This is a genomic window from Kribbella sp. NPDC050124 (assembly GCF_044460355.1).
GTDB lineage: Bacteria > Actinomycetota > Actinomycetes > Propionibacteriales > Kribbellaceae > Kribbella.
On record NZ_JBITJU010000004.1, the window covers coordinates 227,248 to 283,730 of the forward strand.

The window sequence follows — 56,483 nt, forward strand, 5'->3', positions numbered from 1 at the left end:
CTGGTGTAGTAGAGGCAGCAGGTGTTGCGGAGGTAGACGAGCTTCCCGGCCGCGATCTCCACGTCACCGAGGCGTGACAAACCGCCGGGAGCGTTCGCGACGAAGGTTTGCCAGCGGGCCTGGAGGTAGGTGGGGGAGACGGTCTCCTGCTCGCGGGTAGCGGCGCAGAAGCCCATCGCGCAGCCTGCGGCCACGCCGCCGTGGAGCTGGCGGAGGCCGGCCCGGGTACGGCGGTGTAGCTCAGCCGAGAGTGGTAGCAGGTGCTGCCGGAGCACCACGTCGTACAGGGTCTCGAGGCCGCCGGGGAGGTAGCGGGCGGAGCGGATGGCGACCGCGGCCAGGCCGTGGCCGTCGTGGGGGCGGACCCAGAGGTTGTGCGGGCGGATGTCGAGGACATGACCCTCCAGCGCCCACAGCAGCAGGGCTGTCGCGGGTGCGCGACCGGCGTAGAACGACATCAGGCTGAGCGCGTTCGCGTGGGCCGACCGGTGTCCGCTGGCGTCGTGGTCCCGCTTGAGCAGCTCGGTCAGCTCGGGGCTGTCCGGCTCCAGGATCCGGTCCGCCCGGAGCCATTCGGACCCGGCCGGCTCTCCGATCTCCAGCTGGTACCGGGGCGCGTACCTGGCCAGCGCTGTTACTGCCGTCACATTCAACCTTCCCAGTCCGGTCTTACCGAGAGTGGGTGGCGGCACTCGCCGCCTTAGTCTGCCAGTAGGGTTACGAGATATGACGATCGACGCCACGATGGTCGGCCGGAGCTACACGGCCGCCGAGTCCTACCAGGTCGGCCGGGAGAAGATCCGTGAGTTCGCCGACGCGATCGGCGACCCGAACCCGGCGTACCGGGGTGCCGACGCGGTCGCGCCGCCCACCTTCGCGTTCATGCTCGGCAGCCGGGCGCTGGAGCAGTTGCTGAGCGATGAGGAGCTCGGCCTGCGGCTGGACCGGATCGTGCACGGCGCGCAGAAGTTCAGCTACACCCGTCCGATCAAGGCCGGCGACGACATCGCCGCGACCGCGACCATCACCACCGTGCGCAAGGCCGGTGCCGTCGAGGTGATCATGTACGAGACCGCCCTGACCACTGTCGACGGCGAGCCGATCGCCACCTCGACCTCGACGATCTCGCACAACCGGGCGGACGCATGAGCATCGAAGTTGGCACCGAGCTGCCCCCGCTGACCGTCACCTTCCGGCGTGAGGACCTGGTCCGGTACGCCGGCGCCAGCGGCGACTTCAACCCGATCCACTGGAGCGATCGGATGGCGTCCGCGCTCGGCCTGCCCGGCGTGATCGCGCACGGCATGCTCACCATGGCCACGGCGGTCCGCGTCGTCACCGACTGGCTCGACGACCCGGCCGACCTGGTCGAGTACGGCGTCCGGTTCACCAAGCCGGTCGTGGTCCCGGACGACGACAAGGGCGCGAGCGTGACGTTCTCGGCCAAGGTCGACAAGGTCGCGGACGGGCTGGCCGAGATCGACATCACCGCGATCGCCGGCGAGGAGAAGGTGCTCGGCCGGGCCAGGGCGGTCGTGCGCGTCCAGTGAAGACCCATGTGCGCCTGGCCGACTTCACCACCCTCCGGATCGGCGGGCCGGCCGACAAGCTGGTCGAGGTGACCACCGAGGACGACCTGGTCACCGCCGTCCGGGACGCCGACGCCGCCGGCGAACCGGTGCTGCTGCTGTCCGGCGGCAGCAACGTGGTGATCGGCGACGACGGGTTCCGCGGCACCGTGATCAAGGTCGCCACCCGGGGGATCCGGGTGGACGCGGACATGTGCTCCGGCGCGATGGTCCACATCCAGGCCGGCGAGGACTGGGACACGGTGGTCCAGCGCGCGATCGCCGAGGAGTGGATCGGGCTGGAGTCGATGTCCGGCATTCCCGGGCTGACCGGGTCGACCCCGGTGCAGAACGTCGGCGCCTACGGTCACGAGGTCGCCGAGACGATCGCCTCCGTGCGGGTCTGGGACCGCGTCGACCACCAGGTCCGGACGATCTTCGCGGCGGACTGCGGGTTCAGCTACCGCAACTCGCGCTTCAAGGCCGACCCGTCGCGGTACGTCGTACTCGAGGTCACCTTCCAGCTCAGGCTCGGCGACCTGTCCGCACCGGTCGGGTACGCCGAACTGGCCAGAGTGCTCGATGTCGATCCAGGGGCGCGGGCGCCGATGACCGACGTGCGGGAAGCCGTGCTGGGGCTGCGGCGGGGCAAAGGCATGGTGCTGGACGAGGCAGACCATGACACGTGGAGCGCTGGCTCGTTCTTCACGAACCCGATCCTGGACGCGGCGGCCGACGTACCGGCGGGTGCGCCGCAGTGGCCGCAGCCGGACGGCCGGGTGAAGACCAGCGCAGCCTGGCTGATCGAGCACTCCGGTATCGCGAAGGGGTTCGCGATCGGCGCCGCCTCGGTGTCGACCAAGCACACCCTGGCGCTGACGAACCGCGGCGGCGCCACCGCCAAGGAGGTCCTCGCGCTGGCCGCGCACATCCGCGCCCAGGTCCGGCAGGCGTTCGGCATCACCCTGGTCAACGAACCCGTCCTGGTGAACGCCAGTCTCTGACCGGTACCGAAGAACGGGTAGTACCTCTCGTACGACGCTGAACCGGCCGCCGGCTGAGTCCGGACCGGCCGGTCAGCGGTGGGTACCACCCGTTGGTCGGTTCCTGTGGATAACGCCGGGCACGACCTCCGCCGATCGGGGAGCATCATTCGGTGGCGTCTGTGGTGGAAGTGTTGACCCGGTTGGGCGGCTGGGCAACGTCCGCCCAGCTGGTGCAGGCGACGTCACGGCGAGCGCTGGCGGCAGCAGTTCGACGTGGCGACGTCGACCGCCTCGCTCGCGGGATCTACGCGATGCCAGGCCTCGGGGCTGATGTGGCCGCGGCCCTCGCCTATGACGGAGTCGTCTCTCATACCAGTGCGGCTGCCGCCTGGCGGTTGCCGCTGCTCGTAGTACCGGAGAAGCCACACGTCACCTTGCCGGTGAACCGAAACGCGCGGCCAGGTCCGCCGGCGGTTTTGCATTGGGGGACGATCCCGTCGACCGACCGGAGTCGTCGCCGCACCTCGTTGCTCAGCACGGTGGTGGGCTGCGCCCGGATCCTGCCGTTCGGCGAAGCGCTTGCGGTGGCTGACGCCGCGCTAGCCACCGGCGAACTGAGCCGCGACCGGTTGATCGAAGCCGCTGCTGCGATGCGCGGACCTGGGCGGCCAAACGCAGTTCAGGTCGCGGCCGCCGCCAACGGACATTCCGAGAGCTTTCTGGAGTCGATGCTGCGCAGCTTGCTGGTGACGGCCGGCATCGACGGGTTCGAACCGCAGGTCCTGGTTGACACCGGCTGCTTCCGTGCCCGGGTGGATCTTGGGAATCGCCGGGTGCGGGTGGCCTTGGAGGCTGAGGGGTACGAGTTCCACGGCTCGGCCGGAGACTTCGCCAGGGACTGCCGGAGGTACGACGAACTGGTTGCGGCCGGCTGGCTGGTACTCAGGTTCACCTACCAGCAGGTGATGGGGGATCCGGAGTGGGTGATCCGCACCGTCCGTGACGCGGTAGCCCAGCGAGTCGCCATACCGACGAACGGGTAGTGGTCCTCGGCTGTCCCGCCTCGGTCGCGGGAGTTGGTTGTCGGCGAGCCGTCGAGAGCCACAACTACCTGTTCTTCGGCTCCGCCTGAAAAAGATTTGCACCAGGGCTAGGCAAGCTCCGCTCCTCTCGCTAATCTTTTGCGAAATCTGGTGGGAGGTGGAGTGTGAGGCGCAAAGGATTTTCACGGCGGGAGCTGCTCGCCGGGCTGGGCGCGGCCGCCGCCGCGGCGGCTGTGCCCGGCTGTTCGTCCGGTGGCGCGCGGTCGAGCGCGCTGCAGGTCTGGGGTGGCGTGCCGGCCGCGTCCGGTCCGGCGGACGTGGTGAAGGCGTTCGAGCAGAAGTTCCCGCAGTACAAGGTGAACTACACCCGTTTCGTGAACGATGCCCGCGGCAACCTCAAGCTGGACACCGCGTTGCAGGGCGGGCTCGACATCGACGTGTACTTCACCTACTCCCAGGCGTCGATGGCGCTGCGGGCCGGGTCCGGACTGGCGGCGGACCTGACCGACCGGGTCACCGCCGACCCGGACCTGAAGCCGTTCCTGGACACGGTCGAGCCGCGGGCGTACATCGACAACGGCAAGGTGAAGGCGCTCGCCACCGCCCGCGAGCCCGCGTTCGTGCTGTTCAACGAAAAGCTCCGGGAGCAGGCCGGCCTCGACCTCCCGCGGCAGTGGACGATCGAGGACTACCGCCGGACGGCGCAACGCCTGACCACCGGGTCGACGATCGGCGCCTACACGATCCCGGACGTCGCCCGGATCGCCCTCGGCCCGAACTACTGGTACGACGGCGACCGCTCGAACTTCGGTGATCCGCACTTCGAGCAGGGCCTCCGGCTCGGCCGGGACATGATCCGCGAGGGGTCCGCGTTCCCGCAGTCCGAGGTGCTGTCCCGGCACCTGGACGCCTACCAGCAGAACTCCTTCCTCCGCGAGGAGTTCCACCTGTGGCCGACCGCGCCGTTCAACCTGCGCTACCTGTACGACCCGAAGAAGTACCCGCACGACTTCAAGGTCGCGTTCGCGCCGCCCCCGACGGTCGACGGCAAGGACTGGAACGGCGGCAGCTACAGCAACTTCGTGATGGTCAACCCGACGTCGCCGAAACTCGAGGCGGCCTGGGCGTTCGTGAAGTTCTGGGTCACCGAAGGGTCCACGCCGATGCTCAAGGCCGGCAAGCTGCCGACCCTCGGCAACGTCACCGACGACCAGGTGATCAGCGGGATGCTCGGCAAGGAGCCGGACAAGTACTTCGACGTCGAGTCGTTCCGCCGCGTCGTCCTGGACTCCGACCCCAAGCTCGCGACCGACACGCGGCTGACCGGCTTCCCCGAGATCAGCCTCGCGGTGAAGCAGCAGCGCGACCTGTGCTGGCTGGGCGAGAAGGACCCGGGCGTGGCGATCCGAGAGGTACGGCGCCTCGCCGACGCGGCGATCGCCCGGAACGAGAGGAGCTCCTGATGGCCACCGCCACAGTCACAGCCCCTGACCAGGTCACCACCGGCTCGCCGCCGGACCGGGCCGCCCAAGGATCCGGGATCCGGCCGCGCGGCTGGATCGGCTTCCTCTTCATCGCGCCGAACCTGCTCGGGGTGGTCGCCTTCACGCTGATCCCGCTGGTCAGCGTGATCGTGCTCGCCTTCACCGACTGGAACCTGGTGTCCGGGCTCGGCGGCATCACCTTCAACGGCCTCGACAACTTCGTCGCGATCGCCCAGGACCCCGGGTTCTGGCGGGCGGCGCTGCTGACCCTGGTGTACGTCGGGGTGAGCGTGCCGCTGACCGTCGTACTCGGGCTGGCGCTCGGGATCGCGCTGAACCGGCCGCTGCCGGGGCGCGCCGTCCTGCGGGCGATCTTCTTCCTGCCGTACATCGTCAACGTGGTCGCGATCGGCATGACCTGGCTGATGCTGATGAACCCGAAGGCGGGCCTGGTCAACCAGGTGCTGGACACGTTCGGGATCCAGCCGGGCTGGTTCGCGTCCTCGCACTGGGCGCTGCCGGCGCTGATCGTGATGGCGGTCTGGGGTGGGGTCGGGTATTGCTCGCTGATCTACCTGTCCGCGCTGCAGGACGCGCCGCAGCAGCTGTACGAGGCAGCCGACATCGACGGGGCCGGGGCGTGGGCGAAGTTCCGCGTGATCACCTGGCCGGCGTTGCTGCCGACAACGATCTTCCTGCTGGTGACGCTGATCATCGGCGCGTCCCAGGGCTTCGGCCTGATCGCGCTGATCACCGCCGGCGGTCCGGGCGACGCGACCACGACGATCTCCTACTACATGTACCAGACGGGCTTCCAGTTCTACCGGTTCGGCTACGCGTCGGCGATCGGCCTGGTGACGTTCCTCGGCGTACTCGCTCTGACCCTGGTGACCTGGCGCGCGCAGCGAGGGAGGGCCCTCAATGACTAAGTCGAAGTGGCTGTGGGGGATCCCGTTGTGGATCCTGGCGATCGCGTTCCTGGCGCCGTTCGCGTGGATGGTGTCGACCGCGCTGAAGCCGGACGTGGACGCCTACCGGATCCCGATGCAATGGATCCCGGATCCGTTCCAGTGGGACAACTTCACGACTGTGCTCAGCGGCGCTACCTCGGTGCTGCCCGCGTTCGGCCGGTCGGTGTTCGTCGCCGTGCTGCGGGTGGCCGGTGAGCTGGTCACGGCGACGATGGCCGGCTACGCGTTCGCCCGGATGTCGTTCAAGGGCCGGGACCGTTTGTTCCTGCTGTACCTGGCGACCGCGATCATCCCGGCCCAACTGCTGCTGGTGCCGCGGTTCATCTACTTCCAGAAGCTCGGGCTCTACGACACGCTGTGGGCGCTCATCCTGCCCGGCATGTTCACCGTGCTCGGCACCTTCCTGATGCGGCAGTTCTTCGTCAGCCAGCCGGCCGAGTTCGCGGAGGCGGCCCGGATGGACGGCGCGAACGAGTGGCAGGTGTTCACCCGGATCTACCTGCCGCTGGCGACCCCGGTGATGAGCGCGCTCGGCATCCTGGCGTTCGTCTGGTCCTGGAACGACTACGAGACGCCGCTGGTGCTGATCAGCAACCCGGACCGCTACACGCTGCCGCTCAGCCTGACCAACTTCGTCGACGAACAGGGCCAGATCGCACCCGGCCTGACCATGGCCGCCTCCGCGATCTCGATCGTCCCGGTGCTGCTCGTCTTCGTGTTCCTGCAACGGCGGTTCATCGCCGCCATGACCCATACGGGGATCAAATGAACGTGTCCGGTGTCTTCCCGCATCTTGCGCAGATCGGCGACTTCGGTCCGCCGCGCAGCGAGCTCGGTGTCGGTTCGCTGATGCCGTGGAACGGGAAGCTCTACGTCCAGAACTACAACTCGCACAAGGCGCCGTCCGGCGCCGGGGTCAGCCTGCGCCGGATCGACGCCGACTTCTCGATGGAGATCGTCGCCGAGACGCTCGGCGTGGACGGGACCTACACGAACCGGTTCGTGCACTTCCCGACCTCGCAGCTGGTGCTCGGGCCGCACGTGATCTCGGCCGACCACAAGATCGTCACGATCCCTGAGCTGCAGCCGCTCCGGGTCTGCGGGACGTCGCGGCACCTGACCAAGCCGGACACACACGTGTACGTGCTCGCGATGGAAGGCGAGTTGCTCGAGCTCGACCTGACGACGTACGAGTGCACGCAGCTCTTCGACCTCAACCAGGAGCTCGGCACCGACGGCGAGATGAAGGTCCACTACAAGGACTGCTACACGTCCTTCGGCCGCCTCGTCGTCTGTTCCAACGAGTACGCCGAACCCGAGTGGGCCGGCGTACGGTCGAGAGGACGGTTGGCGTCGTACGACGGGACCTCGTGGACCGTGTTGCGGCAGGACCCGTACACCGCGATCGGTGGGCGGCACGAGTTCGGCGGGACCATCTTCGCCGCCGGATGGGACCGGGCGTCGGCGATCCTCGAGGTGTTCACCGAGGCAGACGCTCGATGGACCCGGTACCGGTTGCCGAAGGCGTCGCACTGCTTCGACCACAAGTGGCAGACCGAGTGGCCGCGGATCCGGGAGGTCGAGCACGAGCGACTGCTGCTGGACCACCACGGCATGTTCTACGAGCTCTCGCCGTGGGCGTACGGCGGCCGGATCTGGGGCGTGCGGCCGATCTCCACGCATCTGTGGGTGCTCGGTGACTTCTGCTCCTGGCGCGGGATGCTCGTCGCCGGCGCGGACAACGCGTCGCCGAGCCACGGGCTGAACCCGACCACAGCGGAACCGCAGTCCGGGCTGTGGTTCGGGAAGACCGACGACCTGTGGAGCTTCGGCAAACCGGCCGGTTGGGGTGGGCCGTGGTGGGAGACGCCGGTGGTCGCGGGTGAGCCGTCGGATCCGTACCTGATGACAGGCTTCGACGGGAAGTGCCTGCACCTGGAGAACTTCAGCGACGAGCCGATGGTTATCACCGTGGAGATCGACTTCCACGGCCATGGGCGGTTCGGCGCGGTCGAGTCGCTCACCGTCGAGCCGGGGCAGATCCGGACGCACGTGTTCCCGCCCGGGTTCAGTGCGCACTGGGTACGGGTGGTCAGCGACACCGACGGTGTGGCGAGTGCCCAGTTCGTCTATACGTGATGATCACGGGATGGGATCTTCTTCGATGGAGCGAGCCGGCAGCCCGAGTCCGTTGCAGTTGGTCAAGCGCGCGCTGCCGGAGTTGCACGGCGCCATGCAGCGCGTCGCCGAACACATCCTGGCGAACCCGGACGAGGTCGCCCGCGGGTCCATCACCAAGCTGGCCGAGGCCGCCCAGACCTCGGCCGCGACGGTCACCCGGCTGTCCACCCAGCTCGGGTTCGAGGGGTACCCGGCACTCCGCGCCGCGCTGGCGATGGAGATCGGCCGCGGCCTCGAGGCGGGCTGGGCGAGTGACATCGGGCTGGCGATCGGCCCGGCGGATCCACCCGAGCAGGTGCTGAACGTCCTTGCGTCCACTCAGGCGAACGCTTTGCGGAACGCGTTGGCGGCGATCGACCTGACCGCGGCCACCCGGGTGGCGGATGCGATTGCCGGCGCTCGCCGTACGCACATCTACGGCGAGTGGGGCGACGCGATCCCGGCGCGGGAGCTGTACATCCGGCTGCTGCGGATCGGGATCCCGGTGTGGTTCTTCGACGGACCGCAGTCGTCGCAGATCGGCGGCGGGCTGCTGAACGAGGGCGACGTCGCGCTGGTCATCTCCCGGTCCGGGACCGACCAGACCACGCTCGAGTTCCTGCAGCGGTCGGCCGACGAGGGTGCGCTCACGGTCGCGATCACCGGGGTCGTCGACTCACCGATCGCCCGGCTGGCCGACGTCACGCTCGACACCGGGACGCCGAACGGGACCACCTGGACCGAGTTCTTCGCCGGGCGGGCCAGCGATGTGCTGACCGCCGGGTTGTTGTTCGTCCTGGTCGCGCAGCGCGTCCCCGATCACCTCACCGCCAACCACCCCAACGGTCCCGGACAACCGGTCGTACATCCAGACACTTGAGAGGCCTACATATGCAGCAGCTCGACATCCACAGCGATCTGACCGTCGTCGGCGGTGGTCTCGCCGGGATCTGCGCGGCGATCGCCGCGGCCCGGCAGGGCAGCACGGTGGCGCTGGTCCAGAACCGGCCGGTGCTCGGCGGCAACTCCTCCAGCGAGGTGCGGGTGTGGGTGTGCGGGGCGACCGCGCACGGCGTCCAGCACTTCGCCCGGGAGACCGGGATCATGGGCGAGCTGTTCGTCGAGAACCAGTACCGGAACCCGGAGGGGAACCCGTACTACTGGGATCTCGTCCTGCTGGAAGCGGTACGCGCGGAACCGCGGATCTCCCTGTTCCTGAACACGGACGCGCGGACCGTGGACGCCGCGGACGGCACGATCCGGTCGGTCACCGGGTGGCAGATGGGGTCGGAGAAGGAGATCACCTTCTACAGCCCGATGTTCGCGGACTGCTCGGGCGACGGGCTGGTGGGGTACCTCGCGGGGGCGGACTTCGCGACCGGGCGGGAGCCGCGGTCGTTGTACGGCGAGTCGTGGGCTCCGGAGGTTCCGGACGGGAACACGCTGGGGAGCACGATTCTCTTCTACACCAAGGACACCGGTTCGCCGGTGCGGTTCGTGCCGCCGTCGTTCGCTCGCGACATCACTGAGACAGCCATCCCTGATCGCCGGATCATCCGGTCGGACATGAACGGCTGTTCGTACTGGTGGATCGAGTGGGGTGGCGAGCTGGACGTTGTCGACGACAACGAACGGATCCGGGACGAGCTGCAAGGGGTCGTGTACGGGATCTGGGACTACCTCAAGAACTCTGGGCGCTTCGACACCGAGACACTGACGCTGGAGTGGATCGGGGCGGTGCCCGGGAAGCGCGAGTACCGCCGGTTCCTCGGGGATCACGTGCTGACGCAGCACGACGTACTTGGGCAGGCTGAGTTTGAGGACCGCGTCGCCTTCGGTGGGTGGTCGATCGATCTGCACCCGCCTGGTGGGGTCTACTCAGCCGAGCGTGGGTCGAAGCACTGGCATCCGGACGGGAACTACCACATTCCGCTGCGGTCTTTGTACTCGCGGAACGTTTCGAACCTGTGGATGGCCGGGCGGAACATCAGCGCGAGTCACGTGGCCTTCGGTACGACGCGCGTGATGGCGACCTGCGCCGTACTGGGGGAGGCCGTCGGGATCGCGTCGGCCGTTGCCCAGCGCAACGGGTTGACGCCGCGGGAGCTGGCCACCGAGCGTTTCGAGCTGATGCGCCGGGCGCTGCAACGCGCCGACGCCTCGGTTCTGGGGGTTGTCGACGACGACCCGGCCAACCTCGCCTTGACCGCTACCGTCACCGCCTCGTCGACGTTGACCAGACCGGCTGTGGAGGAGTCCTCGGGGACCCTGCCGCTTAGCAGCGACCTCGCGATGGTCCTGCCGTCCCCGACCGACCTCTCGCTCCTGGTCGACGCCGCCTCAGACACCTCGCTCACCGTCGAGCTCCATGATCCGCTGAAGCCACAGAACTACCTGCCGTTGGCGCTCCTCGACTCGTGCACGATCGCTGTGCCGGCGGGCGAGAAGCGGTGGATCGACGTACCGCTCGAATGGCCAGGGGTTGGCAACGCAATCGTCGTACTCCGGGAGAACCCGGCGGTCGCCGTGCACACCGCCTCGTCGGCGCTGCCCGGCACGATCTTCTTCGCTCACCGCGACCCCGCGCCGGACGAGCAGTGGACCGAGCAGTTCCGCTCCTGGAAGCACATCCTGCCCCGGGCCGGCCTCTGCCTCCGCCTCGGCGAGACCACAGCGTACGCCGCCACGAACGTTGTCGGCGGCTACTCCCGCCCGTACGGCGGCCCTCAGCTCTGGTCCTCCGAAGACCTCGCCTGGGACCCCGAACCCTGGATCCAGCTCACCTGGCCCACCCCCGTCGACCTCACCGAGATCGTCGTCATCCTCGACGACGACGTCGAAGAAGACCTCATCAACCTCCACCACCACCGAACCCCCTTCGAGGCCCTCCCCACCCTCCTCCACACCTACGACCTCCAAGCCCTCGACACCTCCGGCACCTGGCAAACCCTCACCACCGTCACCGCCAACCACCACCGCACCCACCACCACCCCGTCACCACCACAACCACCGCCATCCGCCTCGTAACCCAAACCACCAACGGCACCCCCCGAGCCCACCTAACCAACCTCCGCGCCTACGGCAGCTAGAAGTACGAAACCCCACCAAATGCTGTTGGTGGGGTGGTCAGTACAGGTCGAGGGACAGGTCTGGCTTCCAGTGGTAGAGGTGGTGGGTTCGGGTGAGGGCTAGGAGGGTGAGGGCGGTGATGGAGAGGGCTGTGGAGTGGGGGGTGTGAGTGAGGAGGCGGGTGGTGATGGGGGCTGCGGGGGTGTTGTGGTTGCAGTAGGCGAGGGTGATGTGGGGGTTGAGTTCGGGGAACTTTGGTACGGCGTCGTCGCCCCAGATGTCGGTGATGGCGGCGCGGGTGAGGTCGCGGAGGTGTTGTAGGGGCTCGATCGGGCGGACGGGTAGCTGGATGGATTCGGTGTCGAGGACGGCGGGGCCGACGGTGACCTTGAAGGACTCGATCCGGGCGAAGCGGCGGCGGGTGGCTTCGACGATGTCGGCGAGGTCTGCGTCGGGCACGCGGTCCGTGAAGCCGACGCCTTGCAGGCCGAGGTGGAGCCACTCCAGCGGTACCGGGGTGAAGCCGGGCAGGTCGTTGAGCAGATCGCCGTACGACGCATGGAGCGCAGCGATCTCGGGGCGGCCTTCGAAGGTGAAGTGCCAGGCGTAGAAGCTGCGATCAGGCCGCCAACCGGGCCGCCAGTACCAGTGGTCGCGGACTTCTTCGAGCATCAGTACTCCTCTACTTGCCGTGGGATTGCGCGAATGGCTGGGTGCCGGATGAAGACGCGGATCGAGCTGTGGAGGGCGAGAGCCTTCGGATCGGTGGCGTGACGGCTGAGGCGGGTGAGGGCGGCGACTTCGCTGACGCGGTGGATGAGCGGGCGGACGCGGTACTCGACCGGCGTACTGAGCACGGCGGAGACCGCTTCGGTGGCGCCGTCCAACTCGCCGAGCTGCAGGTGGGCCTTGGCGAGCTGAAGGCGGACCATCCGTTCCGATCCGAAGTTGCGGACCGCGTGCGGCGCGGCCTCGAACATCGAGACACCGTGGTCGGCCTGCTTCAAGGTCTCCACCGCTTCGCCGAGCGCCAGGTGTGCGTCGGACCAGATCCCGGCGGCGCGCTCCGGCGTACACAGGAAGGGGCCGCCGAACTCGGGTACGTCGGTCCGGACCGTCGTACGCATGGCGATCGCCAGGGCCTCACGGGCCTCGGCGTGGCGCCCGGACCGGGCCAGGTCGACCGAGGATGCACTCGCGAGGAACAACGTCGAGCTGCCGCGTGCGAATTGCAGACCGTCCTGTGCGTACGCCGCCGCCGCGGTGAAGTCGTCCTGCCAGAACGCGGCCGTGTGCTGCGTGGCGCGAACCCAGGCCCGCAGGTCGTCGTGGTCGGCCGCGTCGGCGCAGGCCCACGCCGTCCGCGTATGGCTCTCGGCGACGTCGGGGCGGCCGAGGTCGACCGCCATCCAGCCAAGCAGCGTCAGCGCCCAGCCGGCCGTGGCGTACAGGTCGCGGGCCTGGTTCGGTGACTGCCGTCCGGACAGCAGCCGGAAGGCACGGTCCCGTACGGCGCGGGCGCGGACGAACAACGTCTTCGTCGGCGTCCGCAGATAGCTCTGGGTGATGCGGAGGATGTCGGCCTGCAGTTGCTCGACGGTCAGGTCGCCGACGTTCGACTCCTCGGCGAGCGCGAGCAGGGCGACCGACTCGTCGCCGGCCTGCACCAGCTCGTCCTCGATCCCGAGCACCGAACTGGTGCCCGGCTCCGGGTCGACGGTGCCGGGACCACCCGGCGGGACGAAACCGAGCTCGCTGTCGTCGGCGACGTTCAGCACGAAGCGCAGGCCGGACCGGTACGCCGCACCCGGCCAGCGGACCGCGCCGCGTTCGAGCTTCGCGATGTAGTGGCCGTCGAGCTCGTACTTCGTCTCGGTCGTCTCCCACAGCCAGGTGCAGACCGCCTCCGCGAGCTCGGCCCTGGACATCTGCTCACCGGGCGCGCGCCGCGACGGGGTCCGCTCCCGGGCGGCTCGCAGCAGTTCGTTGGGCTCTGGCATGGCGGTAACTGTAGGTGCCCAAACACCGTCTGCGACCTCGTCGGAGGGGTCTGTGGATGATCTGCCCCAAACTGCCCCACGATGCCCCGCCCTGCCCCGAAATCCCCGCCCCAGAAGGCGTTTCAGCCCCTCCACCTCCGCGTCGGACCGCCGCACCGGGGCAGATCACCACCGGACCCGCCCTAGCTGAGCGTGAACACCGGGGCAGCCCGGGGCAACCCGGGGCAGATAGCCCCACCGAAGAGCCCCCCAAGCCGAAACGCACCCCAGACGAAGGGACAGATCGATCTCATACCCGGGACCTCCGAGGCCGAAGAGCTAGGCCGTGGTGCGGAGCGCCCGGCGGAGTGGGAGAGCCGGGATCTAGGGTTGGCAGGTGGCAGAGGAGGCGGTGACGACTTTGCATGGGGAGCTTGCTGGGTTTGGGCGGGCTGAGGTGGGGTTTGCGTTGTTGGAGGTGTTCTTGGAGGTTGCGGGGTCGCGGTTGGGGCCGGTGGTGCTGGATCCGGTGGGGTTGAGGTTGCCGGACGAGATGACTGACGACCGGGTGGTGGTGCAGGGGCTGATCGACGCGATCGAGCGGGAGCCGCGACCCAAGCGACGGTTGTTGCAGACCACCGAGCGGGCGTACGACATGACTGATGACCAGGCCCGGTGGGACTACGTGCGACTGGCGTACTGCTCCAACCTGGCCACGGTCTGGAGCGACGGACTTCGTACGTCGTACTTCGAAGTCGCCGACCAGCTCAGCGCGACCTACTGGTTGCCGGACACCCTCAAAGCGCAGTACTTCGAGGCGATTGCCGCCAAGGGGTGGGCCGTTCCGGACGACTGGTTGGCGGCCGTGGCGAAGCGGCCCAAACCCTGGTGGAAGCGCGGTGGCGGTTAGCTGAGGACTGGAAGGCGGGTGAGGGCCTGCTGGACGGCGGACTGGATTTCGGCGTCGTCCCAGGCGCGGTCGGTGATGGTGTCGGTGAGGTAGGCGTTGTAGGCGGCGAGGTCCAGGTGGCCGTGGCCGCAGAGGGCGGTGAGAATGACCTTCTCCTCGCCGGACTCCTTGCAGCGTTGGGCTTCCTCGATCGCGGCGGCCAGCGCGTGGGTCGGCTCGGGAGCCGGCACGATGCCCTCGGTGCGGGCGAACTGGACGCCGGCCGCGAAGCATTCGGACTGCGGTTTGGCGACGGCCTCGAGCTCGCCGGTCTCGTAGAGGTGGCTGATCAGCGGGCTCATCCCGTGGTACCGCAGGCCGCCGGCGTGGATCGGGTCGGGGACGAAGTCGTGGCCGAGGGTGTGCATCTTCATCAGCGGTGTCATCCCGATCGTGTCGCCGAAGTCGTACGCGTACGTCCCCTGCGTCAGCGACGGGCACGCCGCCGGCTCGACCGCGCGGACGACCGGCGACATCCGCCCGGCCCACTTCTCCCGCAGGAACGGGAACGCCAGACCGCCGAAGTTCGACCCACCACCGGTGCACCCAACGAGGAGGTCCGGTGTCTCGCCGGCCATCGCGAGCTGGATCAGCGCCTCCTCGCCGATGATCGTCTGGTGCAGCAGCACGTGGTTGAGCACCGACCCGAGCGCGTAGTGCACCTCAGGATCCTGGATCGCCATCTCGACCGCCTCGCTGATCGCGATCCCGAGCGACCCGGTCGACGACGGGTCCTCGGCCAGGATCTTCCGCCCGGCCTCGGTGAGCTCCGACGGGCTCGGGTGCACGGTCGCGCCGAAGACCTCCATCATCGTCCGCCGGTACGGCTTCTGGTCGTACGACGCCCGCACCTGCCAGACCTCGCACTCCAGCCCGTACTGCGCGCACGCGAACGCCAGCGCCGTCCCCCACTGCCCGGCGCCGGTCTCGGTGGTGAGCTTTCGGACCCCGGACTTCGCGTTGTAGAAGGCCTGCGGCACAGCGGTGTTCGGCTTGTGCGACCCGGCCGGCGAGACGCCCTCGTACTTGTAATAGATCCGCGCCGGGGTATCGAGCGCCTTCTCCAGCCGATGCGCCCGATACAGCGGACTCGGTCGCCAGAGCCGGTAGACGTCCAGCACTTCACCGGGGATGTCGACGTACTGATCCTGGGAGACCTCCTGCAGGATCAGGTCCATCGGGAACAGCGGCGCCAGATCGTCCGGCCCCACTGGTTGCCCGGTGCCCGGATGCAGCACCGGCGGTGGTGGCGTCGGCAGATCGTGCAGCACGTTGTACCAACGGGTCGGCAGCTCGTCCTCTGGCAGCAGGATCTTCGTCGGCGTCATGCACAGAACGTAATCCCCGCCCGAGCCCCCGGACAATGACCCGCCTAGGAACCGAACCGGCACTCTTCCGGCATTTTCAGCTAGTACGACGGAACTGCCGCCGGACTGCTCACCCCGAGCCAGTTGTCGATGTCAGCGAGCAACGCCTTCTGGACCTCGGGCGGCGCGGTCGAGGCCAGGATCGAGCCGCGGGCGAGGTCGGCCAGCTCCTCGTCGGTGAAGGCGTGGACCGTCCGAGCTGTCTCGTACTGCTCGGCCAGCCGCGACCCGAAGAGCAGAGGGTCATCAGCGCCAAGCGCGATCCGCGCACCCGCTTCGTACAGCTGCCGCAGCGGGACGTCCTCCGGTCGGTGATAAACCCCCAAGGACACGTTGGACGCCGGGCAGACCTCCAAGGCCACCTGTGCGTCGACGACACGCTTCAGCAGGTCGGGATCCTCGACAGCGCGCACCCCGTGACCGATGCGCCCGGCACCCAATTCGTCCAAGCAGGTACGGACGGTCGCGGGGCCACACAGCTCACCACCGTGCGGCGCAGCGAGCAGCCCCGCGTGCCGCGCGATCCGGAAGGCCGCGGCGAACTCCGACGTCGTCCCACGACGCTCGTCGTTCGACAGCCCGAACCCGACCACTCCGCGTCCGACGTACTGCGCAGCGAGTCGAGCCAGCGTCCGAGCGTCGAGCGGGTGGCGGGTGCGGTTGGCCGCGATCACGACCTGGACCGCGATGCCGGTCGACGCCGCCGCGTCCCGGGCCGCGTCCAGGACCAGGTCGGTGAACTCGGTGATGCCGTGGAAGCGGTTCGCGTACCCCGACGGGTCCACCTGGATCTCGAGCCAGCGCGATCCGTCGGCCCGGTCGTCCTCGGCCGCCTCCCGGACCAAACGCCGTACGTCGTCTTCCGTGCGCAGCACCGAGCGGGCGATGTCGTACAGCCGCTGGAACCGGAACCAGCCGCGCTCGTCGGCCGCGGACAGCTCCGGCGGCCAGTCGGTGCGCAGCGCGTCGGGCAACCGGACGCCGTGCTTGTCCGCCAGCTCGACCAGCGTCAGGTGCCGCATCGAGCCCGAGAAGTGAAGATGCAGGTGCGCCTTCGGCAGCACCCGCAGATCCCGATGCGTCATCACAGAAGGTTACCGATCCACAGCGCCCGGACAGAAATCGGCCGTCCACCCTGTGGATGGACGGCCCCGAGAGTTCAGCTGAGAAGCTTGGCGATCCGGCCGACACCCTCGGCCAGGTCCGCGTCGCCGAGCGCGTACGACAGCCGCAGGTACCCGGGCGCGCCGAACGCCTCACCCGGTACGACGGCCACCTCGGCCTCGTCCAGGATGATCTCGGCCAGCTCCGCCGACGTGGCCGGCGTCCGCCCGTTGATCTCCTTGCCGAGCACGCCCTTGACCGACGGGTAGGCGTAGAACGCGCCGGTCGGCTCCGGGCAGTCGACCCCGGGGATCTCGTTCAGCAGCCGGACCATCGTCTGGCGCCGGCGGTCGAACGCCGTCTTCATCTCGTCGACCGCGGTCAGGTCACCGGTCAGCGCGGCGATCGCGGCCCGCTGCGCGACGTTGCAGACGTTGGAGGTCTGGTGCGACTGCAGGTTCGTCGCGGCCTTGATCACGTCCTTCGGGCCGATCATCCAGCCGACCCGCCAGCCGGTCATCGCGTAGGTCTTGGCGACGCCGTTGAGTACGACGGTCTTGTCTGCGAGCTCCGGTACGGCGACGGGGATCGACGTCGCCGTGGTGTCGCCGTACGTCAGGTGCTCGTAGATCTCGTCGGTGATCACCCAGAGGCCGTGCTCGAGCGCCCAGCGGCCGATCGCCTCGATCGCCTCCGGGCTGTCGACCGCGCCGGTCGGGTTCGACGGCGAGCAGAACAGCAGGGCCTTGGTCTTCTCGGTCCGGGCCGCCTCGAGTTGCTCGACGGTGACGCAGTAGTTCTGGGTCTCGTCGGCGAGCACCTCGACCGGCACACCGCCGGCCAGCTGAATGGCCTCCGGGTACGTCGTCCAGTACGGCGCCGGCAGCAGCACCTCGTCGCCCGGGTCGAGCAGCGTCGCGAACGTGTTGTAGACCGCGTGCTTGCCGCCGTTGGTGACCAGCACCTGGGCCGCCTCGACCTCGTAGCCGGAGTCGCGCTTGGTCTTGTCGACGATCGCCTGCTTGAGCTCGGGCAGGCCGCCGGCTGGGCTGTAGCGGTGGTTCTTCGGATCGCGGGCGGCCTCGACCGCCGCCTCGACGATGTAGTCCGGCGTCGGGAAGTCCGGCTCGCCGGCGCCGAACCCGATCACCGGCCGTCCGGCCGCCTTGAGCGCCTTCGCCTTGCTGTCGACCGCGAGCGTCGCCGACTCACTGATGGCGCCGATCCGCGCCGAAACCCTGGAACCCATGCTGCCCATCCTGGCACCACTCCGCCCCGACCGGCACGGGGGTGGGGCTGGACCGGTTCTGGGCCGGGCTGGATCGGTTCTGGATCGGTGTTCACCCCCGCCGTCACCGGGTGCGTCGACCGTCGGTGGTTCGGGACCCCCGGTGGAGGAGTTGGTCGTGAAGCTGTGATCCCGGGAACACGCACGGGGTGTGGTCCGTTGGGACCCGATGGAGGCTGTATGGTTCTGGTCGCGGTGCGACGCCCGGCTGGGTCGTGCGGGTAGGGGCCTCAGTTCGACCAGGTGGCTTCGACCCCGTACACTCTTCTAGTCCGGGCGTTGGTGGCCCTGAATCGGCATGCCCGAGATCAGGTCCCGCGGCGTCCGGAGGATTGCAGAGGGCACTAGCTCAACTGGCAGAGCATCGGTCTCCAAAACCGAAGGTTGGGGGTTCAAGTCCCTCGTGCCCTGCAAATCCTGACCGGCGCAGGGCCGGTCAGGCCGCCGCTAGCGAAAGAGGTCAGGTCGTGACGGAGACGCGCACCCCGGCACCGTCCGGCGCCGGCAAACCTGCGGAGAGCAAGTCGGGCAACCGCCTGCTGCGCTTCTACCGCCAGGTGGTCGCCGAGCTCCGCAAGGTCGTCTGGCCGACTCGCAAGCAGCTGTCCACCTACTTCGTGGTCGTCCTGACCTTCGTGGTGTTCGTCATCGCGATCGTCTCGGTCCTCGACCTCGCCTTCGGTTGGGCGATGTTCAAGATCTTCGGCTGAGTTCGCAGCCGCCCACGAACGCACTCGCCGGGGGTCCGGGGCCGTGACCCGACCCGCAGCAGAGAACCAGACAAGACCCGATGCAGAGATGACGGAGTACAACGTGTCCGAGCGCGACGACGAGGTCCTCGACTACGAGGACGAGTTCGACGTATCCGCTGACTCCGACGACGACCTCGATCTCGACTTCGACGAGAACGACACCGACGACGATGACGACCTGTTCGGTGACGATGACGACGACCCGTTCGCGAACCTCGACGACGAGGACAGCGACGCCGGGGACGAGGACGAGGACGACGACGAGGAGTACTCCGCCGACGACGAGGCCGAGGACGGCCCGGCGGACGACGACGACTCCGACGACGAGCCGGTCGTGGTGGTCGCCGCCGCGGACGCCGCGGAGGACGACGAGGTCGTGACCGCGTCCGACGTCGAGGAGGCCGCCGACGAGCTCGCCGCCGAGACCGCCGAGACGGCGCCCGAGGACACCGACGAGGAGCCGGCCGACGATGAGCTGGTCTTCTCCTCGGCTGACGCCGACGACGACGAGACCGGTACGGCGGCCGACGACGACGCCGACGTGGACGCCATCGCCGCCGCGGCCGCGGCCGCGCAGGCCGACGACGAGGACGTGGAGCCCGAGGAGCCGGGCGACCCGCTCGAGGAGCTGCGCAGCCGGCTGCGTTCGCAGTTCGGCGACTGGTACGTGGTGCACACGTACTCGGGGATGGAGAACCGGGTCAAGAGCAACCTGGAGAACCGGATCACCTCCCTGAACATGGAGGACTACATCTTCGAGATCATCGTGCCGACCGAGGAGGTCGCCGAGATCAAGAACGGGCAGCGCCGGATGGTGAAGCGCACCGTGCTCCCCGGCTACGTGCTGGTCCGGATGGACCTGACCGACGAGTCCTGGGCGACCGTGCGGCACACGCCGTCGGTGACCGGCTTCGTCGGGAACAGCCAGAAGCCCGTACCGCTCAGCCTCGAAGAGGTCGAGAAGATGCTCGCTCCGGCCGTCGTGGCGGCGGCCGAGGCGGCGGCTGCCGAAGCCGGCGCCGCACCCACCAAGACCGCGGCCAAGAAGAAGGTCGAGGTGGCCGACTTCGGGGTCGGCGACTCGGTCATGGTGGTCGACGGGCCGTTCGCGACCCTGCACGCCACGATCACGGAGATCAACGCCGACGCCCAGCGGATCAAGGCGCTGGTCGAGATCTTCGGCCGGGAGACCCCGGTGGAACTCAGCTTCAGTCAGATCCAGAAAGTCTAAGGACCCGAAGAATGCCTCCGAAGAAGAAGATCGCTGCCCTGGTCAAGGTGCAGCTCCAGGCCGGCGCCGCGACGCCGGCGCCGCCGGTCGGTACCGCGCTCGGTCCGCACGGCGTCAACATCATGGAGTTCTGCAAGGCGTACAACGCCCAGACGGAGTCCATGCGCGGCAACGTGGTTCCGGTCGAGATCACCATCTACGAAGACCGTTCCTTCACCTTCATCACCAAGACGCCGCCGGCGCCGGAGATGATCAAGAAGGCCGCCGGTCTGCAGAAGGGCTCGGCCGTCCCGCAGCGCGACAAGGTCGGCAAGATCACCAAGGACCAGGTCCGCGAGATCGCCACCACCAAGATGCCGGACCTGAACGCCCGCGACATCGACGCCGCGATGAAGATCATCGAGGGCACCGCGCGCTCGATGGGCGTCACCGTCGACGGCTGAGACCGGCCCCCGGTACGACGAACCACGCCGGCTGACCGGTTGGTCGCCGTACCAGCAGCAAACTTCACGCAGTTGTGGCAGGGCGAAAGCGCCGCCCGTGGACCACACCCCAGAGAGGAACAGCAATGGCACAGCGCAGCAAGGCCTACCGCGCAGTCGCGGAGAAGATCGACTTCGACAAGCTGTACACGCCGATCGAGGCGATCCGGCTGGCCAAGGAGGCCGCCGGCAGCAAGAAGTTCAACTCCACCGTGGACGTCGCGATGCGCCTCGGGGTCGACCCCCGCAAGGCCGACCAGATGGTGCGCGGCACCGTCAACCTTCCGCACGGTACCGGCAAGACGGCACGGGTCCTCGTCTTCGCCACCGGTGACAAGGCCGAGGCCGCACGCGCCGCCGGCGCCGACTTCGTCGGCGACGACGACATGATCAAGAAGGTGACCGACGGCTGGCTCGACTTCGACGCCGTCGTCGCCACCCCCGACCTGATGGGCAAGGTCGGCCGGCTCGGCCGCGTCCTCGGTCCGCGTGGCCTGATGCCGAACCCGAAGACCGGCACGGTCACCCCGGACGTGGCCAAGGCCGTGTCCGACATCAAGGGCGGCAAGATCGAGTTCCGGGTCGACCGGCACGCGAACCTGCACTTCATCATCGGCAAGGCGTCCTTCGACGAGGCGCAGCTGGTGGAGAACTACAGCGCCGCGCTGGAGGAGATCCTCCGGCTGAAGCCGGCCAGCTCGAAGGGCCGCTACATCAAGAAGACGGTGTTCTCGACCACGATGGGCCCGGGTGTCCAGGTTGACCCCAACCTCACCCGCAACCTCACCGAGGAAAACGCAGACGCCTGATCCACAAACCCCAGTACGGCCCCGGAGCTCACTCCGGGGCCGTACTGCATTTCTGGGCCCACTGACGGCTTATGTGACGGATGGCCTGTTGCACAACACCTGAGCGGTGACAAAACCTGCGAGGGGTGGGTCAGGGGAGGCCGGGGCTGAGGCGCTGGCGGGAGGCGGGGTTGGGGGCGGGGCTTAGCCGATGTGGGTTGTGGTGGGTGGGTTGTTGTAGCAGGTCAGGGGTGACGGAACCCGCCAGTGGGGGGTCAGGGGAGGGCTTGGGTTAGGCGGAGGGGGTGGTCGGCGGTTTGGAGGGTCCAGCCGTTGGGGTGTTCGGCCAGGACGGTGCCGGGAGGGGCGGAGGAGGTGCCGGGGGCGGGGTCTGTTCGGATGATGGTGTGGGTGGTGCCGTTGAGGTGGAGGCGGGCTGCGGGGGAGGTGACGTTGAGGGCGGCGGCTTTGCGGCGGATGACGTGGGCGGGCTCGGTCAGGTCCAGGAAGTGCTCTGCGTCGGTGAAGAAGGGGGCCTCGGTGGCTGCGGCCGGGTCCTGGGGGAGGCCGGGGTCGCCGGCCACTAGGCGGGGGACGGCTTCGTCGAGGCACTCGGTGAGGAGGATGCGCCAGGTCTGCATGATGCCGGTTCCGTTGAGGTCCTCCGGCAGCGGTGCGATGCGTCGCGCGAGGATCGCCCCGCTGTCGAACTCGGCGGCGGTCCGGTGCACGGTCGCGCCGACCCGGTCGTCACCCTCGTAGATCAGCCGTTGCGGCGTCGGCCCGCGCCCGGCCGGGAGCGGTGACGGGTGGCAGTTGATCGCGCCGTACTTGGGGACCTCGAGGATCTCGGGCGGGATCAGCCGCGGGAACGCGGCCGAGATGATCACGTCCGGCTGCAGCGCCGCGATCGCCGGCGCTGCCACCGTCCGCAGCTTGGAAGTGATCAGCACATTGCTCTGCGACGGCAGGTCCAGGACCAGCGGGCGGATCGAGGCGCCGTACCGGTCGGAGTGCGGCAGCGTGACCACCAGCGCGATCTCGTGACCGTTCCGCTCGGCGAAGTCGTGCACCAGCCGGTAGCCGGCCGGGAAGGCGTTCAGCGTGACGATCCGCAGGCTGTCCACTGGAATCAGTCCCTGAAGTGCCGGGTGACGAGGTCCGGCGTGAGGTCGGCGGGCGTCGGACAGCCGACCAGGCGCAGGCAGTGTTCCAACTCGTCGCCGAGCTCCGTGAGCAGCCGAGTGACCCCAGCGGACCCTCCGACGGTGAGTGCCCAGAGCGCCGGGCGGCCGACGAAGACTGCCCGAGCGCCGAGCGCCAACGCGGCCAGGATGTGCTCGCCACGCCGGATCCCGCCGTCGACATAGACCTCCGTGCTCGTCCCGGCCAACGCCTCCGCAACCTCCGGCAGCGCCTGCGCAGTAGGGATCGCGCCGTCGAGTTGGCGGCCGCCGTGGTTCGACACAATCACGCCCGCCGCGCCCGCGTCCGCACAGCGCTTGGCGTCATCGCCACGCAGCACGCCCTTCACCACCACCGGCAGTCCGGTGCGGTCAGCCAGCCAGCCGATCACATCCGGACCCAAGTCATCTGCCTTGGCCAGATCGTCGTCGCTCCAGTCGCCCGAGGGCAGGTTCGCGAGCCACTGACCAGGCTCCGTGAGATCCCAGACCGTCTCGCCGGAGTCCCTTCTTGCGACCGACGACCGGCGTGTCGACGGTCAGTACGACGGCCCGCGCCCCACCCTCCACCGCGGCGTCGAGCATCCGCTCGGTCACGGACCGGTTCCGCACGACGTAGATCTGCAGCCACCACGGCACACCGGTCGCACCGAGATCGGCGAACGTCGTCCCGGCGTTGCTGGACAAGCCGATCAGCGACCCCGCCCCGCCGACGCCGGTCGCCGTCGCGACCTCGCCGTCGGGATCCGCCATCCGGTGCAGCGTCGACGGCGCGACCAGCACCGGTACGTCGACCGGCGTGCCGAGCACCGTCGTCCGCACTGAGACCGTGGACACGTCCTGCAGCACCCGAGGCCGGAACCGGTACGCCGACCACGCCTCGACGGCCTCACCGGCACTGATCCCGCCCGCCGATCCCTGCCGGAAGTACCGGTGCACGGCCTCCGGGAGCTTCTCGGCGGCCGCGGCTTCGAGCGTGTCGATCCATCGCATGCGCCCCATCGTCGCACCGGCCCGGTGCTCCGGGCAGAAAATTTCCACAGGAGAACCCTGCGGGTGACCGGGTATCCTGGTCGCATGACGCAGTACGGGCGGCGATTTCTGCGCCCCGGCCGGCACGACGGTGCCGACGGGGTGAGCCGCTGCTGCGCTCTCTCCTGAGGACCGCGGCCGACCGGGGTGGACCCCCGTCGAGACCGTCACCCTTGGAGAGACTCCGATGTCGATCACCATCGAAGAACTGCACGCTGCCCTGTCCCTGCGCGACCTGACCGACCCGGCCCACGGACCCCACGCCGTCCAGCTGATCGTCGACTCGATCCGTACGGCGCTCGGCCAGGCCTGGCCGTACACCGAGATCTGGACCAGACGCGATCATCCCGTCGTCCCGCTGGCCGACAACTACGACAACCTCGGGTACGCCGCCGACGCGGTGACCCGGGAAGCCCGCTACACCCGCTACGCCTCCGGCGGCGAGGTGCTGCGCAGCCACACGTCCGCGATGATCCCGCCCGCGCTGCGGGAGTTGGCAGCGGGTACGGCGTCCGACGTACTGATGATCTGTGCAGGCATCTGCTACCGCCGCGACTCCGTCGACTGGCAGCACACCGGTACACCGCACCAGCTCGACCTGTGGCGGATCAGCCGGAACGTCACGCTCGGCGAGCCGGAGCTGGAGGACATGATCGCCCGGCTCGTCGACACCGTCCTGCCGGGCCAGACGTATCGCACGGTGCCCGCCGTGCACCCCTACACGATCCATGGCCGTCAGATCGACGTACTGCTGGACGACGAGTGGATCGAGATCGGCGAGTGCGGTGTAGCGGCGCCGCAGGTCCTCCGGAAGGCCGGTCTGGACGACAGTTGGACCGGTCTGGCCATGGGGCCGGGGCTGGACCGGCTCTTGATGCTCCGCAAGGGCATCCGGGACATCCGGTTGCTCCGGTCAACGGATCCGCGGGTGGCCGACCAGATGCTCGACCTGTCGCCGTACAAGCCGGTCTCGTCGATGCCACCGGTCCGCCGCGACCTGTCCGTGGTCGTGGACGCGACTGCTGACCTGTCACCGGAGGCGATCGGCGACAAGGTCCGCAACGCACTCGGTGCCGACGCAGACGCCGCGGAGTCCGTCGACGTCGTCAGCGAGACGTCGTACGACGACCTGCCGCAGCCCGCACGCGATCGGCTCCAGTTGAACCCGGGTCAGCGGAACGTGCTGGTCAGACTGGTCCTCCGGCCGGTTGACCGGACCCTGACCGACGCGGAGGCGAATGCCCTACGGGACAAGGTCTACCGGGCACTTCACGAAGGGCCGGTGCTAGAGCTGATCGGTTAGTCGCGAGACGGCGTCCAGGTCGTCACGGAGGCGGACACCGTGCCCGGGCGAGGTCGGCAGGATGACCTCGCCCGGGATCAGCTCCGGGAGCCCCTCGACGAGTTCGCCGTACCAGGTGCGGATGAAAGACCGAGCGGTTTCCTGGATCAGCCCGTTCGGCTGGCTGCACACCACATGCGTCGCGACGGCGAGCGAGACCGGGCCGGTGCAGTCGTGCGGTGCGATCGGGACCGAGAACGCGTCCGCGAGGGAAGCGATCTTCACCGCCTCGGTGATGCCGCCGGTCCAGCCGATGTCGAGCGTCGCGACATCGACCGCGCCACGCTGGAACAGCGGCAGAAAGCCACGCCGCCCGATACAGGTCTCGCCCGTCGCGATCGGTACGTCGATCTCCGCACGGAGCGCTCCGAGTGCGTCGGCGGCGTCCGGACGCAGCGGATCCTCGATCCAGAACGGGCGGAACTCAGTCAGCGCCCGCGCGAGCTTGGCGGCCGCGGTCCGGGTCCACAGGCCGTGCAGCTCGATCATCAGGTCCATCTCGAGCCCGACCTCGGCCCGGATCGCCTCGACGATGTCCAGCCCGGCGGCCAGCGCGCGCGGCGAGATGTCGGTGCCGTTGCTCTCCTCGGCAGCCTGGTCGAACGGCCAGATCTTCATCCCGCGGGTGCCCTCGTCCCACAGTTCGCGGGCGAGCCGGGCCGGGTGGTGCATGAACGCGTACAGGTCCTCGTACTCGCCGGCGTCGTCCGGCAGGCCCCAGTTCGAGGAGTTCTGCCGCGTCGACGTACTGATGTAACGCCCGCCCGCACACGTGTTGTACGTCCGGATGCGATCCCGCACCGGTCCACCGAGCAGCCGCGCCAACGGCAACCCGGTCGCCTGACCCATCAGGTCCCACAGGGCGATGTCGACCGCGCCGTTGCCGCGCAACTCGGCGCCACCGCCCTGATAACCGACGTACGGCGCCAGCAGTACGGCGACCTGTTGTGGCGACGGATCGTCCAGACCGAGCAGCACCGGCGCGACGGTCTCGTGGATGTGCGCCTCCACCGCAGCCGCGCCGAAGAAGGCCTCGCCGAGACCGGTCAGCCCCGTGTCCGTGTGCAACCGGACGAAGCACAGGTTGGACTGCACACGCGGCCGGATGGTCTCGACCGCTGTCACCTTCACTGCAGTGCCTTGCAGAACGCCTCCGCCTTGGCGGTGATGTCCTGCCAATTCCCCGCCACCACATCGGCCGGCGCGACGACGTCCGTACCGGCGCTCACCGCGAGTGCTCCGGCAGCGAGGAAGTCGCGGGCGTTGCCGGCGTTGACACCGCCGGACGGGATCAGCGGCACACCAGGGAACGGGCCGTTGAGGTCCTTGAAGTACTTCGGCCCGAGTTGGTGGGCCGGGAAGATCTTCACCGCGTCGGAGCCGAGGGCAAGCGCGGTCATCACCTCGGAAGGCGTGAACGCGCCCAGTACGACAGGGATCCCGGCTGCCCGCGCAGCCTCGGCGATCGCGGCTGCCTCGGGACCCTGGCCGGGGGTGACCAGGAACTGCGCGCCGGCGTCGATCGCCTGCTTCGCGTGCGCACCGGTCTGCACGGTGCCGGCGCCCACCACCGCACCCGTCTCGGCGGCGGTCGACGCAGCCCGCTCCAGGTGCCGGGGCAGGTCCGGCGTGGTGTAGGTCAGCTCCACCGCATGGATGCCGCCGGCGACCAGCGCCGCGCACAGGTCGCGGGCGTCACTGATCTCCGGAGCCCGGACAACGGTCAGAACCCGGTCGGCGCGCAGCAAGTCCAGCATGAAACGTCCTCTCTAGGCAGTACGGCGGACAGCGCCGCCGGGAAGTGCATCGGTACGGCGCCCGTCGTCGATGACGGCCACTCCGTTGACGAACACGTACGGGATCCCCTCGGCCTGCCGGCGGGGATCGTCGAAGGTCGCGGTGTCGCGGACGGTGTCCGGATCGAACAGCACGAGGTCCGCGTAGTGCCCCTCCCGGACCAGCCCGCGATCGGTCAGCCGCAGCCGCCGGGCCGGTCGGCCGGTCAGGTGATGGATGCAGTCGGCCAGCTCCAGGACGCCGAGCTCACGCACGTACCGGCCGAGGTAGCGCGGGAACGTGCCCCACGAGCGCGGATGCGGTTTCGCGCCGGCCAGGATCGCGTCCGAGCCGCCGGTGTGGCTCGAGTGCCGCATGATCGTCCGGACGTTCTCCTCGTGTCCGACGTGCTGCAGGATCGAGGTGGCCAGGTTGTCCCGGACCAGCAGGTCGAAGAACACCTCGGCCGGCTGCCGGCTGCCCGAGGCGGCCAGGGAGGCGATGGTCTTGCCCACGGCGTCGTTCAGCGCCGGGTTCTTCACGCCGCCGATCTCGATGGTGTTCCAGTCGGTCACGCAGCCGTGGCAGCCGTCCGAGCCGAGCTGCTCCATCTCGTGGGCGATCCGCCGGCGCGACTCCGTGTCCTGGAGCCGGGACAGCTGCGCGTCCGGCCCGCCCTCAGCCGTCCAGCTGGGCAGGATCGCCGCAAGGGTTGTTGCCCCCGGCAAGTACGGGTAGGTGTCGGTGGTGACGTCGACGCCGTTCGCGACTGCCTTGTCGATCATCGCGACCAGGTCGGCGCCGCGACCGCGGTTCGGCTCGAAGTTCATCACCGCGTGCGTGAGGTGCAGGGCGCATCCGGACTGCCGGGCCACCTCGACCATTTCGCCGTACGCGTCCAGTGCGCCCTCGCCGTACGAGCGTTGGTGTGGGCTGTAGTAGCCGCCGTACTCGGCCAGGACGGTGCACAGCTCGACGAGTTCGCCGGTGGTCGCGAACATGCCTGGGGTGTAGGTGAGGCCGCTGCTCATCCCGACGGCGCCCTGCTGCAGCCCTTCGGCAAGCAGGCGCTTCATCTCGTCCAGCTCGGGGCGGGTGGCCGGGCGGTTCTCGGTGCCGACGACCATCATCCGCAGCGTGCCCTGCGGGACCAGGTACGACGCGTTGCAGGCGATCCCCTGGTCGAGACGGTCCAGGTACCCGGCGACTGTGGACCAGGTGAAGTCGAAGTCGTCCGGTTCGCCGTTCCAGCCGGCGATCTGGCGCCGGAGCGCGGCCCGGGTCGGGTCGTCGATCGGCGCGAACGAGAGGCCGTCCTGGCCGAGCACCTCGAGCGTCACGCCCTGACTGACCTTCGCGGTGTGGTCCGGGTTCGCCAGGATCTGCAGGTCGGAGTGTGCGTGCATGTCGATGAAGCCGGGCGACAGCACCAGCCCGTCGGCGTCGATCGTCCGGCGGCCGGGCGGCAGGTCGTTGCCGATGGCCACGATGCGGGCGCCGTCGACGGCGACGTCGGCCGGTACGCCGGGAGCGCCGGAGCCGTCGAGGACCGTGGCGCCCCTGATCAGGAGGTCGGCCATGTCAGAAGAAGGTCCGGACCAGGTCGACCACGACGGGATCGGCGGCGTCCGGGTCGTCCACGACCGGGATCAGTCCCCACTTGTCGAACGCCGTACACGGGTGTGAGAGGCCGACCCGGAGCTCGTCGCCGATCAGCACCGGGTCGCCGTCGAACCGCAGGTAGCCGTGCTGGTCGTTCAGCTTGGCGACAGTCATCCCGGCCGCCTTCAGCACCGGTTCGCCGTCGGCCCGCGGCCGGATCAGTTGGGGCTCGGGCAGGTCCTGGTCGAACGGCAGGTCGCGGCGGCCGGCGTCGAAGATCGCGAGTCCCGGTTCGGGTTGTGAGGTGATCCGGACCCAGCCGTGCATCGCGGAAACCAGTCGGTCCCCGTCGGTCCGTGGAGACTCGCCGAGTGGGGACATCCGGCGGTACATGCCGTCGTCGTGGGTGATGTACGCACCCGACCGGAGCACCACGCGTGCGCCGTCCTCGCCGAGTGGCGCGAGCACGGTCGCGACGTCGTCGAAGTACTGGCTGCCGCCGGCGCTGACCACGGGTACGACGCCGGCGTCGTACAGACCCTTGAGCCGGGTGTGGATCCCGGCCAGTTCGCGGAGGTAAGCGCGCACCGTCTCGAGGTCGGCCTCCTCGACGCCGTGGCCGATCGCACCCTCGTATCCGGCGACGCCGGCCAGTCGCAGGGTCGACGCGTTTGCAATCGCCTCGCCGACGGCGACCGCGGTCTCCGCGTCGCGGGCGCCGGTCCGCCCGTCGAGTCCGCCGACCTCCACGAGTACGTCGAGGGGTCGTGCGTCCGGGCCAACGTACGCCGCCCGGGCCGCCTCCATGATCTCGACCGTCCGGACCGAGTCCGCCCAGACGAGGACCTCGAACGACGGGTCGGCGGCGAGCTCGTCGGCGATCCAGCGCAACTGCAGTGGAGAGATGATCGCGTTGGCGATCAGCACCCGGCTCACGCCGTACGCGCGGGCGACGCCGAGTTGGAAGCCGTTCGCGAGAGTGATCGCCCAGGAGCCGGCCTCGAGCTGCATGGCCCAGAGTGCGGGAGCCATCGTCGTCTTGCCGTGTGGCGCCAGCTCGACGCCGTGGTTCGCGCACCAGCGGGCCAGGGTGTCCACGTTGTGGCGCAGGCCGGGTGCGGACAGGGTCAGCAGGGGAGTGGGCAGCTGCGACAGCCGCGGCTTGTCGGCCAGCACCTCGGCGACGGTCCGGCCCCAGAAAGCGGGCGGTAGTGCCTTGTCCTGCCAACTCACTTGCTGGTCGGCAAATGCGGCGAGGGCTGCTGCGTCGTACGAAGCTGGCATCTGATCCCCTGCGATGGTTGAGATTGCAGAATACGCAACGGTGATTGCGCATTCTGACTCTACGGTTGTAGCATCACGCCCGAACTCCAGTCAAAGACCAGCATTCCGGGAGAACGCCGATGGCGGATGTCGTCTCACGTGCAGTGTGTCTCGGTGAGGCGATGATCATGCTCGCCGGGGACACGGGTGGACCGCTGGAGGACGTCGAGACGTTCCGGCGGTCGGTGGGCGGCGCTGAGTGCAACGTGGCCGGCGGACTGGCGGCGCTGGGAGTCTCGACCAGCTGGATCTCGCGGCTGGGTGACGACGGGTTCGGTCGGCACGTATTGCGTGATCTGCAGGAGCGTGGGGTCGACGTCGGAGGCGTCGAGGCGGATCCGGACCGGCCGACCGGGCTCTACGTGAAGCACACGACGGGCGGTCGCTCGCGGATGCACTACTACCGCTCCGGCTCGGCGGCGTCCGCGATGAGTCCGGCGTTCCTGGACCGGCCCGCGGTGCGTGAACGGCTGGCAGGCGCAGACCTGGTGCACACGACTGGCATCACCGCAGCCATCTCCGGCACGTGCGCCGAGATGCTGGAGCGGCTGGCCGGTGACGCGCGGGACTTCATCTTCAGCGTCGACCTGAACTGGCGGCCGGCGTTGTGGCGGGACAAGGACCCGGAGCCGCTGCGGCGGGTGCTGCGGGCGGCTGACGTCGTACTGATCGGTGCTGACGAGGCCGAGGTCTTCGCAGGGACCAGTGATCCGGCAGAGCTGCGTGAGTTGCTTGGTCCGCGGTGCACGTTGGTGATGAAGAACGATGCGCACACTGCGCTCGTGCTGGAGCCGGACGGTCGCCGTACCGAGGTTCCTGCTCTGACGGTCGAGGTGGTCGAGCCGGTCGGCGCCGGTGACGCGTTTGCAGCTGGTTTCCTGGCCGGGACGTTGCAGGGGTTGCCGATGGAGCAGCGGCTGCGGCAGGGGCATCTCGGTGCGGCAGCGGTGCTGGCCGTGCCGGAGGACCACGCTGCGCCGTTGGATCCCGCCGTACGCCAGAAGCTGCTGGACTGCTCTGACGAGGAGTGGGCGGTGGTCAAGGTCGGTCCGTCGGGTGTGACGCTGCCATGAGTCAGAGTCTCGCCAGGGCGTTGCAGATCCTGGCCAGCCTGGGGGAGGGCGAGCGGTCGCTGGACCAACTGGCGACGGAGCTCGACGTCCACAAGACGACCGTGCTGCGGCTGTTGCGGACCATGGAAGCGGATAGGTTCGTACGGCGTGACGAGTCGCACCGCTACCGCTTGGGATCGCGACTGTTCTCGCTGGCGGACGCGGCTCGCGAACAGCACGTCGTACGAGCGGTCGCCGCACCGCACCTGCGGCAGCTGAACCAGAAGACCGGCCAGACCGTGCACCTCGCGGCGTGGGAGAACGGCGAGGTCATCTACGTGGACAAGCTGGACAGTGTGCGGTCGGTGCGGATGTACTCGCAGGTCGGCGTACCTGCCGCGTTGCACTGCACCGCGGTCGGGAAAGTACTGCTGGCGGCGCAGCCCAAGCGGCAGCGGGAGGCATTGCTGGCGTCGATCGACTACCACGCGTTCACACCGCAGACGATCACCGATCCCGACGTACTGCGGGACGAGCTGGACGAGGTGCGGTCGCAGGGCTGGGCGCAGGACCGGGCCGAGCACGAGTCCTTCATCAACTGCATCGGGGCGCCGGTCGCCGACCGCGACGGCCGGATCGTCGGGGCGGTGTCCGTCTCGGTACCCGACGTTCTGCTGAACTACGAGCAGGTGCTGGAGTTGCTGCCAGACTTGCTCGCCACCACGCGAGCGATCAGTACTGACTACAACTGAGAGGTATGACGCTGATGTCCGACAAGACCGCCGTCTCCACCACCGACGCGCCGGCGCCGCTGCCGGTGTACTCGCAGGGTGTGCGCAAGGGCAACATCCTGCAGGTGTCCGGCCAGGGCTCGGTCGACCCGGCCACCGGCGAGTTCGTCCACACCGGTGACGTGAAGAGCCAGACCACCCGGGTGCTGCAGAACGTCGAGGCGATCCTGTCCGCCGGCGGCGGCAGCTTCGACGACGTGGTGATGATTCGCGTCTACCTCACCACTCGCGACGACTTCGCCGCCATGAACGAGGCGTACGCCGAGTTCGTGGGAGCGCGCACCCCCAGCGGCGTCCTGCCCTCGCGCACCACCGTCTTCACCGGCCTCCCGCTCGAAACCATGCTGGTAGAGATCGACGCCCTCGCCGTCCTGGGCTGATGTACCTGCCACAGGGTGCTACGAGGTAGCACCCTGTGGCACAACCAGGTAGCCTGTTCGCATGAACGGACAGCCGGAGATCACACAACGCGACCTGCGGACGCGATCGAAGGAAATCATGGACGCTGTCCAGAACGGTCAGTCCTTCACTGTCACCAGGGACGGACACCGCATCGGCGAGCTGATCCCGCTGCGCCGCCGGCGTCGGTTCGTCCCGCGTGACGAGTTCGCCGCCATGTCGCGCACGGCCCCGAGGATCTCGTTGGAAAACTTCCGGGCCGATCAGGACGCCTTCGCTGATCACCAACTGGACGACCCGTATGCCCGGTGAGCACCAGCAGGGACTGCTCGACACCAACGTGGTCATCCTGCGGGAGGGGATCGACCCTGTCGAACTGCCGGACGAAATGGCGATCACCGCTGTCACCTTGGCCGAACTGTCTGCGGGACCGCATCAGGTCCGAGGCAACGACGAGCAGAACGAGTACGACGAGCACCTGGAGCGCGCCCTGCGGATGGACGTCCTTCAGCGTGCGGAGAACGAATTCGATCCGATCCCGTTCGGTGCCGACGCCGCCCGGATCTATGGACGGATGTGCGCCGCTGTCGTTGCCGCCGGCCGGTCGCCGCGAGGTCGCGTCGCCGATCTGATGATCGCCAGCATCGCCATCGCCGAAGGCCTGCCTCTTTTCACTGTCAATCCCGACGACTTCAAGGGCCTCGAGGATTTCCTGACCTTGGTCCGGGTCACCCATCCCGACGGAAAGCCGGGACCAAGACCTCGTCGTTGACCGAGGTCTTGTGCGAGTTGGCCGTAGGTGGGACCGGGGCGGAGGTCGACGTATTGGAGGTCGCCGTCAGCCCGTTGTGGCAGCGGAGGGACTCGACGACCTCGGGCGGCAGGTCCATCGCGGCGAGCTCCGCGTCTGTTGCCGGCGGCGCGAGTACGGCGTACGTCGCCGGAGCGTGCCGGGTCAGCCAGGCGTCGATGGATCGCCAGGACTGGGTGATGGTCATCGGCCGGCGATCACGGGGTTGGAGAGCGTGCCGACCCCGGGGATCCGGCACTCGGCCACGTCAGCAGGGTTGATGTGGACGGCTCCCGGCGTACCGGTGGAGATGATGTCGCCGGGGTAGAGCGGCATCACCTTGCTGTGGAAGCTGACCAGGAACGCCGGGCTGAAGGCAATGTTCGACACCGTGTTGCTCCGGTGCACCGAGCCGTTGAGCACCGTCGACACCTCGACCGCGTCCAGCGAACCCCAGTGCGCGAGGACGGCGTCCAGTCCGACGATCGTCGGCCCGAAGGAGAAGAACCCCGGGAAGTTCTTCGACCGGGTCAGGAACCGTGGATTGCGCTCCAGGATGTCCTCCGCGGTCTGGTCCAGCACCGGCACCACGCCGTACACGTAGTCGAGCGCCTCGTCCTCCTCGACCTGGTAGCACTCGCGGCCGATCACCAGCCCGAGCTCGGCCTCGGCCGTGGTCCGGGTGCTCTGCGACGGCACCGGGATCGGGTCGCCCGGCCCGATGATTGTGTGATCGCCCTTCATGAACGACGCCGGCTCGGTCGGCACGTTCTCCGACAGGTCGCCGGCGTGCTCGAGGTAGTTCAGCCCGATCCCCCAGAGCTTGCGCGGACGCCGGTACGGCGCGACGAACTCGAAGCCGGCCGGATCGCGGAAGTCGCCGGACGCGGTGGCCAGCTCGCTCAGCGAGGCCCGGGGCAGGATCGACAGCACGTCGCCGTCGAACCCCAGGTCGGCGGCCAGTGCCACCCCTCGCTCCGTGACCACCACGGCAACCTCGTTGCCTTCAGCAACTCTCACGGATCCCAGCTGGACGGACATGCGGCTCCCCAAGGTGATCGGCGATGCCTTGCACCCTAGGGGCAGGAGTGTCCACTTACCGAGAACCCGGGTCCATTTCCCGCATCGTGGGATAGCCTGCCGCTATGCAGGAACAGGAGCTCCGCCGCGGGTCGGTGCAGTCGATCGACCGGGCGGTGGCGATCCTGCGCTGCTTCGACGCCCGTACGCCGGACCTCGGCATCAGCGACCTGGCCCGGGCCACCGGCCTTTCCACCAGCACGGTGCACCGGCTGCTGCTCGCGATGCAGGAGAACGGCCTGATCCGGCAGACCGCACACCGCCGGTACGCGATCGGCCCGCTCGTCGTCCAGTTGGCGCACAGCGGCGGGATCCCGGCCGGCTTGCGTGATGCCGCGATGCCGGTCCTGCGTGAGCTCCGGGACGCGACCGAGGAGACCGCGGCCGTGCATGAGCTGCTCCCGAGTGGGCAACGCGTCGTCCTCGACCAGGTCGAGAGCCGGCACCAGTTGCGCCGTACTTACACCGAGTTCGGCATCCCGGTGCCGCTGCCGCTGGGGGCGCCGGGGAAGGTGCTGCTCGCGTTCTCGCCGTGGCAACGGCAGGCCGAGGTGCTGGCCGCTCCACTCGAGCGGGTGCTTCCGCAGACGATCACCGATCCCGACGTGCTGGCTGCCCAGTTGGCCGAGATCCGGAAGAGAGGATTCGCCAAGTCGATGTCGGAGCGCACTCCAGGGATCAGATCCGTCTCGGCGCCGGTCTTCGACTACTCGGGCCAGGCCGTGGGGTGTTTGTCGATCTCCGGCCCGGAGTTGCGGATGCCGGCGGAGCGGTTGGACGAGCTCGGCGAGCTGATCGTCCCGGCGGCGTGGTCGGTGTCCGAGTTGCTGGGGGCGACCGAGTCCGAGCGCGACCGCCGTACGGCGCTCGCCTCCGGGCCGGCCTCATGAATCTGTGGCGAATCGCTCCGTCCGTCTACCTCCCGGCGCTGCTCTACGGCATCGGTCAGGGCGCGATCGCTCCGGTCGTGGCCGTGTCCGCCACCCACCTCGGTGCCTCGGTAGCGGTGGCCGGGCTGGTCGTCGCGGCCGCGGGCCTCGGCCAGGTCATCGGCGACATCCCGGCCGGCGCGCTCACCAGCAAGATCGGTGAACGCCACGCGATGCTGCTCGCGACCGGCCTGGTCGCGCTGGCCCTGGTCGCCTGCCTTCTCGTCCCGACGGTCTGGGGTCTCGCGATCGCGATCGGCGCCACCGGCGTCGCGGGCGCGGTCTGGGGACTGGCCCGGCAGGCCTACCTGAGCGAGGCCGTGCCGATCGAGATGCGAGCTCGCGCCCTGTCCACGCTCGGGGGTGTACAGCGCATCGGCTCCTTCATCGGCCCGTTCCTCGGCGCGTTCGCGATGCGCTTCCTCGGCACCGACGGCGCCTACTGGGTCCACTTCGTCGCCGCAGTCCTGGCCTGCGGCGTCCTGCTCAGCCTGCCCGACATCGAGTCGGTACGGCGGACGCGCGGCAGCCGGCCCGTGGTCGCGCAGTCGACATGGACCGTGATCCGGGAACACCTGCCGGTCTTGCGGACCCTCGGGGTCGGGGCACTGCTGGTCGGTGCGGTCCGGGCGTCGCGTCAGGTGGTGATCCCGTTGTGGGCGCTGCACATCGGGCTCGATCCGGAGACCACCAGCATCATCTTCGGGCTGTCCGGCGCGGTCGACATGCTGCTGTTCTATCCGGCCGGGTCCGTGATGGACCGCCTCGGCCGCAAGTGGGTCGCCGTACCGTCGATGTTCGTCCTCGGACTGGCACACCTGCTGCTGCCGCTGACCCACACCATGGTGACGCTGACCGCGGTCGCCCTGCTGATGGGGATCGGCAACGGGTTGGGTGCGGGCGTGATCATGACGCTGGGAGCTGATGCGTCGCCGGCGGTCGGGCGCGCTCAGTTCCTGGGTGCTTTCAGGTTGTTCGCGGACACCGGCAACGGCGCTGGTCCACTGCTGCTGGCGGGTGCCACAGCAATGTTCGGTCTGGGGCCGGCGATCGTGATCATGGCGGCCACGGGTTGGGCGGCGGCTACTGCGATGCACCGCTGGATCCCGCCCCATCCACGGCCGATTTGATTAACGGTGCGCACACCAGGCACACTGTCTACTGCCGAAGACCGCTGGTTGTCGCCTCCGGGTGACTGAAGGTCCCACTCTCGAGTGGGCGGCCCGCGCAGGTGAGCTTAGACAGTGTGAGTTGCATTCTTCACGCCCTTTGCGCCTGCGCAGGGGCGTTTTTCTTGTGTCCAGGGGTCCGAGGCGAGGAAGCCAAGAGAAGGAGACCCCATGGCGAGGCCGGACAAGGCAGCCGCAGTCGCCGAGCTGACGGACGAGTTCCGCAGCTCGAACGGCGCCGTGCTGACCGAGTACCGCGGACTCACCGTGGCGCAGCTCAAGCAACTGCGGACTGCGCTCGGTGACGACGTGAACTACGCCGTGGTGAAGAACACGCTGACCAAGATCGCGGCCAAGGACGCCGGTTTCGAGTCGTTCGACTCGCTGCTGCAGGGTCCGTCGGCCATCGCCTTCATCAAGGGCGACCCGGTGCTTGCGGCCAAGGGCCTGCGTGACTTCGCCAAGGCGAATCCCCATCTCGTCATCAAGGGCGGAGTGCTGGAAGGCAAGGCACTCGGCTCTGACGAGATCAGCAAGCTCGCTGACCTGGAGTCGCGTGAGGTCCTCCTCGCGAAGCTCGCAGGTGCGATGAAGGCGGCTCCGCAGCAGGCGGTGTCGCTGTTCGCTGCTCCGCTGTCGCAGGCCGCGCGCCTGTTCGCGGCGCTGCAGGAGAAGCTCCCGGCCGACGCCGCCCCTGTGCAGGACGCAGTGGCGGACGAGGCGGCGGCCGTGCAGGACACGGTCGAGGCACCTGCCGAGGCGAGCACCGAGGAGACCGCTGCAGCGGACAGCTGAAGCGAATCTCACCCGTAGTACCCCATCAGTGATCACGAAGTACCACAGTTAGGAAGGACCGCCACCATGGCGAAGCTCAGCACCGAAGAGCTCCTCGGCCAGTTCAAGGAACTGACCCTGCTGGAGCTGTCGGAGTTCGTTAAGGCGTTCGAGGAGGAGTTCGGCGTCACCGCCGCCGCCCCGGTCGCCGTTGCCGCCGCCCCGGGCGCGCCGGCTGCCGCTGCCGAAGAGGCCGCGGAGCAGGACGAGTTCGACGTCGTTCTGGAGAGCGCCGGCGACAAGAAGATCCAGGTCATCAAGGAGGTGCGCGGTCTCACGAGCCTCGGCCTGAAGGAGGCCAAGGACCTCGTCGAGTCGGCCCCGAAGGCCATCCTGGAGAAGGTCGACAAGGCTGCCGCGGAGAAGGCCAAGGAGGCCCTCGAGGGCGCCGGCGCCACCGTCACCCTGAAGTGACCTGTGCGGTCTGAGACCGCGCAACAAAGCAGTGCGCCGAAGGGCGGTCCTACCCAGGGCCGCCCTTCGTCACGTTCCGGACCAGCCCGACCCAGGCCAGCGCCCAAATCCACCCGGCGAGGACGTCGGTCGGGTAGTGCCGCCCGAGTGCCAGCTGCGACCACCCGACGCACAGCAGCACAGCCGCGCCCAGCAAGACAATCGGCAGTCGGCGCACGAGAAGAACCAGCGCGCCGACGAGCGCCGCGGTGTTCGCCGCATGCCCGCTCGGAAAGCTGTACTCCGACACATCGGCCGGCAACGGCCACAGATCTGGCCGCGACCGCCCGACGAGCTCCTTCAGCAGCGGGTTCACCGCCCACACGACCCCGACTCCGGCCGTGAAGAAGATCGCGTCGCGCCATCGGCGCAGGCCGAGCAGCACCACCAGCACGACGATCGCAACGGCCGCGAGCGGCTCCAGTTCGGTCAGGTCGCTGACCACCTGGGCAGCCGGTGCGTCGTCGTGCAACCAGACGAGAACGTCGTCTTCGAGCGTCAGACGCCGATGCGGTGCCACGGTCCCCAGATGGCGAACGTCATCCCGCGACTGGCCTGGATGTTCACGAACAGCGTGTGCCCGTCCGGGCTGAACGTCGACCCGGCGAACTCGTCACCGGACCGGTCCGCGCCGGTGCTGCTGGTCAGCCGGTTCAGCGCGATGTCCCAGAGCTGCCCACCGCGGGACAGACCGCGCAGGTAGTTGTCCTCGGTGTTGTCCTCGCAGAGCACCAATGTCCCGCGCTTGCTGGTCGTCACGTTGTCCGGGAAGTCCAGCGTCGCCCGATTCGGTGACTGGTAGATCAGCTGCAGTTTCCGCGCCCGGGTGTGGTACGCCCAGACCTGGCCGAAACCGTTGCCGTAGCCACCGACCGAGTCCGGTCCGGTCTCCGCCGGGCCGCCACCCTGCGTCGAGGTGAAGTACACGACGTTGTTGTCGTACACCTGGCCTTCCAGCCGGGAGAAGTACGCCGCTCCCTGCGCGCGACCCTGGTCACCGACGTACACGAGGGCCTGGTCGTTCGTCGTCGGCGCGGTCTGTCCCGGTGTGTACGGGAAGCTCGGCGCCGGATCGTCGATGTCGACCCAGGTCACGTCGTACGTCGCCCGCTGCGGCTGCTCGGCGGCCAGGTTCACGTTCGGCCGGCCCTTGACCGCGAGCATCTGCAGCCGGCCGCCGTCCAGCAGCCGGCCGGTCTTCAGCGGGTTCGTCGGCGGCAGGTAGCGGTAGAACCCGGACGGGAAGGCGAAGTTGTCCTCGGTCAGGTAGAGGATGCCGTCCTTCGGATCGAACGAGACGGCCTCGTGCGCGAACCGGCCGGCGTGCGTGATCGGCTGGCGTGCGGACTGGCCGCGGGCCGGGACCTCGAAGACAAACCCGTGCGGCTTGGTCAGCGGCACATTGGACGCCCCGGTGAAGTCCGGGCCGACATCGGGCCCGTTGACCGTCTCCTCACAGGTGACCCAACTGCCCCACGGCATGATCCCGCCGCTGCAGTTCATCATCGTGCCGTTCAGGCTGGTGAACGCCTCGATCACCTGGCCGAACCGGGTCACCTCGATCGTCGTCGTACCACCCTGAGCCATCGAGTCGTACGGCGTCCCCGGACCGAACGGCGCCCCCGGGTTGTTCAGCTCGTGGTTGCGGACCAGCACGACGTTGCCGTTACGCCGCATGAACGCGCCCATACCGTCGTGCCGGCCAGGCAAGTTGGTGCCGTCGTTCAGCACCACCGGGAACTCGGTGTCGTGGAAGGAGCGGTAGGCGAACCCCTGCGGCAGGTGCAGCCGGACCTTGCCGTCGCGCAGGTCCGGGATCGCCTGCAGGACGGGTGACCGCACGGCCGACGCCGCGGTCGCCTGTTGCGCCACGAATCCCTGGAACGGCCCGCCCGCGAGCACCCCGCCCGCCACCGCCGCGCTTCCTTTCAGGAACGTCCTTCGTTCGATACTCATCCGTGGTCCCCTCCTCGGCCGGGCACTTCCCTGGATCGACGCTAACTTTCGGGCCGCATTCCGGACAGATCTCGGGCAGCCGCTAGGATCACTCGGGCCGCGTGGTCAGCACAGCGTGTCGGGCCGATCAACACACCGTGATCGGCGTGACCGGAGCGTGACGCATTGGTCACCGTCGCTTGACATGCGGGGGTTACGCAAAAACCGTACTCGTGCGTAACCTAGGCCACTGCCCGTCGTTGGACCCGGTAGAACGTCGTCGGTTCGGGGCCAGACAGACATCCCGTGAGGAGGACCGGTGGGCGTAGAAGTCCGCGTCGAGGGTCTCACCAAGTCCTTCGGAAGTCAGCTGATTTGGGGCGACGTGTCCCTGACGCTGCCCGCCGGTGAGATCTGCGTGATGCTCGGTCCTTCCGGCACCGGGAAGTCCGTTTTCCTCAAGACGCTGATCGGCCTGCTCAAGCCGGACAGGGGTCACGTCCACATCGAGGGCACCGACATCGCCACCTGCAGCGAGCGGCAGCTGTACGAGATCCGCAAGCTGTTCGGCGTGCTGTTCCAGGACGGCGCGATGTTCGGCTCGATGAACCTCTACGACAACGTCGCCTTCCCGCTGCGTGAGCACACCAAGAAGTCCGAGGCCGAGATCCGCTCCATCGTGATGGAGAAGATGGAGATGGTCGGCTTGGTCGGCGCGGAGAAGAAGCTGCCGGGCGAGATCTCCGGCGGGATGCGCAAGCGGGCCGGTCTGGCCCGCGCGCTGGTGCTGGAGCCCGAGATCCTGCTGTTCGACGAGCCGGACTCCGGTCTGGACCCGGTCCGGACGGCGTTCCTCAACCAGCTGATCATCGACCTGAACGAGATGACCCAGGCGACCTGCCTGATCGTCACCCACGACATCAACACCGCGCGGACGGTGCCGGACAACATCGGCCTGCTGTACCACCGGCACCTGGCGATGTTCGGCCCGCGGGAGATGCTGCTGTCCAGCGAGGAGCCGGTGGTCCGCCAGTTCCTGAACGCGCAGCGGGTCGGCCCGATCGGCATGTCGGAGGAGAAGGACGCCGACGAGCTCGCCCGCGAGGCCGACCAGGAGCTGCCGCCGCTGCCCCCGATCCCGCTGCAGCAGTTGCCGAGCAGCGGCCTGATCCGGCCGACCCAACGTCCGCCCGGTGAGTGGTGCCACGACAACGGCGTCACCCCACCGCCGGGGTCCTTCGCCCGGGACGTGGTGGGAGCGACGTGACAGTTTCTGCGACCGCCCCGCTGAAGCACGCCGGCTCCCTTTTCTCCTTCGCTCTCGACACCGCCCGGGCCTCGGTCCGGCGGCCGTTCCAGCTGCGCGAGTTCCTTCAGCAGGCGTGGTTCGTGGCCAGCGTGACGATCATCCCGACCGCACTGGTCGCGATCCCGTTCGGCGCGGTGATCGCGTTGCAGGTCGGTGGCCTGATCAAGCAGTTCGGCGCCCAGGCCTTCACCGGGTCGGCCGCCGTACTGGCCGTGGTCCGGGAGGCCTCGCCGATCGCGACCGCGCTGCTGATCGCCGGCGCCGGCGGTTCGGCGATCTGTGCCGACCTCGGCGCGCGGAAGATCCGCGAGGAACTGGACGCGATGATGGTGCTCGGCATCGACCCGATCCAGCGGCTGGTGGTGCCGCGGGTGCTGGCGACGATGCTGGTCGCGTTCTTCCTGAACGGCTTCGTCAGTGTGGTCGGCGTGATGGGCGGCTACGTCTTCAACGTCGTGCTCCAGGACGGTACGCCAGGCAGTTATATAGCGTCCTTCACGGCGCTCGCCCATCTGCCCGATCTCTGGCAGGGGCAGGCGAAGGCCCTGGTCTTCGGGTTCATCGCGGCGGTCGTGGCGTCGTACAAGGGAATGAACGCGGGCGGCGGCCCGAAGGGTGTCGGCGACGCGGTGAACCAGTCCGTCGTCATCACCTTCATGCTGCTGTTCGTCGCGAACTTCTCGATGACGGCGATCTACTTCCAGCTCGTCCCGCCGAAGGGGGCCTGATTGTCATGGCACAGTCGGCCCTCGACGTCCTGGTCAAGAAGCCGCTCAACTCACTCGATCGTTTGGGTGAGCAGCTCGCCTTCTACCTCAAGGCGCTGGCCTGGTCCGGCAAGTCGATCACCCGGTACCGCAAGGAGATCCTCCGGCTGCTCGCCGAGGTGACGCTCGGCACCGGCGCGCTCGCGGTGATCGGCGGCACCGTCGGCGTGATCACCTTCCTGGCCTTCTTCACCGGCACCGAGGTCGGCCTGCAGGGCTACTCGGCACTGAACCAGATCGGCACCTCGGCCTTCGCCGGGTTCGTCAGCGCCTACATCAACACCCGCGAGATCGGCCCGCTGATCGCCGGGATCGCGCTGGCCGCGACCGTCGGCTGTGGCTTCACCGCCCAGCTCGGTGCGATGCGGATCAGCGAGGAGATCGACGCCCTCGAGGTGATGGCGATCCCGTCGCTGCCGTTCCTGGTCACCACCCGGATCATCGCCGGCCTGATCGCGGTCATCCCGCTGTACGTCGTCGGCCTGCTCGCGTCGTACTTCGCCACCCGGCTCACCGTCACCATGTTCTACGGCCAGAGCACCGGCACGTACGACCACTACTTCCATCTCTTCCTGCCACCCGGGGACGTGCTGTGGTCGTTCGGAAAGGTGCTCGTCTTCGCCGTCCTGGTGATCCTGGTGCACTGCTACCACGGCTACCACGCGACCGGCGGCCCGGCCGGTGTGGGGGTCGCCGTCGGCCGCGCCGTACGGACCTCCATCGTCGTGATCAACGTCGTCGACCTGCTGCTGTCGATGGCGATCTGGGGTACGACGACCACCGTCAGGCTGGCGGGGTAGCGCCATGACCAGACTCATCTCGCACAAGGTGCTCGGCGTCGCCTTCATCGGCGTGCTGTGCTTCCTGCTCTGGCTGACGTACGCGTTCTACGCCAAGGTCTTCACCAAGACCGTCGACGTGGAGCTGAAGACCAGCCACATCGGCCTGCAGCTGAACAAGCACGCGGATGTGAAGCTGCGCGGCATCATCGTCGGCGAGGTCCGCAGCGTGTCCACCGACGGCGACGAGGCGACCGTCGAGCTGTCCCTCAAGCCGAACGAGGTGGACGAGATCTCGAGCGCGGTCAGCGCCCGGATCCTGCCGAAGACGCTGTTCGGCGAGAAGTACGTCTCGCTGGTCCCGCCGGCCGGCGCCCAGGGCCGGCACATCAAGGCCGGGGACGTGATCTCCCGGGACAAGACCGCGGTCGGCATCGAGATCGAGAAGGTGCTGAACGACGCCCTGCCGCTGCTGCAGGCGGTCGACCCGGCCGACCTGAACGCCACCCTGAACACCCTCGCGACCGCGCTCGAGGGCCGCGGCGCCGAGATCGCCGGCACGCTGACCCAGCTGGACGCGTACCTGAAGAAGCTGAACCCGAACATCCCGAAGCTGATGGAGGCGCTGGCCAAGCTCACCCAGGTCTCCCAGCTGTACGGCGACGCGACGCCGGATCTCGTCCGCGCGCTGCGCAACCTGACCGTCACCGGGAACACCGTGGTGGAGAAGCAGGTCCAGCTGCAGCAGTTCTTCGTCGACGTCCAGCGGCTGTCCTCGACCGGGAACACCTTCCTGAAGGAGAACGAGGACCGGGTGATCCGGCTCGGCGAGGTGAGCCGGCCGGTGCTGGACCTGCTGGAGCGGTACTCCCCGGAGTTCCCGTGCTTCCTCAAGGTGATGAGCGAGACCGCGCCGATCCTGAACGACACGTTCCGGGACGGCCGGCTGAACATCAATCTCGAGATCATCACCAACCAGCCGACGTCGTACGAGCCGAACGAGCGACCGGCGTACGACGACCACCGGGGGCCGACCTGCGTCGGGAAGAACTACAGCCATCCGGGAGAGAAGCCGGGTCCGTACACCCAGGAGAACCCGGCGCCGTACATCACCGGTGAGGACGGCGTGATCGGCGACCACAACAAGAACCAGCGCTTCCCGCTCAACCTGCAGCTGAACCGCGCGATGCCGGGGTTCGCGATGGACACCCAGGGCGTCGGCACCCCGGCCGAGCAGAAGGTGATCGACTCGGTCGTCGCTCCCGAGCTGGGGGTCGCGCCGGACGACGTGCCGGACCTGACCACCCTGATGGTCGGGCCCCTGCTGCGCGGAGGCCAGGTGAATTTGAAGTGAAGATCCTGGACCGGAAGACCACCGTCGACACGGTGCGGCTGGCGATCTTCGTCGTCGTCACCACGATCGCGACCGCACTGCTGGCGGTGACGATCGGGAACATCAGCTTCAACCCGACGACGAAGTACCGGGCCGTGTTCACCGACGCGGTCGGCCTGAACAAGGGCGACGACATCCGGATCGCCGGGGTGAAGGTCGGCCAGGTCGACAAGATCGCGCTCTACCAGGACACGTTGGCGATGGTGACGTTCAGCGTCGACTCCGACCAGGTGCTCGATGCCTCGACGCACGCGACGCTGCGGTACCGGAACCTGGTCGGCAACCGCTATATCGCGCTGACCGACGGCGTCGGCGGCGGTGAGCGGCTGAAGTCGAACGGCCTGATCCCGAAGGAGCGGACCACGCCGGCGCTGGACCTGTCGGTGCTGTTCAACGGGTTCAAGCCGCTGTTCACCGCGCTCACCCCGGCGGACGTGAACCAGTTCGCGTTCGAGGTGATCAAGGTGCTGCAGGGTGAGGGCGGCACGATCGAGTCGTTGCTGGCCAAGACCGCCTCGCTGACCACGACGCTCGCCGACGCGGACCAGGTGATCGGGGACCTGATCACCAACCTGACCTCGACCCTGCAGATCGTGTCGCAACGGCAGCAGAACTTCTCCCAGCTGCTGGTGAACCTGCAGCAGTTCATCACCGGGCTGAGTCAGGACATCAACCCGATCCTGAACTCGGTCGGCTCGATCAACTCGCTGAACACCAAGACGGCCGGCCTGCTGCAGCAGACCCGGGTGCCGCTGAAGGCCGACCTGGACCGGCTCCGCACGGTCGCCTCCACCCTCGACGACACCCAGTCGATCTGGGTCAAGACGCTGCAGAACATGCCGGAGAAGCTGAACACGATGACCCGGACCGCGTCGTACGGCTCCTGGTTCAACTTCTACCTGTGCAACTTCGACGGCAACGTCACGCTGCCGACGGGCACCCGCATCCCGGTCGCCTACGACAACAACTCGGCGAGGTGTCAGAAGCCGTGAAGCCCTTCCGTGAGCAGAACCAGGTGACCGTCGGGGTCATCGGCCTGACCGTGCTCGGGCTGGTCATGCTGGCCGCGTTCAAGGCGCAGGACCTGCCGTTGATCGGCGGCGGGACGAAGTACTCCGCACAGTTCTCCGAGGCCGGCGGGCTGAAGCCGAACGACGAGATCCGGGTGGCCGGGGTCCGGGTCGGGCAGGTCCGCGAGGTCGAGCTCGAGGGCACCCACGTCCGGGTCGACTTCGTGGTGGACAAGGGCGTCAAGCTCGGCGACCAGACCGGCGCGGAGATGAAGATCAAGACCCTGCTCGGGCAGAAGTACCTCAAGCTGAACCCGGCCGGCAACGGTCAGCTCAAAGCCGGCTCCGAGATCCCGCTGACCCGGACCGTCTCGGCGTACGACGTCGTGGACGCGTTCAGCGATCTCGCGAACACCACCGAGCGGATCGACACCGCGCAGCTGGCCCGGGCCCTGGACACGCTGTCGACGACCTTCCAGAACACGCCCGAAGAGGTGCAGGCGTCGCTGACCGGCCTGTCCCGGCTGTCCCGGAACGTGGCCAAGCGCGACGAGCAGCTGAAGCTGCTGCTGCAGCATTCGAACGTGGTCACCAAGGTCCTTGCCGACCGCAACCAGCAGCTGATCAAGCTGATGAAGGACGGCAACACCGTGTTCCAGGCCGTGCAGGCCCGGCGGGCGCTGATCCACCAGCTGCTGGTGTCGACCCAGAAGCTGTCCGCCCAGATCACCGCGCTGGTCCGGGAGAACCGCAAGGACCTGGCGCCGACGTTGCAGAAGGTGAACGCCGTACTGGCCGTGCTGCTGAAGAACCAGAACGACCTGGACGCCAGCATCAAGGGCCTGGCGCCGTTCGTCCGGGTCTTCACGAACACACTCGGCACCGGTCCGTGGTTCGACGTCTACCTGCAGAACCTGGTCCCGGTCCCGGAGATCCCCGCGCCGGCGGTCCCGATTCCCGGGTTGCCGCCGATTCTGGGAGGTGGCGGCTGATGAAGATCCAGTCGTTGTCCCGGCTGGTCGCGATCGCGGTGGTCCTGGTGATCGTCGCGGTCAGCGTGATCACGCTGTGGCCGCATCCCGAGCGCGTGAGCGCGACGGCGTACTTCCCGCGGGCGGTGTCGGTCTACCCCGGCTCCGACGTACGGATCCTGGGCATCAAGGTCGGCGAGGTGGAGAGTGTCACCCCGGCGGGTCGGACCGTGCGGGTGAAGTTCTGGTGGGAGGCCAAGCACAAGGTGCCGGCCACCGCCAAGGCCGTGATCGCGGCGCCGTCGATCGTCGCCGACCGGTACGTGCAGCTCACCCCGGCGTACTCCAAGGGCGACGTGATGGCCGACGGCGCGGAGATCCCGATCGACCGGACCGCCGTACCGCTGGAGCTGGACCAGATCTACCAGAGCCTGAACGACCTGTCCGTCGCGCTCGGTCCCAAGGGCGCGAACGATCAGGGTGCGCTGTCGCGGCTGCTGGACGTCTCCGCGAAGAACCTCAACGGCCAGGGCGCCAAGCTGAACCAGACGATCACGGACGTGTCCAAGCTGACCGGCACGCTGGCGGGCAACTCGCAGAGCCTGTTCGCTACGATCCGGCAGCTGCAGACCTTCGTGTCCGCGCTGGCCGCGAACGACCAGTTGGTCCGGCAGTTCAACACCAACTTCGCCGCCACCTCGACCACGCTGGCCGGTGAACGCCAGGACCTGGCCAAGGCGCTGTCCCTGCTGGCGACGGCGCTCGGCGAGGTCGCGACGTTCGTGAAGGACAACCGGGCGCTGCTGAAGACGACGATTTCCAGCGCGGCTGAGCTGTCGCAGATCCTGGTCAAGGAGAAGGCCGCGATCGCCGAGGTGCTGGACACCGCGCCGCTCGGCCTGGGCAACCTGGCCCGCGTCTACAACCCGCAGTACGGGACCTTGGACCAGCGAATGAACATGGCCCAGCTCGACGACCCTGCGGACTTCATCTGCTCGCTGCTGCGGCAGGCGAACCAGCCGATGTCGACCTGTACGGCGCTGAAGCCCGTCTTCGATGCCTTGAGCAAGTTGCCGCTGCTGAGTCAGCTCAGCGGCGGCGCCCCGGCGAGCGGTGGCCCAGCCGGTACGCCGTGGGCCGCGCCGCCGGCGCCGAAGCTGTCGAGCCCGGACCCGGTCGACCCGACGCTGGGAGGCCTCGTCCGATGAGACGCCGTACGACGCGAGTGCCCCACGCCGGCGCACTAGTCGCCGGACTGCTCGGGATGGCGATGTTGCTGACCGGGTGCGACTTCAGCGTGTACTCGTTGCCCCTGCCAGGTGGCGCGAAGATCAAGGGGCCGTCGTACACGGTCACTGTCGAGTTCGCCGACGTGCTGGACCTGGTGCCGAAGTCGACGGTGAAGGTCGACGACGTCACCGTCGGCACGGTCGAGAAGGTCTGGCTGGACGGGTACGTCGCCAAGGTCCGGATCCGGCTGCCGAAGAGCCTGGAACTGCCCGACAACGAGCGGGCCACGATCCGGCAGACCAGCCTGCTCGGCGAGAAGTTCGTGTCGCTGTCGCCGCCGACGGGCTCGGAGCAGCCGCGCGGACGGCTCGACAATGGCGAGGTCATCCCGCTGTCGCGGACCACCAGCAACGTCGAGGTCGAGGAAGTCCTGTCCGCGCTCTCGCTGCTGCTGAACGGCGGCGGCGTGGCCCAGCTGCAGATCATCACCCAGGAGCTGAACAAGGCGCTGACCGGCAACGAGCCGGCCATCCGCAGCGTGCTCACCCAGCTGAACACGTTCGTCGGCACCCTGGACCAGAACAAGCAGCGGATCGTCACCGCGATCGCCGCGGTCGACGCGCTGGCCAAGAAGCTGAACGCGCAGAAGGCGACGCTGGCGACCGCGATCGACTCGCTGCCGAAGTCGATCGCGACCCTGGACAAGCAGCGCGCGGCCCTGGTGAAGACGCTGCAGGCGCTGGCGACCCTGGGCAACACGGCCACCCGGGTGATCACCGCGTCGCAGAAGGATCTGGTCGCCAACCTGCAGTCGCTGCACCCGATCCTGACCAGGCTGGCCCAGGCGGGGGAGGACCTGCCGAAGTCGCTCGAGCTGTTGTTCACCTACCCGTTCCCGGACGCCGCCGCGAAGGCTGTCCAGGGTGACTTCACCAACCTGGGCATCACGCTGGACGTCAACACCCAGAAGGCGCTGCAGAGCATCCTCGGCGTGAACCTGCCGACCCTCGGGCCGTCGTCCGTGCCGACCGGCGGGGTGAGCATCCCGCTGCACAACCCGACCACGGGCGGCCTGCCGTCGCTGCCGGTCCCGACGGGTGCGGGGAAAACCTGCACGACGATCCTCGGCCTGCCGGTCTGCACGCAGAGCCTGAACCGCTCGGGCTTCGATCCCGAGTTGGCCAAGGTCCTGATGCCGGGGGTGGCGAAGTGATCACCAGAGCGGTCCGGATCCAGTTGATGGTGTTCCTGCTGATCACCGTGGTCGGCGTGGCCTACGTGGGCGGCAAGTACGCCCAGGTCGACAAGCTGTTGTTCGACGACGACTACACCGTCAGCGCCAGCTTCGCCGAGTCCGGCGGCATCTTCTCCGGCGCCGAGGTGACGTACCGCGGCCAGCCGGTCGGCCGGGTCGGCGATCTCGACCTGCTGTCCGACGGCGTCCAGGTGAACCTGGAGATCGACAAGGGCGTGAAGATCCCGAACGACCTGGTCGCGGTGGTCGCGAACCGGTCCGCGATCGGCGAGCAGTACGTCGATCTGCAGCCGCGCCGCGACAGCGGCCCGTACCTGCAGGACAACTCGCGGATCGCCCGCGAGGACACCGCGATCCCGATCGACACCACCGAGCTGCTGTTGAACCTCGACCAGCTGGTGAACTCGGTCGACAAGGAGAGCCTGCGGACCACGGTGCGCGAGCTCGGCGCGGCGCTGAAGGGCCGCGGCGTCGACCTGCAGCGGATCATCGACAGCTCCGGCACGCTGATCGACGACGCGGACGCGAACATCCTGCAGACGATCAAGCTGATCAACGACGGCGACACCGTGCTGGCCACCCAGGTGGCCAGTGGTGACGCGATCAAGACCTGGGCGAAGAACCTCGCCCTGCTGTCCGACACCCTGGTCAGCTCGGACGCGAACCTGCGCCAGGTGATCGACCAGGGCTCGGGCGCGTCGACGCAGGTGACCGCTCTGATCCAGGAGAACCGTGCGGACGTCGCGGTGCTGCTCGGTAACCTGCTGACGGTGAACGAGTTGACCGCGGTCCGGCTGGACGCCGTCGAGCAGCTGCTGGTGGTGTACCCGGCGGTCTCGATGGGCGGCTACGTCGTACCGGCCAAGGACAAGGGGACCGGGCACTACGACGCGCACTTCGGCCTGGTGCTCGGGCTCGACCCGGCCGCCTGCCGGGCCGGGTACGGCGGGACCGACAAGCGGATCCCGCAGGAGACCGCGAACAAGCCGGCCAACACCAAGGCCGCCTGCACCGCGAACCCGTCGTCCGGCGTGAACGTCCGCGGCGCACAGAACAAGCCGAGCCCGTCCTCCCGCTCGCTGAACCGGACCGGGTACGGCGTCGGGTACGACCCGGTGACCGGGGTCGCGGGCGGCTCCGGCGGAATGCCGGACCTGGTGCTCGGCTCGACCGGCGGCCAGGCCGACCTGCTCGGCAGCGACTCCTGGAAAGCCCTCATCCTCGGACCGGTGACCGGCAAGTGACTCTTAGCAACTCCAAGCGGGGCACCTTGATCCTGGCGTGGGCGCTCAGCGTCTTGCTGGTGGTGGCGCTGGCCGCCGCCACCCTCTCGATCGTCGCGCTGCACCGGCAGAGCGAGGACAAGACCCAGCGCGAGGGCGCGATGAAGGCGGCCCGGCAGTTGGCGCTCGACTTCACCACCTACGACTACAAGACCTGGGACGCCGACACCAAGCGGGTGCTGGACGACTCCACCGGGCAGTTCAAGCAGGAGTTCCAGGCCGGGCTGAACGTGGTGAAGGCCGAGGTGCAGACCAACAAGGCGACCTCCAGAGGTGACGTGAAGGAGGCTGCGGTGGTCTCGAACGACAAGGACTCCGCCCAGGTCCTGGTGATCGTGGACGCGGTGGTGACCAACACGGCCTCGGTCCAGGGCGTGCAGCGCCGCTACCGGATCAAGCTGGACCTGGTCCGCGAGCAGGACCGCTGGCTGACCGCCGACCTGCAGGCGGTGGGCTGATGCCGGACCGTCCCCGCAACCGCCCGCGCATCGCCGGCCAGCGCCGTACGCCTGCCGCCGGTACGGCGACCGAAGCGCCGGCCGAGGTGACAACGAAGGCCCCGGAAACCGTCGAAGAAGACGTGACCCCGACCACACTCGAGGTCTCCGAAGCCCCCGAAACGCCCGCCGAAGAGGCGCTGCCCGCTACGGAAAGTAACGAAAGTCGGCGTCCTCTGGGCGGCGTGCTGTCGGTGCTGCTCGGTGTGCTCGTGGTGCTGGTGCTCACCGTCGCGGCGGTGCTCGGGGTGCAGGCGTGGCAGGGCAAGCAGGCCGAGGACGCCCGCGACCAGGCGGCCGCGGCCGGGCGCGAGGCGGCCGAGACCGCGCTCAGCTACGACTACCGTGACCTGGACAAAAGCTTCGCCGCGGCGCGGGCGACGATGACCCCGGAGTTCGCCGGGAAGTTCGACGAGACCGCCAAGGTGGCCGGCGAGCTGGCCACCAAGACCAAGGCGACGGTCCGCGCCGAGGTCAGCGAGGTCGGGGTCCGCGACGGCAACGCCGACCGGGTCACGCTGATCATCTTCGTCAACCAGACGACCACCAGTACGATCACGGAGGGTAAGCCCCGGGTCGACCTGAACCGGACCCGGTTCACGATGGTCCGAAACGGCGATCAATGGCTGGTCCAGGAGATCGCCGGACTGTAGTCTCTTTGTGACTCCGGACAGGACGTTCCGGGCGGCTCGCGGGCACGAAGTTTCTGCAGTCCCGCTGGAGAACCCGGGTCGATCCTTGACGGAGTGGGTGGTCCGAAGGCATAGTATCGGGCCGCACTGGACAGGCTTGCCCTGATCGGGTAGCCTATTGCTTTGCGCTGCCTTTACCCCACCCTGGCTTCGGGTCTCGACTTGACTGGGGCGGTTCGGCGTGCGCTCCCAGCACCGAAGTGATTCTTTGCGAGCCCGTGGAAGGACGCCCCTTGGTCGCCTCGCGCAACCCCCAGTCCGACAGCATTTCCGACGTTTCCGGCTCCCGCCGCATCTCCTTCGCCAAGATTTCCGAGCCTCTCGAGGTTCCGGATCTGCTTGCGCTGCAGGTGGACAGTTTCGACTGGCTGGTCGGCAACGAAACCTGGCAGGCCCGGGTGGCCGCCGCCGAGGCCGAGGGCCGGTCGGACCTGTCCGGCCCCAGCGGCCTGGAAGAGATCTTCGAGGAGATCTCCCCGATCGAGGACTTCAGCGGCACCATGTCGCTGTCGTTCCGCGACCACCGCTTCGAGCCGCCGAAGAACACGGTCGACGAGTGCAAGGAGCGGGACGTCACCTACTCCGCGCCGCTGTTCGTCACGGCCGAGTTCATGAACAACGAGACCGGCGAGATCAAGAGCCAGACCGTCTTCATGGGTGACTTCCCGCTGATGACGCGCAAGGGCACCTTCGTGATCAACGGCACCGAGCGGGTCGTCGTGTCCCAGCTCGTCCGCTCGCCCGGTGTGTACTTCGAGCGCACCCCGGACAAGACGTCGGACAAGGACATCTTCACCGCCAAGGTGATCCCGTCGCGCGGCGCGTGGCTGGAGTTCGAGGTCGACAAGCGCGACATGGTCGGCGTCCGGCTCGACCGCAAGCGCAAGCAGAACGTCACCGTGCTGCTGAAGGCGCTCGGCTGGACCGACGCCCAGATCCTGGAGGAGTTCGGCGACTACGAGTCGATCCGGCTCACCCTGGAGAAGGACCACACCTCCGGCCAGGACGACGCGCTGCTCGACATCTACCGCAAGCTGCGTCCGGGCGAGCCGCCGACCCGCGAGGCCGCGCAGGCGCTGCTGGACAACTACTACTTCAACGGCAAGCGCTACGACCTGGCCAAGGTCGGCCGCTACAAGATCAACAAGAAGCTCGGCCGCGACGAGGCGCACGACACCGCGGTGCTGACGATCGACGACATCGTCGCCACGATCAAGTACCTGGTCGCGCTGCACGAGGGCAAGACCGAGCTGCCCGCCCCGACCGGTGAGATCGTGGTCGAGGAAGACGACATCGACCACTTCGGCAACCGCCGGCTGCGCACCGTCGGCGAGCTGATCCAGAACCAGCTCCGCACCGGCCTGGCCCGGATGGAGCGGGTGGTCCGGGAGCGGATGACGACCCAGGACGTCGAGGCGATCACGCCGCAGACCCTGATCAACATCCGCCCGGTGGTGGCGGCGCTGAAGGAGTTCTTCGGCACCTCCCAGCTGTCGCAGTTCATGGACCAGACCAACCCGGTCGCGGGCCTGACCCACAAGCGCCGGCTGAACGCGCTCGGCCCGGGTGGTCTGAGCCGGGAGCGGGCCGGCTTCGAGGTCCGCGACGTGCACCCGTCCCACTACGGCCGGATGTGCCCGATCGAGACCCCGGAAGGCCCGAACATCGGCCTGATCGGGTCGCTGGCCAGCTACGGCCGGGTGAACCCGTTCGGTTTCGTCGAGACGCCGTACCGCAAGGTCATCGACGGCCAGGTCACCGACCAGGTCGACTACCTGACCGCGGACGAGGAGGACCGGTTCGTCATCGCGCAGGCGAACGCCGCGCTGACCGAGGAGAACCGGTTCGCCGAGGACCGGGTGCTGGTCCGCCGGCGGCACGGTGAGGTCGAGCTCGTGCTGACCGAGGACGTGGACTACATGGACGTCTCGCCGCGCCAGATGGTGTCGGTGGCGACCGCGATGATCCCGTTCCTCGAGCACGACGACGCCAACCGCGCGCTGATGGGCTCCAACATGCAGCGCCAGGCGGTTCCGCTGATCACCGCGGACGCGCCGCTGGTCGGCACCGGCATGGAGTACCGCGGTGCGGTCGACGCCGGTGACGTGGTCGTGGCCGACAAGGCCGGTGTGGTCAAGGAGGTCTCGGCCGACCTGATCGAGATCGCCGCCGACGACGGCACGTACCAGACCTACCGGCTGGCGAAGTTCCGCCGGTCGAACCAGGGCACCTGCATCAACCAGCGCCCGCTGGTCGACGCCGGGCAGCGGGTCGAGGTCAACTCGCCGCTCGCCGACGGTCCGTGCACCGACGAGGGCGAGATGGCGCTCGGCCGCAACCTGCTGGTCGCCTTCATGCCGTGGGAGGGTCACAACTACGAGGACGCGATCATCCTCAGCCAGCGCGTGGTCCAGCAGGACCTGCTGACCTCGATCCACATCGAGGAGCACGAGGTCGACGCCCGGGACACCAAGCTGGGTCCGGAGGAGATCACCCGGGACATCCCGAACGTCTCCGACGAGATGCTGGCCGACCTGGACGAGCGCGGCATCATCCGGATCGGCGCCGAGGTCACCACCGGTGACATCCTGGTCGGCAAGGTCACCCCGAAGGGCGAGACCGAGCTGACCCCGGAGGAGCGGCTGCTGCGCGCGATCTTCGGTGAGAAGGCCCGTGAGGTCCGCGACACCTCGCTGAAGGTTCCGCACGGCGAGAACGGCACCGTCATCGGCGTCCGCGTCTTCGACCGCGACAACGGCGACGAGCTGCCGCCGGGTGTGAACCAGCTGGTCCGGGTGTACGTCGCCCAGAAGCGGAAGATCTCGGTCGGCGACAAGCTGGCCGGCCGGCACGGCAACAAGGGCGTCATCTCCAAGATCCTGCCGGTCGAGGACATGCCGTTCCTCGAGGACGGCACCCAGGTCGACATCATCCTGAACCCGCTGGGCGTGCCCGGCCGGATGAACGTCGGCCAGGTGCTTGAGACCCACCTCGGCTGGGTCGCCAGCCGCGGCTGGGAGATCGACGCGGAGAACACCGAGGAGTGGGCCCAGCGGCTGATCAAGATCGGCGCCGGCTCCGCCGCTCCGATGACGAACGTCGCCACCCCGGTCTTCGACGGCGCCAAGGAGGAGGAGGTCACCGGCCTGCTCGGCTCCACGCTGCCGAACCGCGACGGCGTCCGGATGGTCGACAGCACCGGCAAGGCCCGGCTGTTCGACGGCCGTTCGGGTGAGCCGTTCCCGGAGCCGATCGGTGTCGGCTACATGTACATGCTGAAGCTGCACCACCTGGTCGACGACAAGATCCACGCGCGCTCGACCGGTCCGTACTCGATGATCACCCAGCAGCCGCTGGGTGGTAAGGCCCAGTTCGGCGGTCAGCGGTTCGGCGAGATGGAGGTGTGGGCCCTCGAGGCCTACGGCGCCGCCTTCGCGCTGCAGGAACTGCTGACGATCAAGTCCGACGACGTGGTCGGCCGGGTCAAGGTGTACGAGGCGATCGTCAAGGGCGAGAACATCCCGGAGCCGGGTATCCCGGAGTCCTTCAAGGTTCTGGTCAAGGAAATGCAGTCCCTGTGTCTGAACGTGGAAGTGCTCTCGTCCGACGGAAGCCGGGTCGAGATGCGCGACAGCGAGGAGGACGTCTTCCGTGCCGCGGAGGAACTGGGTATCGACCTGTCCCGGCGCGAGCCGAACAGCGTTGAAGAGGTCTGAGCGGGTTGCCGCTTGAGATCAACACACAACTCACTCAGACCATCTTTACTAGGAGATAACACATCGTGCTCGACGTGAACTTCTTCGACGAGCTTCGGATCGGCCTGGCCACCGCGGACGAGATCCGTCAGTGGTCGCACGGCGAGGTCAAGAAGCCCGAGACGATCAACTACCGGACCCTCAAGCCCGAGCGTGACGGTCTGTTCTGCGAGAAGATCTTCGGTCCCACCCGGGACTGGGAGTGCTACTGCGGCAAGTACAAGCGCGTTCGCTTCAAGGGCATCATCTGCGAGCGGTGTGGCGTCGAGGTCACCCGCTCCAAGGTGCGCCGCGAGCGGATGGGCCACATCGAGCTGGCCGCGCCGGTCACCCACATCTGGTACTTCAAGGGTGTCCCGTCGCGGCTCGGCTACCTGCTCGACCTCGCCCCGAAGGACCTGGAGAAGGTCATCTACTTCGCGGCGTACATGATCACCGACGTCGACGAGGAGGCGCGGCACCGCGACCTGACCTCGCTCGAGGGCCGGGTGGACGTGGAGCGCAAGCAGCTCGAGAACCGTCGTGACAACGACATCGAGCAGCGGATGAAGAAGCTCGAGGAGGACCTGGCGCAGCTCGAGGCCGAGGGCGCCAAGGCCGACGTCCGCCGCAAGGTGAAGGAAGGCGCCGAGCGCGAGGTCAAGCAGCTGCGGGACCGCGCCCAGCGTGAGATCGACCGCCTCGACGAGGTCTGGACCCGGTTCAAGAACCTGAAGGTCCAGGACCTGGAGGGCGACGAGATCCTGTACCGCGCCATGAAGGAGCGGTTCGGCAAGTACTTCGAGGGCGCGATGGGCGCCGCCGCGATCCAGCGCCGGCTGGAGACCTTCGACCTGAAGGCCGAGGCGGACAACCTGCGCGAGACCATCAAGACCGGCAAGGGCCAGCGCAAGACCCGCGCCCTGAAGCGGCTCAAGGTCGTCACCGCGTTCCTGCAGACCAACAACAGCCCGATGGGCATGGTGCTGGACTGCGTCCCGGTGATCCCGCCGGACCTGCGCCCGATGGTCCAGCTCGACGGTGGCCGGTTCGCCACCTCGGACCTGAACGACCTGTACCGCCGGGTGATCAACCGGAACAACCGGCTCAAGCGACTGCTCGACCTGGGCGCGCCGGAGATCATCGTCAACAACGAGAAGCGGATGCTGCAGGAGGCCGTCGACGCGCTGTTCGACAACGGTCGCCGTGGCCGTCCGGTCACCGGCCCGGGCAACCGGCCGCTGAAGTCGCTGTCCGACATGCTCAAGGGCAAGCAGGGCCGGTTCCGGCAGAACCTGCTCGGTAAGCGCGTCGACTACTCCGGTCGTTCGGTGATCGTCGTCGGCCCGCAGCTGAAGCTGCACCAGTGCGGTCTGCCGAAGGCGATGGCGCTGGAGCTGTTCAAGCCGTTCGTGATGAAGCGGCTGGTCGACCTCAACCACGCGCAGAACATCAAGTCCGCCAAGCGGATGGTCGAGCGCCAGCGCGCCCAGGTCTGGGACGTGCTGGAAGAGGTCATCACCGAGCACCCGGTGCTGCTGAACCGCGCGCCCACCCTGCACCGGCTGGGTATCCAGGCGTTCGAGCCGCAGCTGATCGAGGGCAAGGCGATCCAGATCCACCCGCTCGTCTGCTCCGCGTTCAACGCGGACTTCGACGGTGACCAGATGGCGGTGCACCTGCCGCTGTCGGCCGAGGCGCAGGCCGAGGCCCGGATCCTGATGCTGTCGACGAACAACATCCTGAAGCCGGCCGACGGCCGTCCGGTCACGATGCCGACCCAGGACATGATCATCGGCATCTACTTCCTGACCATGCTGAAGGAGGGCGCGCTGGGCGAGGGCCGGGCGTTCAGCTCGGTGGCCGAGGCGCTGATGGCGTTCGACCGCAACGAACTGTCGCTGCAGGCCAAGATCACGCTGCGTCTGGACGCTGCCGCCGTACCGGAAGGTGCGGCCGAGCTGAACGGCGGCGGGTTCTCGCTGCAGACCACGCTGGGCCGGGCGCTGTTCAACGAGACGCTGCCGGCGGACTACCCGTTCGTCGACGTCGAGGTGGGCAAGAAGCAGCTGGGCGGGATCGTCAACGACCTGGCCGAGCGGTACTCCAAGGTCCAGGTGGCCAACTGCCTGGACGCGCTGAAGGACCTCGGTTTCCGCTGGGCCACCCGGTCCGGTGTCACCGTGTCGATCGACGACTTCAGCACGCCGCCGTCCAAGCCGGAGATCATGGCCCGGTACGAGTCGCAGGCCGAGAAGGTCCAGAAGCAGTTCGAGCGGGGCCTGATCACCTCGTCCGAGCGGCGGCAGGAGCTGATCGAGATCTGGACCGGCGCCAACGCCGAGGTCGGCAAGGCGATGGAGGAGAACTTCGAGAAGGCCAACCCGATCTGGATGATGGTCCACTCGGGCGCCCGGGGCAACATGATGCAGATCCGGCAGATCGCCGGTATGCGTGGCCTGGTGGCCAACCCGAAGGGTGAGATCATCGCCCGGCCGATCAAGTCCAACTTCCGTGAGGGCCTGTCGGTGGTCGAGTACTTCATCGCCACCCACGGCGCCCGGAAGGGTCTGGCCGACACCGCGCTGCGGACCGCCGACTCGGGGTACCTGACCCGTCGTCTGGTGGACGTCTCGCAGGACGTGATCAT

The 56,483-nt window shown here is 68.3% G+C and carries 55 protein-coding genes and 1 tRNA gene (2 of these 56 only partly in view); 39 read left to right on the forward strand and 17 right to left on the reverse strand.

What is annotated here, in order from left to right:
- Window positions 1–647, reverse strand: partial view of a hypothetical protein gene (locus ACIBL3_RS13365; RefSeq protein ID WP_396353567.1) — the 5' portion only. The gene continues 100 nt to the left of window position 1, outside the view; the window shows 647 of its 747 coding nt (coding positions 1–647); the start codon lies at window positions 645–647; the stop codon falls past the left edge of the window.
- Between the two features lie 79 nt (window positions 648–726).
- Here ACIBL3_RS13365 and ACIBL3_RS13370 point away from each other — a divergent pair, with 79 nt between their 5' ends.
- From ACIBL3_RS13370 to ACIBL3_RS13415, 10 genes are all read left to right on the forward strand, one after another.
- Window positions 727–1,149: a MaoC family dehydratase N-terminal domain-containing protein gene (locus ACIBL3_RS13370; RefSeq protein ID WP_396353568.1), complete on the forward strand. Its 423-nt coding sequence runs from the start codon at window positions 727–729 to the stop codon at window positions 1,147–1,149.
- Window positions 1,146–1,550, forward strand: coding sequence for a MaoC family dehydratase (locus ACIBL3_RS13375; protein ID WP_396353569.1), 405 nt, complete (start codon window positions 1,146–1,148; stop codon window positions 1,548–1,550). The genes ACIBL3_RS13370 and ACIBL3_RS13375 overlap by 4 nt, the downstream gene beginning before the upstream one ends.
- A complete protein-coding gene (locus ACIBL3_RS13380) occupies window positions 1,547–2,572 on the forward strand; it encodes a UDP-N-acetylmuramate dehydrogenase (protein ID WP_396353570.1) in 1,026 nt (341 codons plus the stop codon). The genes ACIBL3_RS13375 and ACIBL3_RS13380 overlap by 4 nt, the downstream gene beginning before the upstream one ends.
- Window positions 2,573–2,724: 152 nt before the next feature.
- Window positions 2,725–3,597: a DUF559 domain-containing protein gene (locus ACIBL3_RS13385; RefSeq protein WP_396353571.1), complete on the forward strand. Its 873-nt coding sequence runs from the start codon at window positions 2,725–2,727 to the stop codon at window positions 3,595–3,597.
- 164 nt (window positions 3,598–3,761) lie between these two features.
- Entirely contained in the window at window positions 3,762–5,060 is a 1,299-nt protein-coding gene (locus ACIBL3_RS13390) for an ABC transporter substrate-binding protein (RefSeq protein ID WP_396353572.1), read from the forward strand.
- Window positions 5,060–6,010, forward strand: coding sequence for a carbohydrate ABC transporter permease (locus tag ACIBL3_RS13395; protein WP_396353573.1), 951 nt, complete (start codon window positions 5,060–5,062; stop codon window positions 6,008–6,010). Before ACIBL3_RS13390 ends, ACIBL3_RS13395 begins: the two co-directional genes overlap by 1 nt.
- On the forward strand, window positions 6,003–6,821 hold the full coding sequence (locus ACIBL3_RS13400; protein ID WP_396353574.1) for a carbohydrate ABC transporter permease: 819 nt from the start codon (window positions 6,003–6,005) through the stop codon (window positions 6,819–6,821). The genes ACIBL3_RS13395 and ACIBL3_RS13400 overlap by 8 nt, the downstream gene beginning before the upstream one ends.
- Entirely contained in the window at window positions 6,818–8,191 is a 1,374-nt protein-coding gene (locus tag ACIBL3_RS13405) for a hypothetical protein (protein WP_396353575.1), read from the forward strand. The genes ACIBL3_RS13400 and ACIBL3_RS13405 overlap by 4 nt, the downstream gene beginning before the upstream one ends.
- A gap of 10 nt (window positions 8,192–8,201) precedes the next feature.
- Entirely contained in the window at window positions 8,202–9,092 is an 891-nt protein-coding gene (locus ACIBL3_RS13410; RefSeq protein ID WP_396353576.1) for a MurR/RpiR family transcriptional regulator, read from the forward strand.
- An 11-nt stretch (window positions 9,093–9,103) separates the two neighbouring features.
- Entirely contained in the window at window positions 9,104–11,302 is a 2,199-nt protein-coding gene (locus ACIBL3_RS13415) for an FAD-dependent oxidoreductase (RefSeq protein ID WP_396353577.1), read from the forward strand.
- A 37-nt stretch (window positions 11,303–11,339) separates the two neighbouring features.
- Here ACIBL3_RS13415 and ACIBL3_RS13420 read toward each other — a convergent pair whose 3' ends face one another.
- Together ACIBL3_RS13420 and ACIBL3_RS13425 are read right to left on the reverse strand one after the other, a co-directional pair.
- Window positions 11,340–11,954: a 2'-5' RNA ligase family protein gene (locus tag ACIBL3_RS13420; protein WP_396353578.1), complete on the reverse strand. Its 615-nt coding sequence runs from the start codon at window positions 11,952–11,954 to the stop codon at window positions 11,340–11,342.
- Window positions 11,954–13,282: a hypothetical protein gene (locus ACIBL3_RS13425; RefSeq protein ID WP_396353579.1), complete on the reverse strand. Its 1,329-nt coding sequence runs from the start codon at window positions 13,280–13,282 to the stop codon at window positions 11,954–11,956. Before ACIBL3_RS13425 ends, ACIBL3_RS13420 begins: the two co-directional genes overlap by 1 nt.
- A 376-nt stretch (window positions 13,283–13,658) precedes the next feature.
- Here ACIBL3_RS13425 and ACIBL3_RS13430 point away from each other — a divergent pair, with 376 nt between their 5' ends.
- On the forward strand, window positions 13,659–14,171 hold the full coding sequence (locus tag ACIBL3_RS13430; protein ID WP_396353580.1) for a hypothetical protein: 513 nt from the start codon (window positions 13,659–13,661) through the stop codon (window positions 14,169–14,171).
- Here ACIBL3_RS13430 and ACIBL3_RS13435 read toward each other — a convergent pair.
- From ACIBL3_RS13435 to ACIBL3_RS13445, 3 genes are all read right to left on the reverse strand, one after another.
- Complete coding sequence (locus tag ACIBL3_RS13435; protein ID WP_396353581.1) at window positions 14,168–15,538, reverse strand: TrpB-like pyridoxal phosphate-dependent enzyme; 1,371 nt, start codon at window positions 15,536–15,538, stop codon at window positions 14,168–14,170. The genes ACIBL3_RS13430 and ACIBL3_RS13435 overlap by 4 nt on opposite strands.
- Window positions 15,539–15,618: 80 nt before the next feature.
- On the reverse strand, window positions 15,619–16,662 hold the full coding sequence (locus ACIBL3_RS13440) for an adenosine deaminase (protein WP_396353582.1): 1,044 nt from the start codon (window positions 16,660–16,662) through the stop codon (window positions 15,619–15,621).
- Between the two features lie 74 nt (window positions 16,663–16,736).
- A complete protein-coding gene (locus ACIBL3_RS13445; RefSeq protein ID WP_396353583.1) occupies window positions 16,737–17,930 on the reverse strand; it encodes a pyridoxal phosphate-dependent aminotransferase in 1,194 nt (397 codons plus the stop codon).
- A gap of 377 nt (window positions 17,931–18,307) precedes the next feature.
- Between ACIBL3_RS13445 and ACIBL3_RS13450 the strand changes: the two genes are divergently transcribed.
- From ACIBL3_RS13450 to rplA, 5 genes are all read left to right on the forward strand, one after another.
- Window positions 18,308–18,380: transfer RNA gene (locus ACIBL3_RS13450), tRNA-Trp, on the forward strand.
- A gap of 56 nt (window positions 18,381–18,436) precedes the next feature.
- Window positions 18,437–18,679, forward strand: coding sequence for a preprotein translocase subunit SecE (gene secE / locus ACIBL3_RS13455; protein WP_020388149.1), 243 nt, complete (start codon window positions 18,437–18,439; stop codon window positions 18,677–18,679).
- Window positions 18,680–18,767: 88 nt separating this feature from the next.
- Complete coding sequence (nusG, locus tag ACIBL3_RS13460) at window positions 18,768–19,952, forward strand: transcription termination/antitermination protein NusG (protein ID WP_396353584.1); 1,185 nt, start codon at window positions 18,768–18,770, stop codon at window positions 19,950–19,952.
- Between the two features lie 11 nt (window positions 19,953–19,963).
- Entirely contained in the window at window positions 19,964–20,395 is a 432-nt protein-coding gene (rplK, locus tag ACIBL3_RS13465; protein WP_132319511.1) for a 50S ribosomal protein L11, read from the forward strand.
- Between the two features lie 125 nt (window positions 20,396–20,520).
- Window positions 20,521–21,243, forward strand: a complete 723-nt coding sequence (rplA, locus tag ACIBL3_RS13470; protein ID WP_396353585.1) for a 50S ribosomal protein L1 — start codon at window positions 20,521–20,523, stop codon at window positions 21,241–21,243.
- Window positions 21,244–21,497: 254 nt separating this feature from the next.
- Here rplA and ACIBL3_RS13475 read toward each other — a convergent pair whose 3' ends face one another.
- Genes ACIBL3_RS13475 through ACIBL3_RS13485 form a run of 3 tightly spaced genes read right to left on the reverse strand, consistent with a single transcriptional unit; the run spans window position 21,498 to window position 23,399 of the window.
- Window positions 21,498–22,349, reverse strand: coding sequence for a methionyl-tRNA formyltransferase (locus ACIBL3_RS13475; RefSeq protein ID WP_396353586.1), 852 nt, complete (start codon window positions 22,347–22,349; stop codon window positions 21,498–21,500).
- 5 nt (window positions 22,350–22,354) lie between these two features.
- A complete protein-coding gene (locus ACIBL3_RS13480) occupies window positions 22,355–22,810 on the reverse strand; it encodes an alpha-hydroxy acid oxidase (RefSeq protein WP_396353587.1) in 456 nt (151 codons plus the stop codon).
- Between the two features lies 1 nt (window position 22,811).
- Complete coding sequence (locus ACIBL3_RS13485; RefSeq protein ID WP_396353588.1) at window positions 22,812–23,399, reverse strand: alpha-hydroxy-acid oxidizing protein; 588 nt, start codon at window positions 23,397–23,399, stop codon at window positions 22,812–22,814.
- Between the two features lie 226 nt (window positions 23,400–23,625).
- Here ACIBL3_RS13485 and ACIBL3_RS13490 point away from each other — a divergent pair, with 226 nt between their 5' ends.
- Window positions 23,626–24,741, forward strand: coding sequence for a hypothetical protein (locus tag ACIBL3_RS13490; protein WP_396353589.1), 1,116 nt, complete (start codon window positions 23,626–23,628; stop codon window positions 24,739–24,741).
- Here the strand turns inward: ACIBL3_RS13490 and ACIBL3_RS13495 are convergent.
- The 4 genes from ACIBL3_RS13495 to ACIBL3_RS13510 are packed head-to-tail and all read right to left on the reverse strand — an operon-like array spanning window position 24,724 to window position 29,442.
- A complete protein-coding gene (locus tag ACIBL3_RS13495) occupies window positions 24,724–25,911 on the reverse strand; it encodes a mandelate racemase/muconate lactonizing enzyme family protein (protein WP_396353590.1) in 1,188 nt (395 codons plus the stop codon). The two genes, ACIBL3_RS13490 and ACIBL3_RS13495, sit on opposite strands and share 18 nt — an antisense overlap.
- The gene (locus ACIBL3_RS13500; RefSeq protein WP_396353591.1) at window positions 25,908–26,537 is read right to left on the reverse strand and encodes a bifunctional 4-hydroxy-2-oxoglutarate aldolase/2-dehydro-3-deoxy-phosphogluconate aldolase; all 630 of its coding nucleotides are present in this window, start codon (window positions 26,535–26,537) and stop codon (window positions 25,908–25,910) included. Before ACIBL3_RS13500 ends, ACIBL3_RS13495 begins: the two co-directional genes overlap by 4 nt.
- Window positions 26,538–26,549: 12 nt before the next feature.
- On the reverse strand, window positions 26,550–28,136 hold the full coding sequence (locus ACIBL3_RS13505; RefSeq protein ID WP_396353592.1) for an amidohydrolase family protein: 1,587 nt from the start codon (window positions 28,134–28,136) through the stop codon (window positions 26,550–26,552).
- Between the two features lies 1 nt (window position 28,137).
- Complete coding sequence (locus tag ACIBL3_RS13510) at window positions 28,138–29,442, reverse strand: amino acid deaminase (protein ID WP_396353593.1); 1,305 nt, start codon at window positions 29,440–29,442, stop codon at window positions 28,138–28,140.
- A gap of 119 nt (window positions 29,443–29,561) precedes the next feature.
- Between ACIBL3_RS13510 and ACIBL3_RS13515 the strand changes: the two genes are divergently transcribed.
- The 5 genes from ACIBL3_RS13515 (at window position 29,562) to ACIBL3_RS13535 (ending at window position 32,495) form a co-directional block, all read left to right on the forward strand.
- Complete coding sequence (locus ACIBL3_RS13515; protein WP_396353594.1) at window positions 29,562–30,554, forward strand: sugar kinase; 993 nt, start codon at window positions 29,562–29,564, stop codon at window positions 30,552–30,554.
- Window positions 30,551–31,285: an IclR family transcriptional regulator gene (locus ACIBL3_RS13520; protein WP_396353595.1), complete on the forward strand. Its 735-nt coding sequence runs from the start codon at window positions 30,551–30,553 to the stop codon at window positions 31,283–31,285. The genes ACIBL3_RS13515 and ACIBL3_RS13520 overlap by 4 nt, the downstream gene beginning before the upstream one ends.
- Window positions 31,286–31,290: 5 nt before the next feature.
- Entirely contained in the window at window positions 31,291–31,704 is a 414-nt protein-coding gene (locus ACIBL3_RS13525) for a RidA family protein (RefSeq protein WP_396353596.1), read from the forward strand.
- Between the two features lie 61 nt (window positions 31,705–31,765).
- Window positions 31,766–32,035 carry a type II toxin-antitoxin system Phd/YefM family antitoxin gene (locus ACIBL3_RS13530; protein WP_396353597.1) on the forward strand — a complete coding sequence of 90 codons (270 nt, stop codon included), beginning with the start codon at window positions 31,766–31,768 and terminating at the stop codon, window positions 32,033–32,035.
- Between the two features lie 28 nt (window positions 32,036–32,063).
- Window positions 32,064–32,495, forward strand: coding sequence for a type II toxin-antitoxin system VapC family toxin (locus ACIBL3_RS13535; RefSeq protein ID WP_396353598.1), 432 nt, complete (start codon window positions 32,064–32,066; stop codon window positions 32,493–32,495).
- Here the strand turns inward: ACIBL3_RS13535 and ACIBL3_RS13540 are convergent.
- Window positions 32,452–32,721, reverse strand: a complete 270-nt coding sequence (locus ACIBL3_RS13540; protein ID WP_396353599.1) for a hypothetical protein — start codon at window positions 32,719–32,721, stop codon at window positions 32,452–32,454. The two genes, ACIBL3_RS13535 and ACIBL3_RS13540, sit on opposite strands and share 44 nt — an antisense overlap.
- Window positions 32,718–33,533, reverse strand: coding sequence for a fumarylacetoacetate hydrolase family protein (locus tag ACIBL3_RS13545; protein ID WP_396353600.1), 816 nt, complete (start codon window positions 33,531–33,533; stop codon window positions 32,718–32,720). The genes ACIBL3_RS13540 and ACIBL3_RS13545 overlap by 4 nt, the downstream gene beginning before the upstream one ends.
- A gap of 125 nt (window positions 33,534–33,658) precedes the next feature.
- Between ACIBL3_RS13545 and ACIBL3_RS13550 the strand changes: the two genes are divergently transcribed.
- The 4 genes from ACIBL3_RS13550 to rplL all read left to right on the forward strand — a co-directional run bounded on the left by ACIBL3_RS13550 (window position 33,659) and on the right by rplL (window position 36,939).
- A complete protein-coding gene (locus ACIBL3_RS13550; RefSeq protein WP_396353601.1) occupies window positions 33,659–34,483 on the forward strand; it encodes an IclR family transcriptional regulator in 825 nt (274 codons plus the stop codon).
- Complete coding sequence (locus ACIBL3_RS13555) at window positions 34,480–35,652, forward strand: MFS transporter (protein ID WP_396353602.1); 1,173 nt, start codon at window positions 34,480–34,482, stop codon at window positions 35,650–35,652. The genes ACIBL3_RS13550 and ACIBL3_RS13555 overlap by 4 nt, the downstream gene beginning before the upstream one ends.
- A gap of 210 nt (window positions 35,653–35,862) precedes the next feature.
- Window positions 35,863–36,486 (forward strand): 50S ribosomal protein L10, encoded by a 624-nt coding sequence (gene rplJ / locus ACIBL3_RS13560; protein ID WP_396353603.1) that lies wholly within the window; start codon window positions 35,863–35,865, stop codon window positions 36,484–36,486.
- A gap of 66 nt (window positions 36,487–36,552) precedes the next feature.
- Entirely contained in the window at window positions 36,553–36,939 is a 387-nt protein-coding gene (gene rplL / locus ACIBL3_RS13565; RefSeq protein WP_133789427.1) for a 50S ribosomal protein L7/L12, read from the forward strand.
- A 49-nt stretch (window positions 36,940–36,988) separates the two neighbouring features.
- Here rplL and ACIBL3_RS13570 read toward each other — a convergent pair whose 3' ends face one another.
- Together ACIBL3_RS13570 and ACIBL3_RS13575 are read right to left on the reverse strand one after the other, a co-directional pair.
- Complete coding sequence (locus ACIBL3_RS13570) at window positions 36,989–37,498, reverse strand: phosphatase PAP2 family protein (RefSeq protein WP_396353604.1); 510 nt, start codon at window positions 37,496–37,498, stop codon at window positions 36,989–36,991.
- Window positions 37,477–38,934: a PhoX family protein gene (locus tag ACIBL3_RS13575; RefSeq protein WP_396353605.1), complete on the reverse strand. Its 1,458-nt coding sequence runs from the start codon at window positions 38,932–38,934 to the stop codon at window positions 37,477–37,479. The genes ACIBL3_RS13570 and ACIBL3_RS13575 overlap by 22 nt, the downstream gene beginning before the upstream one ends.
- Window positions 38,935–39,232: 298 nt before the next feature.
- Between ACIBL3_RS13575 and ACIBL3_RS13580 the strand changes: the two genes are divergently transcribed.
- The 13 genes from ACIBL3_RS13580 to ACIBL3_RS13640 form a co-directional block, all read left to right on the forward strand.
- The gene (locus tag ACIBL3_RS13580; RefSeq protein ID WP_396353606.1) at window positions 39,233–40,180 is read left to right on the forward strand and encodes an ABC transporter ATP-binding protein; all 948 of its coding nucleotides are present in this window, start codon (window positions 39,233–39,235) and stop codon (window positions 40,178–40,180) included.
- Window positions 40,177–40,950, forward strand: a complete 774-nt coding sequence (locus ACIBL3_RS13585) for an ABC transporter permease (RefSeq protein ID WP_132216138.1) — start codon at window positions 40,177–40,179, stop codon at window positions 40,948–40,950. The genes ACIBL3_RS13580 and ACIBL3_RS13585 overlap by 4 nt, the downstream gene beginning before the upstream one ends.
- 5 nt (window positions 40,951–40,955) lie before the next feature.
- Window positions 40,956–41,789 carry an MlaE family ABC transporter permease gene (locus ACIBL3_RS13590; protein ID WP_396353607.1) on the forward strand — a complete coding sequence of 278 codons (834 nt, stop codon included), beginning with the start codon at window positions 40,956–40,958 and terminating at the stop codon, window positions 41,787–41,789.
- Between the two features lie 4 nt (window positions 41,790–41,793).
- Window positions 41,794–43,122, forward strand: a complete 1,329-nt coding sequence (locus ACIBL3_RS13595; RefSeq protein ID WP_396353608.1) for an MCE family protein — start codon at window positions 41,794–41,796, stop codon at window positions 43,120–43,122.
- Window positions 43,119–44,153 (forward strand): MCE family protein, encoded by a 1,035-nt coding sequence (locus tag ACIBL3_RS13600; protein WP_396353609.1) that lies wholly within the window; start codon window positions 43,119–43,121, stop codon window positions 44,151–44,153. Before ACIBL3_RS13595 ends, ACIBL3_RS13600 begins: the two co-directional genes overlap by 4 nt.
- Entirely contained in the window at window positions 44,150–45,163 is a 1,014-nt protein-coding gene (locus ACIBL3_RS13605) for an MCE family protein (protein ID WP_396353610.1), read from the forward strand. The genes ACIBL3_RS13600 and ACIBL3_RS13605 overlap by 4 nt, the downstream gene beginning before the upstream one ends.
- The gene (locus tag ACIBL3_RS13610; protein WP_396353611.1) at window positions 45,163–46,350 is read left to right on the forward strand and encodes an MCE family protein; all 1,188 of its coding nucleotides are present in this window, start codon (window positions 45,163–45,165) and stop codon (window positions 46,348–46,350) included. Before ACIBL3_RS13605 ends, ACIBL3_RS13610 begins: the two co-directional genes overlap by 1 nt.
- Complete coding sequence (locus ACIBL3_RS13615; protein WP_396353612.1) at window positions 46,347–47,585, forward strand: MCE family protein; 1,239 nt, start codon at window positions 46,347–46,349, stop codon at window positions 47,583–47,585. Before ACIBL3_RS13610 ends, ACIBL3_RS13615 begins: the two co-directional genes overlap by 4 nt.
- The gene (locus ACIBL3_RS13620) at window positions 47,582–48,871 is read left to right on the forward strand and encodes an MCE family protein (protein WP_396353613.1); all 1,290 of its coding nucleotides are present in this window, start codon (window positions 47,582–47,584) and stop codon (window positions 48,869–48,871) included. The genes ACIBL3_RS13615 and ACIBL3_RS13620 overlap by 4 nt, the downstream gene beginning before the upstream one ends.
- The gene (locus ACIBL3_RS13625; RefSeq protein ID WP_396353614.1) at window positions 48,868–49,368 is read left to right on the forward strand and encodes a hypothetical protein; all 501 of its coding nucleotides are present in this window, start codon (window positions 48,868–48,870) and stop codon (window positions 49,366–49,368) included. Before ACIBL3_RS13620 ends, ACIBL3_RS13625 begins: the two co-directional genes overlap by 4 nt.
- Window positions 49,368–50,060 (forward strand): hypothetical protein, encoded by a 693-nt coding sequence (locus ACIBL3_RS13630; RefSeq protein ID WP_396353615.1) that lies wholly within the window; start codon window positions 49,368–49,370, stop codon window positions 50,058–50,060. The genes ACIBL3_RS13625 and ACIBL3_RS13630 overlap by 1 nt, the downstream gene beginning before the upstream one ends.
- Window positions 50,061–50,332: 272 nt before the next feature.
- A complete protein-coding gene (rpoB, locus tag ACIBL3_RS13635; protein WP_396353616.1) occupies window positions 50,333–53,815 on the forward strand; it encodes a DNA-directed RNA polymerase subunit beta in 3,483 nt (1,160 codons plus the stop codon).
- A 65-nt stretch (window positions 53,816–53,880) separates the two neighbouring features.
- Window positions 53,881–56,483, forward strand: the 5' portion of a protein-coding gene (locus tag ACIBL3_RS13640) for a DNA-directed RNA polymerase subunit beta' (protein ID WP_396353617.1). Its footprint extends 1,258 nt past the window's final position; only the first 2,603 of its 3,861 coding nucleotides appear in the window; it begins with the start codon at window positions 53,881–53,883; its stop codon lies off the right edge, out of view.

Coding starts and splice junctions, on each gene's coding strand:
- ACIBL3_RS13370 (WP_396353568.1), top strand. CDS start 727: ATGACGATCGACGCCACGATGGTCGGCCGGAGCTACACGGCCGCCGAG.
- ACIBL3_RS13375 (WP_396353569.1), top strand. CDS start 1,146: ATGAGCATCGAAGTTGGCACCGAGCTGCCCCCGCTGACCGTCACCTTC.
- ACIBL3_RS13395 (WP_396353573.1), top strand. CDS start 5,060: ATGGCCACCGCCACAGTCACAGCCCCTGACCAGGTCACCACCGGCTCG.
- ACIBL3_RS13400 (WP_396353574.1), top strand. CDS start 6,003: ATGACTAAGTCGAAGTGGCTGTGGGGGATCCCGTTGTGGATCCTGGCG.
- ACIBL3_RS13405 (WP_396353575.1), top strand. CDS start 6,818: ATGAACGTGTCCGGTGTCTTCCCGCATCTTGCGCAGATCGGCGACTTC.
- ACIBL3_RS13410 (WP_396353576.1), top strand. CDS start 8,202: ATGGGATCTTCTTCGATGGAGCGAGCCGGCAGCCCGAGTCCGTTGCAG.
- ACIBL3_RS13415 (WP_396353577.1), top strand. CDS start 9,104: ATGCAGCAGCTCGACATCCACAGCGATCTGACCGTCGTCGGCGGTGGT.
- ACIBL3_RS13420 (WP_396353578.1), bottom strand. CDS start 11,954: ATGCTCGAAGAAGTCCGCGACCACTGGTACTGGCGGCCCGGTTGGCGG.
- ACIBL3_RS13425 (WP_396353579.1), bottom strand. CDS start 13,282: ATGCCAGAGCCCAACGAACTGCTGCGAGCCGCCCGGGAGCGGACCCCG.
- ACIBL3_RS13435 (WP_396353581.1), bottom strand. CDS start 15,538: ATGACGCCGACGAAGATCCTGCTGCCAGAGGACGAGCTGCCGACCCGT.
- ACIBL3_RS13440 (WP_396353582.1), bottom strand. CDS start 16,662: ATGACGCATCGGGATCTGCGGGTGCTGCCGAAGGCGCACCTGCATCTT.
- ACIBL3_RS13445 (WP_396353583.1), bottom strand. CDS start 17,930: ATGGGTTCCAGGGTTTCGGCGCGGATCGGCGCCATCAGTGAGTCGGCG.
- nusG (WP_396353584.1), top strand. CDS start 18,768: ATGACGGAGTACAACGTGTCCGAGCGCGACGACGAGGTCCTCGACTAC.
- rplK (WP_132319511.1), top strand. CDS start 19,964: ATGCCTCCGAAGAAGAAGATCGCTGCCCTGGTCAAGGTGCAGCTCCAG.
- rplA (WP_396353585.1), top strand. CDS start 20,521: ATGGCACAGCGCAGCAAGGCCTACCGCGCAGTCGCGGAGAAGATCGAC.
- ACIBL3_RS13485 (WP_396353588.1), bottom strand. CDS start 23,399: ATGCGATGGATCGACACGCTCGAAGCCGCGGCCGCCGAGAAGCTCCCG.
- ACIBL3_RS13490 (WP_396353589.1), top strand. CDS start 23,626: ATGTCGATCACCATCGAAGAACTGCACGCTGCCCTGTCCCTGCGCGAC.
- ACIBL3_RS13500 (WP_396353591.1), bottom strand. CDS start 26,537: ATGCTGGACTTGCTGCGCGCCGACCGGGTTCTGACCGTTGTCCGGGCT.
- ACIBL3_RS13505 (WP_396353592.1), bottom strand. CDS start 28,136: ATGGCCGACCTCCTGATCAGGGGCGCCACGGTCCTCGACGGCTCCGGC.
- ACIBL3_RS13510 (WP_396353593.1), bottom strand. CDS start 29,442: ATGCCAGCTTCGTACGACGCAGCAGCCCTCGCCGCATTTGCCGACCAG.
- ACIBL3_RS13515 (WP_396353594.1), top strand. CDS start 29,562: ATGGCGGATGTCGTCTCACGTGCAGTGTGTCTCGGTGAGGCGATGATC.
- ACIBL3_RS13520 (WP_396353595.1), top strand. CDS start 30,551: ATGAGTCAGAGTCTCGCCAGGGCGTTGCAGATCCTGGCCAGCCTGGGG.
- ACIBL3_RS13525 (WP_396353596.1), top strand. CDS start 31,291: ATGACGCTGATGTCCGACAAGACCGCCGTCTCCACCACCGACGCGCCG.
- ACIBL3_RS13530 (WP_396353597.1), top strand. CDS start 31,766: ATGAACGGACAGCCGGAGATCACACAACGCGACCTGCGGACGCGATCG.
- ACIBL3_RS13540 (WP_396353599.1), bottom strand. CDS start 32,721: ATGACCATCACCCAGTCCTGGCGATCCATCGACGCCTGGCTGACCCGG.
- ACIBL3_RS13550 (WP_396353601.1), top strand. CDS start 33,659: ATGCAGGAACAGGAGCTCCGCCGCGGGTCGGTGCAGTCGATCGACCGG.
- ACIBL3_RS13555 (WP_396353602.1), top strand. CDS start 34,480: ATGAATCTGTGGCGAATCGCTCCGTCCGTCTACCTCCCGGCGCTGCTC.
- rplJ (WP_396353603.1), top strand. CDS start 35,863: ATGGCGAGGCCGGACAAGGCAGCCGCAGTCGCCGAGCTGACGGACGAG.
- rplL (WP_133789427.1), top strand. CDS start 36,553: ATGGCGAAGCTCAGCACCGAAGAGCTCCTCGGCCAGTTCAAGGAACTG.
- ACIBL3_RS13575 (WP_396353605.1), bottom strand. CDS start 38,934: ATGAGTATCGAACGAAGGACGTTCCTGAAAGGAAGCGCGGCGGTGGCG.
- ACIBL3_RS13590 (WP_396353607.1), top strand. CDS start 40,956: ATGGCACAGTCGGCCCTCGACGTCCTGGTCAAGAAGCCGCTCAACTCA.
- ACIBL3_RS13595 (WP_396353608.1), top strand. CDS start 41,794: ATGACCAGACTCATCTCGCACAAGGTGCTCGGCGTCGCCTTCATCGGC.
- ACIBL3_RS13610 (WP_396353611.1), top strand. CDS start 45,163: ATGAAGATCCAGTCGTTGTCCCGGCTGGTCGCGATCGCGGTGGTCCTG.
- ACIBL3_RS13615 (WP_396353612.1), top strand. CDS start 46,347: ATGAGACGCCGTACGACGCGAGTGCCCCACGCCGGCGCACTAGTCGCC.
- ACIBL3_RS13630 (WP_396353615.1), top strand. CDS start 49,368: ATGCCGGACCGTCCCCGCAACCGCCCGCGCATCGCCGGCCAGCGCCGT.